At 64.1% G+C, this 56,125-nt stretch carries 50 protein-coding genes and 1 tRNA gene; 27 read left to right on the top strand and 24 right to left on the bottom strand.

Annotated elements, in window-relative coordinates; all coding sequences use genetic code 11:
* The first annotated feature begins 442 nt into the window (after positions 1-442).
* The 5 genes from rapZ (at position 443) to MNBBLIKP_RS10880 (ending at position 3,446) form a co-directional block, all read left to right on the top strand.
* Positions 443-1,372 carry an RNase adapter RapZ gene (gene rapZ / locus MNBBLIKP_RS10900; RefSeq protein ID WP_088310287.1) on the top strand — a complete coding sequence of 310 codons (930 nt, stop codon included), beginning with the start codon at positions 443-445 and terminating at the stop codon, positions 1,370-1,372.
* Between the two features lie 79 nt (positions 1,373-1,451).
* Complete coding sequence (locus MNBBLIKP_RS10895; protein WP_088310286.1) at positions 1,452-1,859, top strand: PTS sugar transporter subunit IIA; 408 nt, start codon at positions 1,452-1,454, stop codon at positions 1,857-1,859.
* Positions 1,860-1,871: 12 nt separating this feature from the next.
* Positions 1,872-2,150 (top strand): HPr family phosphocarrier protein, encoded by a 279-nt coding sequence (locus tag MNBBLIKP_RS10890; protein WP_088310285.1) that lies wholly within the window; start codon positions 1,872-1,874, stop codon positions 2,148-2,150.
* A 4-nt stretch (positions 2,151-2,154) separates the two neighbouring features.
* Positions 2,155-2,958, top strand: coding sequence for a TrmH family RNA methyltransferase (locus MNBBLIKP_RS10885; protein ID WP_088310284.1), 804 nt, complete (start codon positions 2,155-2,157; stop codon positions 2,956-2,958).
* Between the two features lie 44 nt (positions 2,959-3,002).
* Positions 3,003-3,446 (top strand): META domain-containing protein, encoded by a 444-nt coding sequence (locus MNBBLIKP_RS10880; protein ID WP_088310283.1) that lies wholly within the window; start codon positions 3,003-3,005, stop codon positions 3,444-3,446.
* On the opposite strand, the gene rmuC is transcribed toward MNBBLIKP_RS10880, so the two are convergent.
* From rmuC to MNBBLIKP_RS10855, 5 genes are all read right to left on the bottom strand, one after another.
* Positions 3,424-4,830, bottom strand: a complete 1,407-nt coding sequence (rmuC, locus tag MNBBLIKP_RS10875; RefSeq protein WP_441339275.1) for a DNA recombination protein RmuC — start codon at positions 4,828-4,830, stop codon at positions 3,424-3,426. The genes MNBBLIKP_RS10880 and rmuC overlap by 23 nt on opposite strands.
* Before the next feature lie 68 nt (positions 4,831-4,898).
* Complete coding sequence (gene def, locus MNBBLIKP_RS10870) at positions 4,899-5,465, bottom strand: peptide deformylase (protein ID WP_088310281.1); 567 nt, start codon at positions 5,463-5,465, stop codon at positions 4,899-4,901.
* A gap of 142 nt (positions 5,466-5,607) precedes the next feature.
* Positions 5,608-6,696, bottom strand: coding sequence for a Rieske 2Fe-2S domain-containing protein (locus MNBBLIKP_RS10865; protein ID WP_088310280.1), 1,089 nt, complete (start codon positions 6,694-6,696; stop codon positions 5,608-5,610).
* A gap of 14 nt (positions 6,697-6,710) precedes the next feature.
* Positions 6,711-7,904, bottom strand: coding sequence for an acyl-CoA dehydrogenase family protein (locus tag MNBBLIKP_RS10860; RefSeq protein WP_088310279.1), 1,194 nt, complete (start codon positions 7,902-7,904; stop codon positions 6,711-6,713).
* Between the two features lie 15 nt (positions 7,905-7,919).
* A complete protein-coding gene (locus MNBBLIKP_RS10855; protein WP_088310278.1) occupies positions 7,920-8,840 on the bottom strand; it encodes a VOC family protein in 921 nt (306 codons plus the stop codon).
* A 199-nt stretch (positions 8,841-9,039) separates the two neighbouring features.
* Here MNBBLIKP_RS10855 and MNBBLIKP_RS10850 point away from each other — a divergent pair, with 199 nt between their 5' ends.
* The 6 genes from MNBBLIKP_RS10850 to MNBBLIKP_RS10825 all read left to right on the top strand — a co-directional run bounded on the left by MNBBLIKP_RS10850 (position 9,040) and on the right by MNBBLIKP_RS10825 (position 15,392).
* Positions 9,040-9,549: a flavin reductase family protein gene (locus MNBBLIKP_RS10850; protein ID WP_088310277.1), complete on the top strand. Its 510-nt coding sequence runs from the start codon at positions 9,040-9,042 to the stop codon at positions 9,547-9,549.
* A gap of 431 nt (positions 9,550-9,980) precedes the next feature.
* On the top strand, positions 9,981-10,811 hold the full coding sequence (locus tag MNBBLIKP_RS10845) for a hypothetical protein (protein WP_088310276.1): 831 nt from the start codon (positions 9,981-9,983) through the stop codon (positions 10,809-10,811).
* A 4-nt stretch (positions 10,812-10,815) separates the two neighbouring features.
* Positions 10,816-12,543 carry an N-acyl-D-amino-acid deacylase family protein gene (locus MNBBLIKP_RS10840; RefSeq protein ID WP_088310275.1) on the top strand — a complete coding sequence of 576 codons (1,728 nt, stop codon included), beginning with the start codon at positions 10,816-10,818 and terminating at the stop codon, positions 12,541-12,543.
* A 4-nt stretch (positions 12,544-12,547) separates the two neighbouring features.
* Positions 12,548-13,057, top strand: coding sequence for a nuclear transport factor 2 family protein (locus MNBBLIKP_RS10835; RefSeq protein ID WP_088310274.1), 510 nt, complete (start codon positions 12,548-12,550; stop codon positions 13,055-13,057).
* A 194-nt stretch (positions 13,058-13,251) separates the two neighbouring features.
* Positions 13,252-14,241 carry an acyl-CoA dehydrogenase family protein gene (locus MNBBLIKP_RS10830; RefSeq protein ID WP_088310273.1) on the top strand — a complete coding sequence of 330 codons (990 nt, stop codon included), beginning with the start codon at positions 13,252-13,254 and terminating at the stop codon, positions 14,239-14,241.
* Positions 14,238-15,392, top strand: a complete 1,155-nt coding sequence (locus MNBBLIKP_RS10825; RefSeq protein WP_088310272.1) for an acyl-CoA dehydrogenase family protein — start codon at positions 14,238-14,240, stop codon at positions 15,390-15,392. The genes MNBBLIKP_RS10830 and MNBBLIKP_RS10825 overlap by 4 nt, the downstream gene beginning before the upstream one ends.
* Here MNBBLIKP_RS10825 and queF read toward each other — a convergent pair.
* Positions 15,389-15,847, bottom strand: a complete 459-nt coding sequence (gene queF / locus MNBBLIKP_RS10820; RefSeq protein ID WP_088310271.1) for a preQ(1) synthase — start codon at positions 15,845-15,847, stop codon at positions 15,389-15,391. The genes MNBBLIKP_RS10825 and queF overlap by 4 nt on opposite strands.
* A 161-nt stretch (positions 15,848-16,008) precedes the next feature.
* On the opposite strand from queF, the gene MNBBLIKP_RS10815 reads away from it, so the two are divergent.
* The 3 genes from MNBBLIKP_RS10815 (at position 16,009) to metC (ending at position 19,307) form a co-directional block, all read left to right on the top strand.
* A complete protein-coding gene (locus MNBBLIKP_RS10815; RefSeq protein WP_140420590.1) occupies positions 16,009-17,121 on the top strand; it encodes a hypothetical protein in 1,113 nt (370 codons plus the stop codon).
* A gap of 134 nt (positions 17,122-17,255) precedes the next feature.
* On the top strand, positions 17,256-18,095 hold the full coding sequence (gene sseA, locus MNBBLIKP_RS10810; RefSeq protein WP_088310269.1) for a 3-mercaptopyruvate sulfurtransferase: 840 nt from the start codon (positions 17,256-17,258) through the stop codon (positions 18,093-18,095).
* Positions 18,096-19,307 carry a cystathionine beta-lyase gene (metC, locus tag MNBBLIKP_RS10805; RefSeq protein ID WP_088310268.1) on the top strand — a complete coding sequence of 404 codons (1,212 nt, stop codon included), beginning with the start codon at positions 18,096-18,098 and terminating at the stop codon, positions 19,305-19,307.
* A gap of 6 nt (positions 19,308-19,313) precedes the next feature.
* Here the strand turns inward: metC and MNBBLIKP_RS10800 are convergent, their stop codons facing one another.
* From MNBBLIKP_RS10800 to MNBBLIKP_RS10785, 4 genes are all read right to left on the bottom strand, one after another.
* Entirely contained in the window at positions 19,314-20,330 is a 1,017-nt protein-coding gene (locus tag MNBBLIKP_RS10800; protein WP_088310267.1) for an aldo/keto reductase, read from the bottom strand.
* A gap of 77 nt (positions 20,331-20,407) precedes the next feature.
* Positions 20,408-20,731, bottom strand: a complete 324-nt coding sequence (gene sciP, locus MNBBLIKP_RS10795; RefSeq protein ID WP_088310266.1) for a CtrA inhibitor SciP — start codon at positions 20,729-20,731, stop codon at positions 20,408-20,410.
* 153 nt (positions 20,732-20,884) lie between these two features.
* Positions 20,885-22,453, bottom strand: coding sequence for a hypothetical protein (locus MNBBLIKP_RS10790; RefSeq protein ID WP_088310265.1), 1,569 nt, complete (start codon positions 22,451-22,453; stop codon positions 20,885-20,887).
* Between the two features lie 58 nt (positions 22,454-22,511).
* Positions 22,512-23,528: a polyprenyl synthetase family protein gene (locus MNBBLIKP_RS10785; RefSeq protein WP_088310264.1), complete on the bottom strand. Its 1,017-nt coding sequence runs from the start codon at positions 23,526-23,528 to the stop codon at positions 22,512-22,514.
* A gap of 89 nt (positions 23,529-23,617) precedes the next feature.
* On the opposite strand from MNBBLIKP_RS10785, the gene MNBBLIKP_RS10780 reads away from it, so the two are divergent.
* The 3 genes from MNBBLIKP_RS10780 to MNBBLIKP_RS10770 are packed head-to-tail and all read left to right on the top strand — an operon-like array spanning position 23,618 to position 25,512.
* Positions 23,618-23,914, top strand: a complete 297-nt coding sequence (locus tag MNBBLIKP_RS10780; protein ID WP_088310263.1) for a chorismate mutase — start codon at positions 23,618-23,620, stop codon at positions 23,912-23,914.
* An 11-nt stretch (positions 23,915-23,925) separates the two neighbouring features.
* Positions 23,926-24,744: an isocitrate lyase/PEP mutase family protein gene (locus MNBBLIKP_RS10775; RefSeq protein WP_088310262.1), complete on the top strand. Its 819-nt coding sequence runs from the start codon at positions 23,926-23,928 to the stop codon at positions 24,742-24,744.
* Positions 24,745-24,756: 12 nt separating this feature from the next.
* Positions 24,757-25,512, top strand: coding sequence for a DUF2059 domain-containing protein (locus MNBBLIKP_RS10770; protein WP_088310261.1), 756 nt, complete (start codon positions 24,757-24,759; stop codon positions 25,510-25,512).
* 2 nt (positions 25,513-25,514) lie between these two features.
* Here MNBBLIKP_RS10770 and MNBBLIKP_RS10765 read toward each other — a convergent pair whose 3' ends face one another.
* The 5 genes from MNBBLIKP_RS10765 to MNBBLIKP_RS10745 all read right to left on the bottom strand — a co-directional run bounded on the left by MNBBLIKP_RS10765 (position 25,515) and on the right by MNBBLIKP_RS10745 (position 29,524).
* The gene (locus MNBBLIKP_RS10765) at positions 25,515-26,150 is read right to left on the bottom strand and encodes a hypothetical protein (protein ID WP_140420589.1); all 636 of its coding nucleotides are present in this window, start codon (positions 26,148-26,150) and stop codon (positions 25,515-25,517) included.
* A 50-nt stretch (positions 26,151-26,200) separates the two neighbouring features.
* Complete coding sequence (locus MNBBLIKP_RS10760) at positions 26,201-27,592, bottom strand: sensor histidine kinase (protein WP_088310259.1); 1,392 nt, start codon at positions 27,590-27,592, stop codon at positions 26,201-26,203.
* Positions 27,593-27,599: 7 nt separating this feature from the next.
* Positions 27,600-28,274 carry a response regulator transcription factor gene (locus MNBBLIKP_RS10755; protein ID WP_088310258.1) on the bottom strand — a complete coding sequence of 225 codons (675 nt, stop codon included), beginning with the start codon at positions 28,272-28,274 and terminating at the stop codon, positions 27,600-27,602.
* A gap of 66 nt (positions 28,275-28,340) precedes the next feature.
* A complete protein-coding gene (locus MNBBLIKP_RS10750) occupies positions 28,341-28,637 on the bottom strand; it encodes a PepSY domain-containing protein (protein ID WP_088310257.1) in 297 nt (98 codons plus the stop codon).
* Between the two features lie 44 nt (positions 28,638-28,681).
* Complete coding sequence (locus tag MNBBLIKP_RS10745; RefSeq protein WP_088310256.1) at positions 28,682-29,524, bottom strand: aminotransferase class IV; 843 nt, start codon at positions 29,522-29,524, stop codon at positions 28,682-28,684.
* A gap of 66 nt (positions 29,525-29,590) precedes the next feature.
* On the opposite strand from MNBBLIKP_RS10745, the gene MNBBLIKP_RS10740 reads away from it, so the two are divergent.
* Positions 29,591-31,372: an ABC-F family ATP-binding cassette domain-containing protein gene (locus MNBBLIKP_RS10740; protein ID WP_088310255.1), complete on the top strand. Its 1,782-nt coding sequence runs from the start codon at positions 29,591-29,593 to the stop codon at positions 31,370-31,372.
* A gap of 1 nt (position 31,373) precedes the next feature.
* On the opposite strand, the gene MNBBLIKP_RS10735 is transcribed toward MNBBLIKP_RS10740, so the two are convergent.
* Both MNBBLIKP_RS10735 and MNBBLIKP_RS10730 read right to left on the bottom strand, forming a co-directional pair.
* Positions 31,374-33,188: a DUF885 domain-containing protein gene (locus MNBBLIKP_RS10735; RefSeq protein ID WP_088310254.1), complete on the bottom strand. Its 1,815-nt coding sequence runs from the start codon at positions 33,186-33,188 to the stop codon at positions 31,374-31,376.
* A 95-nt stretch (positions 33,189-33,283) separates the two neighbouring features.
* Complete coding sequence (locus MNBBLIKP_RS10730) at positions 33,284-33,757, bottom strand: DUF6456 domain-containing protein (protein ID WP_088310253.1); 474 nt, start codon at positions 33,755-33,757, stop codon at positions 33,284-33,286.
* Between the two features lie 153 nt (positions 33,758-33,910).
* On the opposite strand from MNBBLIKP_RS10730, the gene MNBBLIKP_RS10725 reads away from it, so the two are divergent.
* The gene (locus MNBBLIKP_RS10725; RefSeq protein ID WP_088310252.1) at positions 33,911-34,483 is read left to right on the top strand and encodes a helix-turn-helix domain-containing protein; all 573 of its coding nucleotides are present in this window, start codon (positions 33,911-33,913) and stop codon (positions 34,481-34,483) included.
* On the top strand, positions 34,480-35,661 hold the full coding sequence (locus MNBBLIKP_RS10720) for a glycosyltransferase (protein ID WP_254913005.1): 1,182 nt from the start codon (positions 34,480-34,482) through the stop codon (positions 35,659-35,661). Before MNBBLIKP_RS10725 ends, MNBBLIKP_RS10720 begins: the two co-directional genes overlap by 4 nt.
* Here MNBBLIKP_RS10720 and secF read toward each other — a convergent pair whose 3' ends face one another.
* The 3 genes from secF to yajC are packed head-to-tail and all read right to left on the bottom strand — an operon-like array spanning position 35,662 to position 38,624.
* Positions 35,662-36,639, bottom strand: a complete 978-nt coding sequence (gene secF / locus MNBBLIKP_RS10715; protein ID WP_088310250.1) for a protein translocase subunit SecF — start codon at positions 36,637-36,639, stop codon at positions 35,662-35,664. It abuts the gene before it with no gap.
* Positions 36,640-36,654: 15 nt separating this feature from the next.
* Entirely contained in the window at positions 36,655-38,256 is a 1,602-nt protein-coding gene (secD, locus tag MNBBLIKP_RS10710; protein WP_088310249.1) for a protein translocase subunit SecD, read from the bottom strand.
* A gap of 32 nt (positions 38,257-38,288) precedes the next feature.
* Positions 38,289-38,624, bottom strand: coding sequence for a preprotein translocase subunit YajC (yajC, locus tag MNBBLIKP_RS10705; RefSeq protein ID WP_088310248.1), 336 nt, complete (start codon positions 38,622-38,624; stop codon positions 38,289-38,291).
* 250 nt (positions 38,625-38,874) lie between these two features.
* Here yajC and MNBBLIKP_RS10700 point away from each other — a divergent pair.
* From MNBBLIKP_RS10700 to MNBBLIKP_RS10690, 3 genes are all read left to right on the top strand, one after another.
* Positions 38,875-38,951: transfer RNA gene (locus MNBBLIKP_RS10700), tRNA-Pro, on the top strand.
* Positions 38,952-39,276: 325 nt separating this feature from the next.
* On the top strand, positions 39,277-40,632 hold the full coding sequence (gdhA, locus tag MNBBLIKP_RS10695; RefSeq protein ID WP_088310247.1) for an NADP-specific glutamate dehydrogenase: 1,356 nt from the start codon (positions 39,277-39,279) through the stop codon (positions 40,630-40,632).
* A gap of 7 nt (positions 40,633-40,639) precedes the next feature.
* Positions 40,640-41,170 (top strand): Pycsar system effector family protein, encoded by a 531-nt coding sequence (locus MNBBLIKP_RS10690; protein WP_088310246.1) that lies wholly within the window; start codon positions 40,640-40,642, stop codon positions 41,168-41,170.
* Positions 41,171-41,182: 12 nt separating this feature from the next.
* Here the strand turns inward: MNBBLIKP_RS10690 and MNBBLIKP_RS10685 are convergent, their stop codons facing one another.
* The gene (locus MNBBLIKP_RS10685) at positions 41,183-42,091 is read right to left on the bottom strand and encodes a tetratricopeptide repeat protein (RefSeq protein ID WP_088310245.1); all 909 of its coding nucleotides are present in this window, start codon (positions 42,089-42,091) and stop codon (positions 41,183-41,185) included.
* A 133-nt stretch (positions 42,092-42,224) separates the two neighbouring features.
* Here MNBBLIKP_RS10685 and MNBBLIKP_RS10680 point away from each other — a divergent pair, with 133 nt between their 5' ends.
* From MNBBLIKP_RS10680 to MNBBLIKP_RS10665, 4 genes are read left to right on the top strand one after another with little or no spacing between them, the layout of a single operon-like run.
* Positions 42,225-44,669, top strand: a complete 2,445-nt coding sequence (locus tag MNBBLIKP_RS10680; protein ID WP_254913004.1) for a cyclic nucleotide-binding domain-containing protein — start codon at positions 42,225-42,227, stop codon at positions 44,667-44,669.
* Positions 44,666-45,511: a type II secretion system protein gene (locus tag MNBBLIKP_RS10675; RefSeq protein ID WP_088310244.1), complete on the top strand. Its 846-nt coding sequence runs from the start codon at positions 44,666-44,668 to the stop codon at positions 45,509-45,511. The genes MNBBLIKP_RS10680 and MNBBLIKP_RS10675 overlap by 4 nt, the downstream gene beginning before the upstream one ends.
* Before the next feature lie 6 nt (positions 45,512-45,517).
* Complete coding sequence (locus MNBBLIKP_RS10670; RefSeq protein WP_088310243.1) at positions 45,518-47,242, top strand: cytochrome c3 family protein; 1,725 nt, start codon at positions 45,518-45,520, stop codon at positions 47,240-47,242.
* Between the two features lie 40 nt (positions 47,243-47,282).
* Positions 47,283-48,140, top strand: coding sequence for a metallophosphoesterase (locus tag MNBBLIKP_RS10665; RefSeq protein ID WP_088310242.1), 858 nt, complete (start codon positions 47,283-47,285; stop codon positions 48,138-48,140).
* Between the two features lie 232 nt (positions 48,141-48,372).
* Here the strand turns inward: MNBBLIKP_RS10665 and MNBBLIKP_RS10660 are convergent, their stop codons facing one another.
* From MNBBLIKP_RS10660 to MNBBLIKP_RS10650, 3 genes are all read right to left on the bottom strand, one after another.
* Positions 48,373-52,344: an LVIVD repeat-containing protein gene (locus tag MNBBLIKP_RS10660; RefSeq protein WP_176399740.1), complete on the bottom strand. Its 3,972-nt coding sequence runs from the start codon at positions 52,342-52,344 to the stop codon at positions 48,373-48,375.
* Positions 52,344-54,212: a hypothetical protein gene (locus tag MNBBLIKP_RS10655; protein WP_088310240.1), complete on the bottom strand. Its 1,869-nt coding sequence runs from the start codon at positions 54,210-54,212 to the stop codon at positions 52,344-52,346. Before MNBBLIKP_RS10655 ends, MNBBLIKP_RS10660 begins: the two co-directional genes overlap by 1 nt.
* Positions 54,212-56,125 (bottom strand): heme-binding protein (locus MNBBLIKP_RS10650; protein ID WP_254913003.1); only part of this gene is annotated, 1,914 nt, incomplete at its 5' end. The genes MNBBLIKP_RS10655 and MNBBLIKP_RS10650, both read right to left, overlap by 1 nt.

Here is a 56,125-nt window from a genome sequence, read left to right as displayed (position 1 = left end):
CCCTGAGCCATTCTGACTCAAACCTCGAAGGCGCGGTTAATAGGTCCTGACCCTAAGATTGCCATGCAGGGGGCGGGCCAAGTCTGCCCCCCTGGCTTTCACCCCTGGCAGGGGCGGCACCGCTGCACACAAAGCTTTCCTACATCGCCGCGATCTGCGATTCTGCCGCGATGCCTGGTTTCTTATCCTCATTGCTTCCTACAGCGGCACGCGGGACAAGTGGGGCGGCGCAGCGTGACGATGCCAAAGTCACACTTTCGCACTTGCGCGCAGTGCTCAGCTATCCCTTATTCGTTCTTATTCTTAATGGCTTAGAGCGCTCTTTCCGCCCCAAAGTTCACACAACTTCCACCCCTGTTGGGCGTCTACCAAGTGCACCGGGGACAGCCCGGCTTCGCCCCCTTCACAACGCCGCTATGCAGGCCCATCTAGGGGGCCAGCGATGAGTGAGACCCCTGCCCCTCCCCGCCAGCGTGTATTGCTGGTTACCGGCCTGCTTGGCGCAGGCAAGACCACGGCTTTGAAAGTGCTGGAGGATCTGGGCTGGGAAGTGATCGACAACTTCCCGATCCGGCTGCTTCCCCGGTTGATCGACAGCCCCGATGCACCTGCGCCGGATCTGCGGTCGCCGCTGGCCATCGGGTTCGATTCGCGGACCCGCGGGTTCGATGCCGCCAAAGTTATCGACCGGGTCAAAGTGCTGGTTGGCAGGCCGGACATCGAACTGACCACGCTGTTCCTCGACTGCTCCGGGCAGGAACTGGAGCGCCGCTATAACGAGACCCGCCGCCGCCACCCCTTGGCGCAGGACGTTCCCGCCGCCACCGGCATCGCGGCCGAGCGCGAGCAGATGGAGCCGCTGCGGCGCTGGGCGGACATGGTGATCTCGACCACCGACTATACCACCAATGACCTGCAACAGGCGGTCCGCGAACGCTTTGGCCAGGATGCGCCGCTGCCGACCACGGTGACCATCACCAGCTTTGGCTTTTCGCGGGGCATGCCGCCGATTGCCGATCTGGTGTTCGACATGCGGTTCCTGGACAACCCGCACTGGGACCCGGACCTGCGCGAGCAGACCGGGCAGGACACGCCGGTAGGTGCCTATATCCGCAAGGACCCGGCCTGGGAGGAAGCCTTTACCCGGATCCGCGACCTCGTGCTGCTGCTGCTGCCGCGCTATCAGGCGCAGGGCAAAGCCTATGTCAACGTGGCCTTTGGCTGCACCGGCGGGCGGCACCGCTCGGTCTTCACGGCCGAGCAGATCGCAGCGGCGCTGCGGGCGGCGGGATATGATCCGGCGGTGCTTCACCGCAACCTTGCCAGCCGCGCCGCCGATGCGGTGGAAGGCCTGCGGGAGATAAGGCATTGACCGGGCCGGTCGAGACGGGCAATTGGCCCCACTTTCCGGCAGGATTCGCCGGGTCGCAACTGCGGAGACACGGTCCCCTATGATCGGTCTGATCCTGGTCACCCACGGCAAGCTTGCCGAGGAATTCGTGAATGCCATGCAGCACGTTGTCGGGCGGCAGGACGCCGTGGCGACCGTGTGCATTGGCCCCAACGACGATGCGGAACTGCGCCGGCGCGAGATTGCCGATGCGGTCAAGGCCGTCGATAGTGGTCAGGGCGTCATCATTCTGACCGACTTGTTCGGGGGCACGCCATCCAACCTGGCGATCTCGCTGATGCAGGCCGGCAAGGTTGAGGTGATCGCCGGGATCAACCTGCCGATGCTGATCCGCTTGGCCAAGGCGCGCGGCTGCATGGAGCTGAAGCAGGCGGTAACCGCCGCGCGCGATGCTGGTCGCACCTATATAACCATTGCCTCCGAATTTCTGGGGCAGGACGCGAAATAAGGGGGGAGCGCAATGCCGGAGCAGCGCGAAAGCGTCGAAATCGTCAACAACCGGGGGCTCCACGCCCGCGCCAGCGCCAAGTTCGTCAACGCCGTGGCCAAGCTGGGTGACGGGCTCCACGTCAAGGTGTTCAAGGATGGCGCAGAAGCGGAAGGCGGTTCGATCCTGGGCCTGATGATGCTGGGCGCGGCCAAGGGCGACAGCATCGAGATCGCAGTATCCGGAGACGGCGCGGAACCGGCGCTGCTCAAGCTGGTCGGCCTGGTCAAGGACGGGTTTGGCGAGGACTGAACCCTTGCCCCGCCGCGAGATCACCGGGTTCTCCAACCCCGCCGTCAAGGCGCTCCGCGCCCTTCGCGAAAAGAAACATCGCAAGGCCGCGGGCAAGTTCCTGGCCGAAGGTCTGCGGCTGCTGACCGATGCCCGCGAATGCGGCAGGTTGCCCGAAGTGCTGGTGATGGCCACGCGCCGCGAAGCCCATCCGCTGCTCGATGCGCTGGAAGCCGATGTGCTGGCAAATGGCGGTGAAGTGCTGGAAATGGCCGAGGACGTGCTGGCCAAGGTCACCGGCAAGGACAACCCGCAGGCCGTCGCCGGGGTGTTTGCCGAGTTCGACACCAGCCTTGTCAATCTGGACCGCTCCGCCGCGAAGATCTGGCTGGTCGCGCAGGCCCTGCGCGATCCGGGCAACCTGGGGACCATGCTGCGCACCGGTGATGCGGTTGGCGCAGGCGGCTTGATCCTGATCGACGCCTGCGCCGACCCTTTCTCGGTCGAGGCAGTCCGGGCGAGCATGGGCGCGGTGTTCACCCAGCGGATCGTGCAGGCGCGGTGGGAAGAATTCCTGCCCTGGCTGCGCGGCGGCCCGGGCCAGCTGGTTGCCGCCAGCCTGCGCGAGGCTGTGCCCTATCGCGGCGCGCCTTATCAGGCGCCGTGCTTCATCATGGTCGGCAACGAAAGCCGCGGCCTGCCCGAAGACTACGAACTGACCTGCGACCTGCGCGTTACCATGCCGATGAAGGGCCGCGCCGACAGCCTGAACGCCGCAGTGGCCGGAGCGGTGCTGGCCTATGAAGTGCTGGATGTGCTGAGTGACTAGGCTTGTTCAGCCCCCAGCCAGCGAACAATCGGTATAGCCGCAGGATGAGAAACACCGCCCTCACCGCCTTCGCCCTCACCGCGCTTGCCTGCGCCGCTGGCGTGCAGGCCGCACCGCCCAAGCCGGCCGCCTTGGTCGGCACCAGCTGGAAGATCATCCAGATCGATGGCAAGGCTCCGGCTTCTCCCAAGGCCGCGATGCAGTTCCAGACCGAGCGGATCAGCGCCACTGCAGGCTGTAACGGTCTGGGTGGAACCTGGCGGATCCGGCAAGGCAAGCTGGTCGGCGGGCCGTTCGTTTCGACCATGATGTACTGCCAGAGCATCAGCGGCGAAGACAACCTGATGGCTCAGGAACGGGCGCTGTCCGCCCTGCTTTCGGCGACACCTTCGATCGATCTCACCCGCGGCAAGCTGACCCTGCGCTCGCTTGGCCACTCGGCCGAACTGGTGCGCGCGGACGGACCTACTCAGCTGCGGATTCGCTGACCATTTCCTCAGCCCCTTCGGGCAGCAACAACGCGCTTTCGCCATAGCGCGGCGTGCTTTCGACCAGCGGCACATCCTCGATCTCGCGCTTGCCGATGGCAATGCCCTTGTCGCGCAGCCTGCGCCCCGAGGACATCACGTTGCGCTCATAGCTGCCGACGAAATCGTTGTACTTGCGCACCGCCCGTTCCAGCCCTGCCCCCACCCCTTTGAGGTGTTCGCCTGCCGTTGCCATCCGTTCATAGATCTCAGCGCCCAGCCGCCCGATCTCCACTGCCTCACGCGCCAGCTGGTCCTGCTGCCAGACCATCGCCACGGTCCGCGCAATCGCGACCAGATTGGTAGGAGTGGCGAGCAGAACCTTGTTGTGAAAGGCGAAGTCCCACAGCTCCGGATCGTGTTCGAGCGCCGCCGCGACGAAATGTTCACCTGGCACGAACATCACCACATAGTCGGGCGCTTCATCGAACTGGCTCTGGTAACTCTTGGCACCCAGCGTCTGGACATGGCCGCGCATCGAGCGGGCGTGCAGATCAAGGTGGCGCTTGCGTTCGGCATCGTCGTTGGCTTCAAACGCGGCCTGATAGGCGTTGAGCGAGACCTTGGCGTCGATCACCAGCTTCTTCTGCCCCGGCACATGCACCACCGCGTCGGGGCGCAGCCGCCCTTCCTCGGTATCGAGCGACTGTTCGAGGTTGAAATCGGTGTGCTGCGACAGCCCGCATTGCTCCAGCACGTTCTGCAGCGCCCGTTCTCCCCAGCGCCCCCGCGCCTTGGGGGCGTTGGTCAGGCTGTTACCCAGCCGCGCCGCCTCGGCCCGCACGGCTTCCTGCCCTTCGCGCATCGACTGCAACAGCCCGGTCAATTGCCCAAAGCCATCGACCCGCTGTTTTTCCATCAGCGCGACATGCTCTTCATAACTTTTGAGGCGCTGATCGACCGGTGCGAGCAAGGCCTTCAATTGCTCGGCGCTTTTCTCTTCGGACACGGCGAGCCGTTCCTGCGCGCGGGCCATGAACACTTCCTGCGCGCGTTCAAGCACGCGGGCCCCGGCGTTTTCGAATTCCTTCTTGAGCCCTTCCTGCGCTTCGAGCAGCAGCCGCTTCTGCTCATCGAAATGGGCCGCATTGGCGCGCAAGGTGGCGAGCTCGCTGCCCAGCGCTTCGCTGCGCTGGCGAACCACCGCCAGTTCATCGGTCAGCTGATCGGCCCGCTCAGCCCGCTCGCTCGCCGCAGCCAGATCGCGAATCGCGGCCTTGAACTTGTCATCCAGCCCGCGCACCTCCGCCTCGCTCCCCGCCAGCCGCTCACGCAGCTCGGCCAAGGGGCGCGCCCCTACGAACCAGCCGATTGCAGCGCCGGCCACGAGACCGAGCAGAAGCATGATGATGACAAACAGGGAGCTATCCATTCCGGCAGCTTAACCGGAACGGAGCAAGAACGCTAGCCCTCTCAAGCCGCCTTGCGCAGCTTATCCAGCTTCTTCAGCGCCATCTGTCGCTTGAGCCGCGAAAGGTGGTCGATGAACAGGATGCCTTCGAGGTGGTCCATCTCGTGCTGCAGGCAGGTGGCGAGCAGGCCTTCCATGTCCTCTTCATGGACCGTGCCATCGAGATCCTGCCAGCGTGCCCGGATCCGGGCCGGGCGTTCGACGTCGGCATAGATTTCGGGCACCGAGAGGCAGCCTTCGGAATAGACCGAGAGGTCTTGCGAGGGGTTCAGGATTTCCGGGTTGATGAACACCCGGGGTTCACGTTTGGTCGGCTGGTGGTGATGGTGATGGCCGTCGTGCGCGCAGGGCACCGGCTCTGCATCGGGATCGTCGGGCTGCAGATCGATCACCAGCACCCGCAGCGGCACGCCCAGCTGGATCGCGGCGAGGCCGATGCCCGGGGCGTCGTACATCGTCTCGAACATGTCGGCGACAAGGGTTTTCAGCTCATCATCGAACTGGGTGACGGGCGTCGAGACCTGCTTGAGCTGCGGATCGGGGACTTCGAGGATTTCGCGGATAGCCATGGAGGGGCAGATAGTCGCGGTTTGTGCGGCCTGCAAGACCTTCAACCCGAGCCAGGGTTTCCCCCGGCCCAATGCTGGCATTCCTCATCATCATCCGCCTGCGAGGGCCATCAAAAGCCGCCACACAGCGGGTCATACGGTCCTAGGCCGCTTTCACCCTGGTCCGGTTGTCGACCGAGGTGTGCACCCCGTTGACGCGGGTGTGAAATTCACCGGCCCGCACCTTGGGATTATAGAACTGGCGGTTCCAGATCCGGCCTTTGTGAAATGGTCCGTCGTCAGACACTTGCAGGATATTGATCGCGGGTTCCTTGAACTTCCACAGCTCAAAATCCTGCGCAAAGGCATCGAGTGCGACGTCCTGATAGGTGCGTGCCATCGATACGCCAGCATCATTGGCGCGCTCGTTCCCGACCTTGACCATCAGCGCGTACCAGCAGCGGATTTCGCCATCTTCGACCGGCGTGTTGCAGATCATCATCAGGGTCGGATACTGGCCTTCCATCCGGCTCTGGAGGATGCCGGGACCGGTGTACCAGGTATCGTTGACCAGCACGTCCTGTCCAGGATCGCTGACCAGAGTGCGGTGTCCGGCGGCGAAGCGCTGGATCATCACGTGGTCCCGGTATTCGTTTTCGAAAAAGGCGATGTCCTTGCTGCCGTGAACCGGGATGAAGTGCGCCAGATCGGCCATGTTATCGAGCACTTCCTGCGGATGGATCGGCAGAGTGCCCAGATGGTCAAGCCGCCAGCGGACCCAGCCCTGATCCTCCATGTCCCATTCGGCGAAAGTCGGCAGATCGAAATCGGGCGCGCCGCCTTCGGCATCGTGCCACATCCAGATGCACCCGGCGCGTTCGATCACTTTGTGCGATTTGACGCAGGCCGCCTTGGGGATGGCATGACCGCCGGTGGCATAGGGAATGTCATCGCACTGGCCATCGGGGTTGAACCGCCAGCCGTGCCCCGGGCAGCGGATGCCATCCCCGTCGATCTGATCGCCATCGCGGACGATGTAGCTGGTGGTGTTGCGGGCGATATGCACCCGCATGTGCGGGCAATAGGCATCAAGCAGCACCACCCGCCCGCTCTTGCCGCGATAGAGCACCATGTCCTGCCCGAAAAAGCGCACCGGCTCGGGCTTGGTGGTGACGTCTGCAGCTTCCGCGACCATGAACCAGCCGCGCGGAAATGCGTATTCGCCCATGCCGTATTCGGCTGACTTTGCCATTGTCTCTCTCCCGTTCAGATGAAGCTGTCGGCGTTTTCGCCGCCGAGCATGACGTTGCCCACATTGCGCCCCACGGCATTGGGGTTGTTGGCCACATGGGTGCGGCCAGTGTGAATGTCGCAGAAAGTGCGCGCGATCACGTTGCCGCGACTGATCCCGTCAGCCCCGCCCAGGTGATACATCCGCGTGATCAGGTCCCCGCAGCGCCCGGCGATCTGCGCCGACTGATGGCGGAAGCGCAGGCGAGTGGGAATATCGGCTTGCTCGCCAGCGCGGGCACGTTCGTTCAGCACCGCGAAGTTGCGCATCAGCACGCATTTCATCTCATCGATCGCGGACTGCACATCGGCAATCAGCACCTGAACGTCAGGATCGCCGCTGGAGCTCGCCCCGGTGTTGTTGCTCTTGCGCTTGGCCCCGTTCGCCACGAAGTGATCGAGCGCGCCCTGCAGCGCCCCGATCGAACTGGACGAGACGGCCCGGACGAAAACCTGCCCGAACGGCAGCTTGTAGAGCGGCCCGGGGTTGCTTTTCGCGCCGGGGTTGGTCGCGGCAAAGCCATCCTTGGAACGGTGAGTGCGGTGGGCCGGGACGAAGGCGTCCTTGACCTCTACATCATGGCTGCCCGTGCCGCCGAGGCCAATCGTGTTCCAGCAGCGGTGGACGATGAAGTCCTCACGCGGGACCAGGAAAGTCCAGAAATCGGGAATACCGGTTTCGGGATCGCGCACCAGTCCGCCCAGGAACGCCCACTGGCAATGATCGACCCCGCTGGAAAAGCCCCAGCGCCCGGAAATCCGGAAGCCGCCATCAACCCGCGTGACTTGCGCCTTGGGCATGTAGGAGCTGGAAATCAGCGTGCTGGGATCGCTTGCCCAGACATCATCCTGCGCCTGCGGTGCGAACAGCGCGAGCTGCCAGTTGTGGACCGCGACCACGCCCAGCACCCAGGCGCTGCTCATGCAGCCTTCGGCGACTTTCATCTGCACATCGTAGAACGTCTCGACGTCCATCTCGTAGCCGCCGAAGCGGGCCGGTTGCAGGATCTTGAAGAACCCCGCTGCCTGAAAATCGGCGATGGTTTCGTCGGGCACCTTGTTGCCGGCCTCGCAAGCATCGGTGCGAGCACGCAGCGCGGGAAGCAAAGCCGCCGCGCGGGCGACCAATTCTTCGCGGCTGGGGGCGGCGATAGTGGTGGCGATGTTCATTGCTGGTCTCCCAAATCAGGCTGCATCGGCCAGTGCGGCCTGCTCATCCGCGCCGAACCCGACGCTGAAATCGTGGCCCCACAGGCTGACCGAAGTGCTTTCGAACAGGGTGTGGCGGTTCCAGTCGAGCGTGCGCCCGCCGAATCCGTATTCCAATGCGAAGCCGCCGGGGGTCATCATGTAGAAGCTGGTCATGTGATCGTTGGTATGCTTGCCCAGCGTCGCCATCAGGCGGGTACCGTGGGCCAGCATCCGGTCATAGGCGCGGCCGACTTCGTCCAGGCTGGGCACTTCGACCATCAGGTGGACGCAGCCCGAAGGCACCTCGCCTTCGAACAGCGCCAGGCTGTGGTGGCGGCCATTATCGCAATGCATGAAATCGATCCGCATTTCCGGCCCGCCCGGCCCCATGGGACGGTGGATCAGCACGTCGGACAGGCCAAAGCCCAGCACGTCCTGCATGAACGCGCGCGTTTCTGCGATCTTCGGCGCGGGCAGGACCATGTGGCCATAGCCCAAGTCATCGGTGACGAACCCCGCAACCCCGCAGGGCGAGCGGAACGGTTCAAAGCTGGTGACATAGCCCAGCGCCAGTTCGTGCCGGTTGCCCGAGGGATCGCGGAACCAGACCATGTCGAACACGTGGCGCAGCGCGATCTCGTCGCGGGTGCCTTGCGTGAAGCTGACCCCCTTGGCGGCAAGTTCGGCCTTGGCTGCGGCGAAGTCCGTCTCGCCGGTAATTTCCCAGCCGCTGGCATTGTAGCGATCTGCCGCCCCGCGCTGGATGAACAGCCGCCCGGCGCGCTCATCGATCCGCAACGCCAGACCGCCGGGCACTTCATGCGCCGAAAAGCCCGCAACCTGTTCGGAGAACGTACGCCAAGCCGAAAGATCGGTTGCGTCGATCACCGAATATGCCAAAGCCGCTACGCGCATCGCCTGCTCCCACCGGGCTGCCTTTTGTCACGGGCACTGTGCGGCGGCGGCGGGCGTGAAACATTGATCAGGATCAACAGATTCGGAACATGCGTTGCCAAATCACGTTCAAATCACATTACATCGCCATTGAATTTGCTTTTTTGATCGAAAACGCGTATTCAAAGTGCAATTCAAATACGCATAATCGGGAGACTCCATGACTGCGGAGAATCAACAGGCCGATCTGGCCAACGGGCTGAAGCAAGTGCTGCGCTACCTGCCCGCGCCGGTCGGGATCGTCAGCAGCTATGATACCGAAAACGGGCAGCCGATTGGCCTTGCCATGTCGGCGATCATGCCGGTCGCGCTGGAGCCGTGTTCGATGGCGATCGCGGTCAACCGTTCGGGCTCCGCGCACGAAGGGATGCTGCGTGCGGGCAAATACTGCATCAACCTGCTCGACAGCGAGCTGCACGGCCACATGGCCCCCTTCGCCAGCGCCGACGCCCGCGATCAGCGCTTTACCCAGCCCGAATGGAAGCAGCACGGATCGGTCTGGTATATCGAAGGCGCCCCGGCCAACATCTTTTGCGAAGTGCGCGAAAAGCTGAGTTTTGGCACCCACGACCTGCTGATCGGCGAAGTCTATGACCTGATCTCCAGCGGACGGCAGGACATCCTCGGCTGGGCCAACGGCGCACTGGGGCGGCTGGCCCCGCTGGGGTAGCGCCCCTCATCTGTTCGTGTCGAGCGAACCCGGAACATTTGCCTCCTCGAAATGGCGGCTTTTGGGGTGAGCTTAGACCCTGACGGGGTCACGCAGAGGCCGCAGAGAAAAATAAAGGCGCAGAGATGCTGCTCTGAGCCGCAGGCTCTTGTATCGCTGCAACGGCGCGGCCTGTCGTAGCCTCGATACAGAAGTACGGCTTTGTCGCTTGCGCGACACCTCTGCGCCTCACCTTCTTCTCTGCGACCTCTGCGTGACCCCGTCAGGCTCCAAGATATCCACTCTCCCGCCATTCCCGGCATCAGCCAACCCAACCCCATCCGCGCCAAACGGAACGCTAGCGGACAGATTGCAGCCCTGCCTGCAACAGCCCCCTTGCCTCCCCGCCCCTGCCGGGCCGACACTGCGGCGGCAAACGGCGGAGAGGCCCCATGAACGTCCCCTATCTCGCGCGCGGCGTGATGCCGGTCAGTACCGATAGTTCGGTGCTGGTCAGCTCGTCCAAGTATCTCAACAACCCGCGCCTGCGCGATTGGCTGGCGATGATCCTGCTACGCAAGAACGGCAAGGATCTGCCCCCGCCCGCCGAAATGCACGAATTCCTGCAAATCCTGAGCGAACTGCGCGATTTCGACGCGATCGAGGAGCAGATCACGGCCGAGCGCAAGGTCAACCCGCAGCTCGACGCGTGGTTCAACGCAGGCCACATCAGCCGCTACAAGATCGAGGATTTCGCGCAGTACGCGCCCGGATCGCTGGGCCGGATCTTCTATGACCAGATGACCGGCGGCTCCTATGACATCCAGATCGTGCCGTGGAGCGAGCCCAAGACCCAGCTGGAATTCTTCAACCTGCGCAGCGGCCAGACCCACGATTTCGAACACATCCTGACCGGCGGCGGGTTCAATTTCATGGGTGAACTGGTGCCGTACTGGTACCGTCTGACCAATGTGCCGCGCTTCATCAAGGACCAGCACCTGGCGAGCGAGCTCAACGTGATCAACATCTTCGGGTCGCTGCGCTACCAGACCCGCACCGCGCTGCACTATCCCGAAGTCTGGCCGGTCTGCACCGACTGCATCCAGCGCGGGATCGCCGTGGGCAAGCAGAGCGATGCCTTGTTCCTTGCCAAGATCGAGGATGCGTTCCACCTTCCCCTGGAAGAGGCGCGCGCCTTCCTGGGGGTGCGCGGCGCGGTGGACGTAGATACCGATAATGCGGGAGCCTTCTGGGCCGAACGCGAAGCTTTGGTGGAGGCCTGACACAATGACCGACTATGATATCCTGATCAAAGGCGGCACGGTGCTGGACGGCAGCGGCCAGCCCGGCTTCGTCGGTGATGTGGCGCTGAAGGGTGACCGGATCGTCGCCGTGGGCAACTGCCCCGGCACGGCCGCGCGGGAAATCGATGCGCGCGGCAAGCTCGTCACCCCCGGCTTCGTCGATATTCACACCCATTACGATGGCCAGTCGATCTGGTCAGAGGAAATGTCACCCAGCTCCTCGCACGGGGTAACCACCGTGGTGATGGGCAATTGCGGCGTCGGCTTTGCCCCGTGCCGCAAGGAAGACCAGCAAGTGCTGATCAAGGTGATGGAAGGGGTGGAGGACATTCCCGGCGTGGTCATGGCCGAAGGGCTGCCGTGGGATTGGGAAACCTTCCCCGAATACCTTGACGCCGTCGACAGCCGCCGCCGTGACATTGATGTGGCCGCACTGCTGCCGCACAGCCCCTTGCGCGTCTATGCCATGGGGGAACGCGGCGCCAATCGCGAGCCGGCCAACGACGAGGATCTGGCGAAAATGCGCGGTCTGGCGCGCGAGGCGCTGGAGGCCGGGGCCATCGGCTTTGCCACCAGCCGCCTGCAGATCCACAAGACGATGGACGGGGATTTCATCCCCAGCTTCGAGGCGGACAGCAAGGAACTGGTCGAAATCGCCAGCGCGATGAAGGACGTGGGCAGCGGCGTGATGCAGATGGTGCCCAACATCTACAACGGCTGGGAAGTGGAATTCGCCCATCTTAAAGCGATCGTCGATGCCACCGGTCGCCCCGCGACCTTCACCTATGCCACTGCCAACAGCGGCCCGCCGACCTGGCTGGAAGCGCTGGAACTGGTCGAGGCGGAGAATGCCAAGGGCGCGAAATTCCGCCCGCAGATCATTCCGCGCCCGATCGGCATGGTCGCCGGGTTCGAGCTTTCGACCCACCCGTTCTGCCTGTGCCCCAGCTATCTGCCCATCGCCAAGCTGCCACTGGCCGAGCAACTGGAACACTTGAAGGATCCGGCATTCCGTGCGCAGCTGATCGCAGAGCAACCCGAAGAAGGCCACCCGCTCGCCCAGCTTTCGCGCAACTGGAACTGGCTGTTCCCGCTGTCCGATCCGCCCAACTATGAACCCCCGCGCGAGAGCAGCATCGCCGCGCAGGCCGAAGCCCAGGGCCGCAGCCCCGAGGAAGTGGCGATGGACCTGCTGATGAATGGCGGCGACGGCTTGGGCATGCTCTACAACGCGCTCGGCAACTTCCACGACGGCAAGCTCGATGCACTGCTGCCGCTGATGCAGCACAAGGATGTGGTGCTGGGGCTGGGCGATGGTGGCGCGCACTATGCCGCGATCTGCGACGCCAGCTATTCAACCTTCCTGTTGACCTACTGGACCCGCGACCGCGCAGGGGAGAAGATCGATTGGCCGGCTGCAATCAAGGCGCTGACCTTTACCCCCGCCGATACCATGTGCCTGTCCGATCGCGGCTTGCTGAAACCCTGCTACAAGGCGGACGTCAACGTGATCGACGCAGACCGGCTCGCGCTGCACCGGCCGGAGGTGAAGTTCGACCTGCCGACCGGCGGACGGCGGCTGGATCAGGCGGCGACCGGTTATGACTGGACGATCTGTTCCGGCGAAGTAATCCGGCAGAGCGACAAGAGCACCGGCGCTCGCCCGGGCCGCTTGGTGCGCGGCTCGCAAAACGCACCACTGGCAGCGTGACCTCATGACCCTGACCCTTGAATCTCTCGCCGCCCGGATCGCCGCGCTGGAAGACATCGAAGCGATCCGGCAGCTCAAGGCCCGCTATCTGCGCGGCTGCGACCTCAAGCAGCCCGAGGTGGTGCGCGATACCCTGCTGCCCAATGCGGTGATCGCCTATGAAGGCTTCCCTCCGTTCGACAATCGCGACGGCTTTGTCGCGGTGTTCGAAGCGATGGGCTGCCAGCCCGGCGTGCACGACTTGCACCACGCCACCAATTCCGAAATCGCCCTGACTGGCCCGGACGAGGCGACCGGCAAGTGGTCGCTCAATTTCCGCAGCATCATCATGGCCCAGCGCAGCGTGATCCGGATGGGAGTTGAGTACGAAGACCGCTATGTCCGCAAGAACGGCCGCTGGTGGATCGCGGAAACCCGCTCTACCCGCACCGGTTGCCTGATCGAACAAGTGGACGAAGCGGGCAAGGCCACCGTGGTGGTGATGGGCGATCCGCCAGCAGCTTACGGGGAATGAGTCATAGATCCGCCCCCTTTGGGGGAGGTGCCGAGTGAAACGAGGCGGGGGGGGGCGGTGCCAACATGCCCCCTCCGACCCGCCTGTGGCGTGCCACCTCACGCACAGGGGGAGGATTGATTGTTTCTCCCCTTTGACACTCCCCCCATCCCGCGCCATGGCGGGTTCATGCTGAACTGTGGAGCTGTGCTGCAATGCTAGCCGAAATGATCCAGCGCCTGTTTGAGCGGCAACTGACCGACGCGGCGCAGGCGCGTGCCCGCGCAGGCGAATGGCTGCCCGACCTGTGGGCCGAAGTCACCGAAATGGGCCTGCCCCTGGCCTTGCTGAGCGAGGATGAAGGCGGCTTTGGCCTGTCCCCGGCCGAAGCGGGTGAGGCGCTGCGCCAGCTGGGGCTGTTCGCAGTGCCGCTGCCACTCGCTGAAACGATGGGCGCCAACCGCCTGCTGGCCAAGGCCGGACTGCCGCTGGCCGATGGCCCCGCCGGGCTGGCCCGTGCCGATCATCTGACGGTTCAGGACGGACGGCTACAGGGCGAAGTGGCCCGCGTCGCCTGGGGCGAGCAGCTCGATTGCCTGGCTGTGGCGGTGGGCGATCAGCTTTACCGTGTGCCGCGTTCGGGCTGGAGGGTGAGCGAACCGGGAACCGCGCTCAATTTCCACCCTCGCCCCTCCCTGGCGATCGACTGGGAGATTGAGGCGAGCGCGCCCTTGCCGCACTGCCCGCTGGCTGAAGGGTCAACCCTGCGCGCGTTCCAGATCGCGGGCGCGCTCGAAGCAGCGCTCGACATGACGCTCGATCACACCGCCACCCGCGTCCAGTTCGGCAAGCCGTTGCAGAAAAACCAGGTGGTGCAGCACGAACTGGCCAAGCTGGCCGGCGAACTCGCCTGCGCCACCGCCGCCGCCGATCTTGCCGCCGAAGCACTGGCGCGCGGCGAGGTGCTGGGCGTGGCCGCCGGCAGCCTGCGCGCGCGCGAAGCCGCCGGGGCCGGTGCGGCGATTGCCGGGCAGATGCACGGTGCAATCGGCTTTACCCGCGAACACCGCCTGCATCTTTACACAACCTCGCTCTGGACCTGGCGCGACGAATTCGGCGGTCAGGTTGCCTGGGCAAAACTGCTGGGCAAGGCCGCGTTGGGCGCTGGCTCTGCCGGATACTGGCCGATGGTGACCGACCTATGAGCAAGATCCCCTTCCCCGCTCCGCCCGCTGACAGCGATGCGGTGATCGCCCTGCGCAGCGAATTCCGCGCGTTTCTGAACGCGCAGCTGGCTGACCGCAACGCCCGCCAGCGGTCCGACAACTGGTATGGCTATGACCGCGCGTTCAGCCGGGCGATGGGGCAGGCCGGATACCTCGGCATGACCTGGCCCAAGCAGTATGGCGGTCACGAACGCAGCGCCTTTGAACGCGCCGTGGTGGTTGAAGAATGCCTTGCCGCAGGGGCCCCGGTCGGCGCGCACTGGATTGCCGACCGCCAGAGCGGCCCGAGCATCATCAAGTTCGGGACCGAACCGCAGAAGCAAGCAATTCTGCCCGGAATCGCGGCCGGTGAACTGAGCTTTGGCATCGGCATGAGCGAACCGGATTCGGGCAGCGACTTGGCCGCGACCCGCACCAAGGCGGTGCGTGATGGCGATGTTTACCGCGTCACCGGCACCAAGGTCTGGACCAGCTTCGCGCACGAAGCGGACTATGTGATCCTGTTTTGCCGCACGCAGGGCACTCCCGCTGACCGGCACAAGGGCACCAGCCAGCTGCTGATCAATCTCAAGGAAACGCCGGGTCTGACGATCAAGCCGATCATCGATCAGGCTGGGCAGCACCACTTCAACGAAATGCATTTCGAGGATGCCGTAGTGCCCGCCCAGATGCTGCTGGGTGAAGAAGGCCAGGGCTGGGATCAGGTGATGAGCGAACTGGCGTTCGAACGGTCCGGCCCGGAACGCTTCCTCTCCTCGATCGAACTGCTGCTACAACTGGTCGAAGTGCTGAAGGGCCGTGACAGCGATGCCGCGCAGATCACGCTCGGCCGGGTCACCGCGCGTTTGGCCGTGCTGCGCCGTCTGTCACGCTCGGTCGCGGGGATGCTGCAGAACAAGCAGGACGCTGGGTTGCAGGCCGCGATCGTCAAGGACGTGGGAGCCTTGTTCGAACAGGGCCTGCCCGACATCGCCCGCGAACTGGTCGATTGCGAAGCTGATCCGCGTGCTGCTGGGGCCTATTCGGCAGTGCTGGCGAACATCGTCCACAATGCACCGAGCTGGTCATTGCGCGGCGGCACCCGCGAAATTCTGCGCGGGATTATCGCGCGGGGGCTTGGAACGCGCTAACCCCGCCCGCGATAGCTGGCCACACCCTGATCGGGCACCCACAGCCCTTCGGGCGCAGAGCTGCTTTGCCAGAACACGTCGATCGGGATCCCCCCGCGCGGGTACCAATAGCCGCCGATCCGTAGCCATTTGGGCTGCATTTCGGCGAAAAGCCGCTGTCCGATACCCACGGTGACATCTTCGTGAAAGCCCGCGTGGTTGCGGAATGAGCCGAGGAACAGCTTCAGGCTTTTCGATTCGACGATCGTTTCGCACGGCGCATAGTCGATCACCAGATGCGCAAAATCGGGCTGGCCGGTGACCGGGCAAAGCGATGTGAATTCAGGCGCGGCGAAGCGGACCAGATAGAGCGAACCGGCGCGTGGGTTGGGAACATAGTCCAGCACCGCCGCTTCGGGCGAGGCGGGCAACTGGCTGGTCTGGCCCAAGTGCAAAGGTTGAGGTGTGTCTGCCATGCAACGCGCCATGCCCCGATCGCGCGGCAGACACAAGTGAGCGGTTGGAACCTGGGGGTTCACTCCCTATTCAGGGCCGGAACGGCCAAGCGTGGTGCCGGATGGACAGGGTAATGCGGGAAAACAGGGTTTCGATACGACTGGGCTCGGGAATGCTGCTGATGGCAGGCATGCTCTCGGGACCGGTTCTGGCCCAATCCGCCAACGATTATCGCCTGCCAGGAGCGACCGGCACCCCCACGTCGCGTGCCGCCGGGCCGGTCGATCCCAGCGATCCGACGATCAGCCAGCCTCGCCCCCGGGCCAGCGCCACCACCGCCTCTTCGCCTGAACCGGCAGTCCCCAGCACCGCACCCAGCGCGGCCCCCACGGCACAGCCACGGCCCGCCGCCGTCGCTCCGCGCGCGGTCCGCACCGCCGCGCCGCAAGCCACCGTGCCACTGCCCGCACAGAATGCGCCCGCACCGCAGCCAAGCCTTACCCCCAACCTTGCCCCTGCCCCACAGCTTTCCCCGTCACCCAGCGCCGCGCCAGTCATCCTGCCCGGGCCGCAAGCCGCTTCGGCAGCTGGGACCGAGTTCGATTGGCGCCCCTGGCTTGTCGGAGCGCTGGCTCTACTTGCCGGAACCGGTGCGCTGCTATGGTGGCGCAGGCGTCGGTTGAGTGAGCCGGAAATCGCGTTCGAGCCGCCGGTCGTGCCGCAACCTGAACCCGATCCGCAGCCAGCCCGCCAGCCTGCAGCCGTGGTCGAACCAGAGCCGGCCACCACCCCCTTGCCCGAACCCGCGCTCTCTCCTGCACCTACCGAACTGGTGCTGACACTGGAAGTGCGGCGACTGACCGCATCGCTGATGGCAACCACGCTGAGCTATAGCTTGCGGCTGACCAACAACGGCGCAGCGCCGCTGGCCGCCCTGGCGATCGAGGCCGACATGGTGTCGGCCCACGCCTCTCTGCCGGTGGAACAGCAAATCGCAAACCCGGTGCAGCGAATGGAACTGCGCCATGCGCAAGTTGATCTTGCCCCTGGAGAGAGTGTGGAATTCACCGGCGACCTGCGTCTTTCGCTGGCTGACATCACCCCGATACGATCGGGCAGTTCCGCCTATTTCGTCCCGCTTGCACGGTTCCGGGTGGATGGCGGAGTGCAAGTCATGGCCCAGACCTTTGTTATCGGCGAACTGCCGGAACAGGCTGGCGCGGCGCTGCGTCCGTTCCGCCTCGACCTTGGCCCGCGCACCTACAGCCGGATTGGCCAGCGCGCGGTCGCCTGACCAAAAAAATCCCCCACATCCCCTCTCGACGCGTGGCCTGCACGGGTATACCGTGTTCGCAACTGCAGCGAAGAGGAGCGCTGCTATGACGGTGAAGAACCGCGCCCCGTGCACCTGTGGAGGACATACGCATTATGGAAAGTCTGGTTTCGACCGAATGGCTGGCAAACGAAATGGGCGCCAGCGATCTGCGGATCGTCGATTGTACAAAGCATCTGCCTGCAACCGGGCGTGATCCCAAGGCGGAATATGAAGCCGGGCACATTCCCGGTGCGGTCTATATGGACCTGGGCGATCTGACCGACACCAGCAACCCGATCGAAAACATGCTGCCCCCCGCGGAAAAGTTCGCCAGCCGTATGCAGTCGCTGGGATTGGGCGATGGCAGCCGGATCGTGCTGTACGATGACAGCGCGGTAAAAACCGCCGCGCGGGCCTGGTTCATGCTCAAGATGTTCGGCGCGCACGACGTGGCGATTCTGGACGGCGGTCTGGCCAAGTGGAAGGCCGAAGGCCGCGCGCTGACCCAGGGCAAGGAAACTCTGCGCCACCGCCACTTCACCGCCTGGCAGGACGATTCGGGCGTGCGGACCAAGGCACACGTGCTGGCCAATCTTCACAGCAAGGACGAACAGGTGGTCGATGCACGCGGCGCGGCGCGCTGGTCCGGTGCAGAGGAAGATCCCCGCCCCGGCATCGCCAGCGGCCACATCCCGGGTTCGTACAACGTCCCCTTCTTCGACCTCTACAATGCCGATGGCACTTTCAAGGACAAAGCGGGCCTCAAGGCCGCGTTTGAGGGGGCGGGCGTGGACCTGGCGAAGCCCGTGGTCACCAGCTGCGGCAGCGGGGTTACTGCCTGCGTGCTCCTGTTCGGCATGCACCTGCTCGGCAAAGAAGACATGGCGCTGTATGACGGCAGCTGGACCGAATGGGGTGCCGATCCCGATACACCCAAGGCCGTGAAGGCTTAAGTGGCCAAACAGGTTCCCGATAGCATCACCCCCGCCACCCGGCTCGTCACCGCCGGGCGGCGGGCGGAATGGACGGGGCCAGTGGTCAATCCCCCGGTCGTTCGCGCCAGCACACACCTGTATGAAGACAGCGCCGCACAGCAGGCCGGGCTGCGTGTCAACCAGGACGGCGTGTTCCACTATGGCGCGCGTGGCGGGCCGACCCAGTGGGCCCTGGCCGATGCCCTGACCGAGCTGGAGCCGGGTGCGGCTGGGACCATGCTCTACCCCACCGGTCTCGCGGCTCCGGCAATGGCGCTGCTCAGCGTGCTGAAAGCTGGCGACGAAGTGCTGGTTTCGGACAATTCCTATGATCCCAGCCGGACCATCGCGGTCCACGCACTGCGGGACTACGGCATTACCGTCAGGTTCTTCGATCCGCTTGATGTGGCCGGATTTGCCTCGATGATCGCGGAAAGCAGCCGCGCCGTGCTGCTGGAAGCCCCGGGTAGCGTATCGATGGAGATGTGCGACATCCCCGCCCTGGCCCAGACCGCCAAGGCGCGCGGGCTGGCTGTGTTGATGGACAATACCTGGGCCGGACCAACCGGTTTTCAGGCCATCCGCCACGGGGTAGACATGTCGATCCTGGCGCTAACCAAACATGTGGGCGGCCATTCGGACCTGATGCTGGGCAGCGTCACCGCCAATGCCGAATACTACCCGCGCCTGCGCAAGCGCTCGCTGATGCTGGGCCAGCAGGCCCCACCGGATGACTGCGCGCTGGCCCTGCGCGGCCTTCGCACGATGGCCTTGCGGCTGGAACGCTCCAGCGCCAGTGCGCTAACAATTGCCGAGTGGCTGCAGCACCGCCCGGAAGTGGCCGCTGTGTTGTTCCCGATGCTGCCAGGATCGCCCGGTCACGACCTGTGGAAGCGAGACTTTACCGGCGGCTGCGGGTTGATGACGATTATCATGCAAGGCGGCGATCTGGCTGCGCGCGACCGGCTGGTCGATGCGCTGAACCTGTTCGGGATCGGCTATTCGTGGGGCGGGTTCGAAAGCCTGGCGCTGGGCAGCCACCCTGAGCGTGATCGTGATATACTGCCCTGGCCGCCGCGCGGGATCGATCCCGACAACCGCCATGCCGTGCGGCTGTGGATCGGGCTGGAAGACCCCGCAGACCTGATCGCCGATCTCGATCAGGCTCTGGCGGCGTGGCGGCAGGGATAACCCTGCCTAACCCATCGGATAGCGGATCTCCCGGCTGACCTTGTTGATGGCCTGCATCACATCGGCAGGCAGGACCATGTCGATGGCGGCGAAGATTTCGGCCAGCTGGTCTTCCTTTGATACACCAACGATGGTCGAGGCGACGAAATCGTGTTGCTTGGACCACGCAACCGCCATGGTCACCGGGCTCATCCCGGCTTCGGCGGCGACTTCCGCAAAGCGGGCGGTTGCGGCGAGCGAGCGTTCATTGACGAACCGCTTGCCCATATCGGCCTGTCGCCCTTCCATCGCCAGATAACGGCTGAACCGCGCCCCATCGGGCCGTGCACCGTCCTGATACTTGCGCGAAAGCACCCCGCCCGCGATCGGCGAATAGGGGATCAGGCTAACACCTTCCTGTCGGCAGACCTGCGCCAGTTCATCCTCAAACCGGCGGTTGTTCAGGCTGAAATTGTTCTGGATCGTCTGGTAGCGGGCAGTTCCCAGCCGTTCGGCTGTCTGGATCGATTTCATCAGCCCCCAGCTGGTCTCATTCGAGCAGCCGGTGATCCGCACCTTGCCCGCGCGGACCAGTTCGTCGAGCACTTCCATCGTCTCGTCATAAGGCAAATCGTGGTCGGGCCAGTGGGTCTGGTAAAGGTCGATGTAATCGGTGCCGAGCTTGGTCAGGCTGTCTTCCACCGCGACCATGATGTTGCGGCGATCAAGCGCGGTCATGCCTTGGCGCTTGGGGCTGCGGAACCAGACGTGGCTGGGGCCGGACACCTTGGTGGCCAGAATGATCGCATCGCGCGGCTTGGTCTTGAGCCACTTGCCGACGATCTCCTCCGTCCGGCCAACCCATTTCGGATCGGGCGGCACGGGATAGCCTTCAGCGGTATCATAGAAATCGATGCCCCGCTCAAAGCACTGATCCAGGATGCGCAGCGCGGCGGCTTCATCGGTCTGGCTGCCGAAGGTCATCGTGCCCATGCAGATATCGGACACGACGATCGCGGACTTGCCGAGGCGGCGGTGTTGCATCAATCAATTCTCCCGGAAGCGATCAGGTTTTCGATCGCAACCGGTGCCGCCCGGCAAGGCCGTGGTCAAGGGTTAAGTCAGGCCGGGATCAGCCGCAGCGGCGTGGACTTGGCATGGCGGCGGCGCTCAGCCCGGTCGCGTTGAACTGCGGCGATGCGCAGGCCAGACACCCCGGCACGATCCATCGCGTGCTGCCAGCTGGCGAATTCCTCGTACGACAGGTTATAACGCGCCATGACCTGTTCCACGGTCATCATGCCGCTTTCCACTGCGGCAACGACTTGCGCCTTGCGGCTGGCCACCCACCGGGTCGTATCGCGCGGCGGCAGGCTTTCCCGGGTGAACAGGCGGCCCATCGGACCAATCACTGCGGCGGGGCGAGAGTTATGATATTCCAGCATTTTACGGCCCTCGATCTGTTAAGACAATCGGTGGCCCCCAAGTCCGGAAACAGTGCGGCTGGCGTGGTTAAATCCAAATGAATCCGCCCTTCAGCCCGCCGCAGCGGTGGGGCGGCTGACGGCAAGGTGTGGCGGGATGGCGATGGGGTGAAGTCAGTCGACGAACGTGACCGAATAGACCGGCGGCCGGCGGCAGGTTCCTTCGATCACAATCGCGCCGGGCACTGCCGCAGTTGGCGGCTTGCCTGTGCCACACTCAGGCAGGCGGTACTGGATCGGCGGTAACTGCACTTTCACGTATCGCCCGGGCCATTCGGCATAGGGCCGCCGCAGCCGCCGCTGGATGATCCCCCGGGTTGTTGCGACGATCGCAGTGATCGTGCCGCCCTCTGGCTGACTGGTCACCTGCACATCAACGGCGCGGCCATCCGGCGAGATCACTGCCCAGCCCTGCACCACAGCCTCAACCTCCTCACGCAATGCACGCAATGGATAGTCATCGGGCGTGAAAAGCTTTTCAAGCGGGTATGGTTTGGCCGGATTGGGGGTGAGCAGTCCGCCATCGACCAAGCCACCCGTGCGCGCCACATCGCGGTCCAGCACAGCGCGGGCCTCAACCGAACCGCTGCCCACCAGCCAGCCGAGCATCGAACGCGTCTCGCCATTCGACAGGTCCTGCCGCGATTTAAGCGCGCGTTCGATCCATGCCAGCAGCGGTGCCTGGGCTGAAGCCTGGCCGTTCCTGACCAAATCGCCCAGCAGCCAGGCGGTATCGGCCTGAGTCTTGAATTGCGGCGCGGTCAGTCCCGGCAGCAGCAGGTCGGCCAGCCGCTGGCGCAGCGCCGGATCATCGCGATTGTAGATATCGCTGCGCAGCCGCGCAGTCAGCGCGCCGCGCTCCGCGCCATCGCTGCCGCCCAGCCGTGGGCCGATCCGATCGAGCAGCACTTTCAGCGCCGGACCGTGATATTTCGCCGCGCGCCACAACAAGGCCTCGCCGCGCGCCGGATCGGCCGGAACAACCTCCCCCGTCAGCAGCAATTGCGCCGCGTAAAGCTGATCTTCAGACTGGTTCGATTGCTCCAGCTCGGCAAGCGCGCGAACCGGATCGAACCGTGGCGATTGCCGATCGAGCAGCAACTCGCGCCGCAGGCCGCGCTGGCGCAGGTCTGTTCGCGTTGAATCGCCCAATGCCGCCCAGACTTCGTCGCGGCCCAGCCAATCGGCGCGCTCCCGTGCGGTCCAGTGCGGCGGCAGGCCGGGATAGACCGGGCCATCGCGCAACCACATGATACGGGCGATATCCTCCGCACGGGCAAGGTCTTCGGGTCGTCCACGCTTGCTGCGGAAGAAGGCCTCTGAAGCGAGGTAGCGCGGATATCCCTGCAAGATGTCGGCAATGGACTGGCCGAAGCTGACCATGGCAATCGCCAGATCAGCATCCTTGGGACAGCCCATTTCGCCGCGCAGCAACAGTCCGCCCAGTTCCTCTTCACGCCCCTGCTCTTCCGCGCGCAGCGGCAACAGCCGTTCCAGCTTGCCATGCGCCGCTTTGGCACGGCGGCAGAACTTGCGCTTAAGCTTAGCCTCGCGCTTGTCGCGCGCCGGGTCGATCACAGTGATTGCACTAATCGGCGTCGCCACGTCCAAGGTCGTGCGCGCGACTGCGGGTGCAGGCAGCAGCAGCGGCAGCAGAGCAATCAAGGCCAGCTCGCGTAACATCGCATCGCCCCCCTTCTGGAGCCGAGACTATCGCAATTTCAACGAATTGCCAGTGGCCTCAAGCCCGGCGCGACACCGCGAACAGCGCGGCCTCAGCCATCGCGCTTTTGGCTTCGCTGGCCGGGAACATCGCGATCGCATCGATCGCGCGGCTGGCATAGTGGCGGGCGCGTTCGCGGGTGGCGGTGACAGTGTCGTGCCGCGCAATCAGTTCCACCGCATGGGCCAGATCGGCGTCACTGCTGCGGTGGCCCAGAATCGCATCGCGCCAGAACGCGCGCTCATCCTCGCTGCCGCGGGCATAGGCCAGGATCACCGGCAGGGTCATCTTGCCCTCGCGGAAGTCGTCGCCCTTGCCCTTGCCCATTTCGCTGGCTTCGGAATCGTAATCCATCGCATCGTCGACCAGCTGGAAGGCAATGCCCAGGTTGCGACCGTAATCCTCTAGCGCGCGCTCCTCCGCTTCGCTCTTTTCGGCAACCACGGCTGCGATCCGAGTGGCGGCGGCGAACAGCGCAGCAGTCTTGGCGCCGATGATCGAGAGATAGCGGTCCTCGCTGGTTTCGATCTGGCGTGCAGCAGTGAGCTGGTCGACCTCGCCCTCCGAAATCACCGAGCTGGCGTTGGAAAGGATCTTCAGCACTTTCAGGCTGCCGTCCTCCACCATCAGTTCAAAGCTGCGGGTGAACAGGAAGTCGCCGACCAGTACGGTGGCGGGATTGCCGAACACGATGTTGGCGGTGCTTTTGCCCCGGCGCAGTTCGCTGCCATCGACCACATCGTCGTGGAGCAAGGTCGCGGTGTGGATGAATTCCACGGCAGCAGCGAGCTTGTAGTGGCGCGAGCCTTCGTAACCGCATAGCGCCGCACCGGCCAGTGTCAGCATTGGGCGCATCCGCTTGCCCCCACCCGCGATCAGGTGCCCGGCGAGTGCGGGGATCAGCGGAATGCGGCTTTGCATCCGGTCCAGGATCACCGCGTTGACCGCGTTCATCCCGTCCGCCGTCAGCGACAGCATGGGTTGCAGCGAGGGCTCTGCCGCGCGCGGGCGCAGGGGGATCACTTCGGCGCTCATCGGGCTTGGCCCTTGCCCCCGCAAACGCGTGAAGGCAAGTGCAAAGGCAGCAATGGAAATGGCGAAAATGTCATGCTAGCGCAAATCGCATGACCCAGACTCCAGCCGACCCGGTTCTCGCCAATTTCCGTGCCAGCATCGACAATATCGACGCGGCACTGATTCACATGCTGGCGGAACGCTTCCGCATCACCAAGGCGGTAGGCGAATACAAGGCGCAGGTCTCGCTCCCGCCCAGCGATCCCGGGCGCGAGGAACGGCAGATCATGCGGCTGCGCAAACTGGCGGCAGATGCCCAGCTCGATCCCGATTTCGGCGAAAAATTCATCCGCTTCATCATCGACGAAGTGATCCGCCACCACGAACAGGCCCAGGGGGCCAAATAAAGGAACCCGCCATGACCCAGGCTGAAGCCTACACCCGCTTCATGGCACTGCACGACGGGCCCGAGGCTTTCGTCATGGCCAATGCCTGGGACGCGGCCAGTGCAGTGGTGCTGCGGGAGGCTGGGTTTCAGGCGCTGGGTACTTCCAGCGCGGCGATTGCGCACGGGATGGGCCGGGCTGACTGCCATCACGCGGTCAGCCGGGACGAGGCGGTGGCGAATGGCACTTTGCTCGGCTTGGCGAGCGGCCTGCCAATCAACGGCGATCTGGAGGACGGGTTCGGACCCTCCCCCGAAGATTGCGTAGCGACAGTCGAGGCCGCGATTGCCGGGGGGCTGGCGGGCGTGGGGATCGAGGACACCACCGCTGATCCGGCGAATCCGATCCATGCCTTTGACCATGCCGTCGCACGGATCGCGGCGGCGGCCAAGGCGGCGAAGGGCCGGATCGTGCTGACCGGTCGGACCGACATCTACCTCCACGGCCAGGGCGATCTGGACGAAGCCGTCCGCCGCCTGACCGCCTTTGCCGAAGCGGGCGCGGACGTGCTCTATGCCCCCGCCCTGCCCGATATGGACGCGATCCGCGCCGTGGTGCAGGCCGTGGCGCCGAGGCCCGTCAACGTGTTGCTGGGGCCATGGGGACGGTTTGGCGCCTTGTCCGATCTCTCCGCTGCCGGGGTTAAACGGGTGAGCCTGGGTTCGGCTCTGTACGGCAGCGTGATGGGCCATCTCGGCCGGGTCGCGGCGCAAGTTGCAGGCGGGGACATGACCGCCGCCGTAGCCGGCAAGACCGCGCTCAATTTCGATATCTTGTTCGAAACAAACTGAAGGATTTACACCGTGATCAAGCGCCCTGCCCTGTTTGCCGCACTGGCCCTGGGCCTGTCCGCTCCCGCTTGGGCGCAAAGCGATCCGGCCATGGCGGCCCCGCCCGCCGTCGCTGCGGAAGCGCCGATCGATGCGGCACGGCTGGCCGCCGCCGCGCCGGTGATCGACAAGGTCTTTCCAATCGGCACCTATGCCCGGATCATGAACGGATCGATGGACGCGATCATGGGCAGCGTGATGGACGGGGTCGGCAAGCTGCCAATGCGCGATCTCGCCAAGATCGGCGGGCTCAGTGAAGACGAGCTCAAGGGCATGGGCGAAGGCACGCTGCAGGACATGATGGAGATCATCGATCCGGCGTACCAGCAGCGCATGGACCTGTTCATGAAGACCATGATGGGTGAAATGACCACGGTGATGAGCCAGTTCGAACCAGCGGTGCGCGATGGTTTGACTCAGGCCTATGCCAAGCATTTCACACCGCAGCAGCTCGCCGATCTGAACAACTTCTTCGCCACCCCCACCGGGCAGGACTATGCCGCCAACTCAATGCTGCTGTTCATGGATCCGGCAGTGATGGCCAAGATGCAGGAGCTGACTCCGGCCCTGATGCAGCAGATGCCCGCGATCATGGGCAAGGTTGAAGCAGCCACCGCCGGCCTGCCCAAACCGCGGACCTACAAGGACCTGACCAAGGCTGAACGCGCCAAGCTGGCCAAATTGCTTGGCACAACCGAGGCGGCGCTGGCCAAGAAGCAGGGTAAGTAGGCTTAACCCCCGTCCGCCCGCTCGCGCACCCAGCGGCTGGTGATCGGAGGAGTCTTGTTGGGCACGGCGATCTTTTCGCTGAGCGCGGCTGCGCGACGCAGGGCCGCGATGTCTGCGGCGGTGCAGACTGAATCCTTGACCGTCAGGCCTGGGAATGGCTGTTTGGACACGAAATCACTCGGGTTCGGCATACCTTTGCGCTTGGGCAGTTTCTTCGGCAGCGGTCCGCAAGCGACTGGCCAGCGCAGGACCTCGATACCGCGCCCCTCCTCGTCACGTTTCAGGATCCGCGCCGCGATGTAAAGGAAGCCTTTGCTCTCCCCCTGCGGCCCGGCATTCTTGCCCGAACTCATGTCGATCTGATCAATCAACGGATCGCCGGGAACCAGAACGTGATCGATCTTGTCCCACTTCGTCACATCGGCCAGTTGGCCCTTTTCGTCGTCCGCGCCCATACTCGGCCCACGATAGCGTCCGCCTTCCACCAGCATCGGCTGCGCGCAATCCGGCCAATCCTGCATCGCCTGCGCGGGATCAAACTTGCAGTCTGATCCTTTGAGATTGGCCCAAAGTCCGTCGCGCAGTCCCGGCAGCGCCGCTTCGCTTGCCGCAAACCAAGGCTTTTCTGACACCACCATGTTGCAACCCCCAAGCCCAATGGCCAGAGCGGCAATTGCCAGCTTACGCATCATTTCTGTCCTTTCACCCGTGGCAGCCGCAATTTCACCAGCAACCCGCCCAGATCCTCGCTCTCATCCAGACTGACCGATCCACCATAGATTTCCGCGACATCGCGCACGATCGCAAGGCCCAACCCGGTGCCGGGCTTGCCGGTATCAAGTCGCGCGCCGCGATCAAAGATGCGGGTACGTTCTTGCTCGGGGATGCCCATACCGTCATCCTCGACCCAGACCTCGCACCACTCGGCCTCAGCCGTGGGGTCGATTGTGACAAACACCGAACCGCCGCCATATTTAGCCGCGTTTTCGATCAGGTTACCGAGGATTTCGTCAAGGTCCTGCCGCTCAATCGCGACTTGCGCATCGCGCTTGCCGTCAAGATCGAACCGCGCCTTGTCATACAGCCGCGTGACAGCGCGCAGCACCGCTTCCACGCTTTCGCTGACATTGGCGCGCGCTTGTCCCGCTGCGCGGCGGCCAACGGCGCGCGCGCGGGCAAGGTGGTGATCGACCTGCCGGCGCATCACCGCCGCCTCGCGGATCACCGTTTCGGGCAGGTCCGCCGCATGGGCCGTGGCGGCGTTCATCACCACGGTCAGCGGGGTCTTGAGTGCATGGGCAAGGTTTCCGGCATGGGTCCGCGCCTCTTCCGCCTGGCGTTCGGAATGGGCTAGCAATGCGTTGAGTTCCTGCACCAGCGGCTGCACTTCCAGCGGCAAAGGCTCGGTCACCCGGTTGGCACCGGCCGCACGCATCCGCTGGATCGCGAGACGCACCCGGCGCAAAGGGCCAAGGCCATACCAGGTCTGCGCCATGGCCATCAGGAACAGCCCCAAGCCCAACACCACGAACGACCAGCCCAAGATCGAGCGGATCCGGCGGATCTGGTCATCCAGTTCCTTGCGGCTTTCGGCAACCGTGAACCACCACTTGGTCTCACTGCCGGGCAACACGATCGACCGTTCCATGATGCGCAGCGGCTCACCCGCAAATTGATCGCTGTCATAAGTATGGGGCGCGGTATCGATATGGCCGCCCTGCACCTTCAGGCTGCGGTCCCACAGCGATCGTGAGGGGAAATCCTCGTGCCCGGTGCCGCTGATCTGCCAATAGAGCCCGCTGCTCGGTTCGAGGAAGCGCTGGTCACCCAAGGGCCGGTTGAAGAACACCTCGCCATCCGGACCAACTTCGGCCGAACCGATCATCGCGGTCAACATGTAGCCCAGCTGGTTGTCAAAGTTGCGGGTAACCAGCCCCACCAGCGTGCGGTCCAGCGCCACCCCACCCAGCAGCAGCAGGACGGTGATCCACCCCGCCGCAATCAGCATCATCCGCCGCGACAGCGATCCGGTGTGCTGCGCGCCAAGCTCGTTGCGAGGCGGCGATTCCGTCTCGCTCATGCAGCGTTCAACCGCGCGAAACCGACGGATCGTCCAGGCTGTAGCCCAGCCCGCGGATCGTGGTGATCACATCGGCGCCAAGCTTTTTACGGATGCGGGTAACGAACACTTCGATCGTGTTCGAATCCCGGTCAAAATCCTGGTCATAGATGTGTTCGATCAGCTCGGTCCGGCTCACCACTTTGCCCTTGTGGTGCAGCAGATAGGACAGCAGCTTGTATTCCTGCGCGGTCAGCTTGACCGGCTCGCCGTTCAGCGTGACCCGGCCCGAACGTGTATCCAGCCGCACGTCGCCCGCGATCAGTTCGCTGCTGGTATTGCCCGATGCGCGGCGGATCAGAGCGCGCAGGCGGGCGATCAGTTCCTCGGTCTGGAACGGCTTGGCCAGATAATCGTCCGCCCCGGCATCAAGCCCGGCGACCTTGTCAGACCAGCTGTCGCGTGCAGTAAGCACCAGTACCGGAAACTTGCGGCCTTCCTTGCGCCACATGCCGAGCACGGTCAGCCCATCGATTTCCGGCAGGCCGAGGTCAAGGATGACCGCGTCATAGTCCTCGGTCGAGCCCATGAAGTGCCCGTCCTCACCATCAACCGACAGGTCCACGGCATAGCCGTTCGCCTCGAGCGTGGACTTGAGCTGCTTGCCGAGGGTGGGTTCGTCCTCGACGATCAGGATGCGCATGTAAGGGTTCCCCTGTGCTGGGCGAATGGGCTGTTGGCAGTGCTATAGGCGCAAGCGGCCAAAGGCTCAACGAGTCTGGCGCAGGATATCGCCAGTTCGGGCATCAACATCGACAAAGATCACGCGCCCATCGCGAATGAACTTCAATCGATAGACGAATGCGGTGGGATCATACTCTGGCCCAAGGTACTGCGAACCACCCATCGCGGGCAGCACGCGCCCTTCGATATCGCGCAGAGGGCGCACATTCCCGGCGCGCGCTTCCTTGCGGACCTGGCCCTGCTCACCGCCCGGACCGGCCAGAGCAGGCGTGGCGGCAAGGGTCAGCGCGGCAAGGGCGAAAAAGGCAACTTGGCGGTTCATGTGATGCGATCTAGCCCTGCAGCCTTGAACAAGCGGTGAATAAGTCATTGCGCTTTCAGCAAGGCAACGTAGCGGCGGCGCAATTCTGCGGTAATTGGCCCGGGCGCGCCAGAGCCGATCGGGCGGCCATCCACTTCGACCACCGGCAGCACCAGCGTCCCGGCCCCGGAACTGAACGCCTCACGCGCGGCGAACAGCTCGTCCGGGGTAAAGGGCCGCTCCTCCACTGCAAGGCCCAACTCGCGGGCGATGGAGGCCACCCCGATCCGCGTCACCCCCGGCAGCACCCCGCTATCGACCGGATGCGATACCAGCACCCCGTGCGCGTCGATGATGTAGGCGTTTGAACTGGTTGCTTCGGTCACCACGCCGTTCTCGACCAGCCAGGCATCGTCCACCCCGGCCTCACGCGTTTCGGCCTTCATCATCACCGCGTAGAGCAATTGCGTGGTCTTGGCCGAACGAAGCTGCCAGCGCAGGTCCGGGCGCAGCACGATCCTGAGCCCGGTTTCGGCCAGCGGATTGTCGAGCAGCCGGTCCGCCTGGGTAAAGGCGATCCGGGTTGCCGGAATGGCCGGATCGGGCAGCGGGAAAGCGCGGTCCGGGGCCTCACCGGCCGTGACTTGCAGATAGACCCGCCCCTCGACCAAACCATTGCGCGCGATCAGTTCGGTCAGCACCGGCTGCCAATCGGTGTCATCAACGATCCGCGCCAGCGCCATCGACCGCTCCAATCGCGCCTGATGGTGCGGCCAATTGCAGAAATGCCCGTCCAACACCGGCGTCACTTCATAGACCGATTGCCCGAAATTGAGCCCGCGATCGAACACCGAGACCTTGGCCTCGGTTTCAGGAACAAATGTGCCGTTGAGCCAGACTGTACGCATGGCTCCCCTCTCACGCGCGGATCGCGGCTTGTCAACGCAGGCTGTCACCCCTAGTGCGCCCCGACCATGGCCGCCGCTCCGATCCTTTCCTGGGAACAATTGGGCCTGCAACAGGGCGGCGGCTGGCTGTTCAGGGATCTGAACCTGGCCATCGCCCCGCGCGACCGGCTGGCGCTGATCGGGCGCAACGGCGCGGGCAAGACCACCCTGCTCAAGCTAATCGGCGGCGAGGTTGAGGCGGACAAAGGCAAGCGCTCGGTCCAGCCGGGCACGCGGATCGTCACGCTGGAACAGGATCCGTTCTTCACCGGCTATGCCACGCTGATGGACTTTGCCCTGTCCGGCCCCGATGCCCCGCCCCGGCACGAAGTGGAAGCCATCGCCGGGCAGCTCGGGATCGACATGAGCCGCACCGCCGATAGCGCCAGCGGGGGCGAACGCCGCCGTGCCGCCCTCGCCCGCGCGCTGGCCAGCGAACCTGACCTGTTGCTGTTGGATGAACCGACCAACCACCTCGATCTGGCCGCGATTGACTGGTTGGAAGACTGGCTCAGCCGCTACAAAGGTGCGTTCGTGGTCATCAGCCATGACCGGACCTTCCTGACCCGGCTGACCAAAGCAACGCTGTGGCTCGATCGCGCCAGCCTGCGCCGCAAGGAAGTGGGCTTTGGCGGGTACGAAGCCTGGATGGAAACCATCTATGCCGAGGAAGCCCGCGCTGCCGACAAGCTTGACGCCAAGCTGAAGATAGAGGCGCACTGGCTGGAACGCGGCGTCACCGCGCGGCGCAAGCGCAACCAGGGTCGGCTGGAAAAGCTGTGGGAGATGCGCGCCACCCGCGCCGCCATGCTCAGCCCCCAGGGCGGGGCCAAGCTCGCACTCGCCACCGACGATGTGAAGACCAAGGCCGTGATTGTGGCGGACAAAGTCACCAAGCGGTTTGGCGAGCGCACGATCATCAAGGACTTCACCTTGCGGATCACCCGCGGGGACCGGATCGGGCTGGTCGGCGCCAACGGTTCAGGCAAGACTACCCTGCTGCGGCTGCTGACCGGAGAACTGGAACCGGATTCGGGCACGGTCACACTCGCCAAGACGCTGCACGGGGTGATGATCGACCAGCAGCGCAGCCTGATGTCACCCGAAAAACGCGTGCGCGACATTCTGGCCGAGGGCGGCGACTGGATCGACGTGCGCGGGGAACGCAAGCACATCCAGGGTTATCTCAAGGACTTCCTGTTCGATCCCGGTCTGGTCGAGGCGCGGATCGGCACCCTTTCCGGCGGCGAACGCAGCCGTCTGCTCCTGGCGCGCGAATTTGCCCGCAAAAGCAACCTGCTGGTGCTGGACGAGCCGACCAACGACCTTGACCTTGAAACGCTCGACCTGTTGCAGGAAGTGATCGCCGATTATGACGGCACTGTCCTGATCGTCAGCCACGACCGTGACTTTCTGGACCGCACGGTCACGATCACGCTCGGTCTCGACGGCAGCGGCAAGGTCGATGTGGTCGCGGGCGGTTATGCGGATTGGGAAAAGCAGCGCCAGCGCAGCCATGTTCCGTCCAAAAGCGCGCCTAAATCCGCCGCCGAACCCGCGCCTCCCCCGCCGCCGAAGAAGGGCAAGCTCTCCTACAAGGACCAGCGCGATTACGATCTGCTGCCGGGCCGGATCGAGGAACTGCTTGCCCAGATCGCCCGCGACGAAGCGACGCTGGCCGATCCCGCGCTCTACACCCGCGATCCCGCCCGGTTCGCCGCCCTGACCAAGGCCATTGAGACCGCCCGCGCCGAAAAGGACGCGGCGGAGGAACGCTGGCTGGAACTGGCGGAGCAGGTGGAGGGGTAAATCACCCCGCAGCCATGCGCTCCCGGATCCGCTCGTCGATCCGTGCTTCCAACATCGAAAGCGGCATCACGCCTTCTTTCAACACTTCATGGAACCACGGCAGGCTGAACTTGTCACCCAGCGCGGCCTGCGCTTTCTGACGATTCTTGACCCAGGCCATGTGACCGATCTTGTAGGAACATGCCTGCCCAATCTGGGTGCAATACCGCTCCACCTCGCGCTGACAGCGCGGGCGGGCGAAACCGGTGGTGGCGACCATGTAATCAGTTGCCTGCTCGCGGCTCCAGCGCTTGTGGTGGATGCCGGTGTCGATCACCAACCGCGAGGCGCGGAACAGGAAGCTTTGCAGGTAACCGGCCCGCTCGATCCCCTGATAGGCGCCCAGTTCGTCGGCCAACTGCTCGGCATAGAGCGCCCAGCCCTCGCCATAACTGGAGATGAAATTGTTGCGGAGCAGCATGGGTAAATCGCCAGCGAGCTGGGCGTAAGAGCCCTGCAAATGATGGCCCGGCGTTCCTTCGTGAAATGTCAGCGCGGGCAGCGAATACTTCGGCCAATCTCCTACGTCTTTCAGGTTGATCCAGTAAATCGCTGGCCGGCTGCCATCCAATGACGCGCGGTTGTAATAGCCGTTGCTGGCACCGTCCTGGATATCCACTGGCACCCGGCGGATTTCCAACGGTTGGCGCGGCACGTTGCCAAAGGCCTTGGGCAACCGGCCCCACATTGCCGCTACCCCTGCGTTCAGGCTGTCGATCAATTCCTTGCGGCCCGCATCGTCGTTGGCATAGAGCTGATCGGACTGCTTGTTTAGCGCAGTCAACCGCTCACCCACGCTGCCTTGGGTCAGCCCAGCAGCCTTCAGAATTGCATCAAGCTGGGCGCTGATATCGGCGACCTGATCCAGACCCGCCTGGTGGACCTGCTCTGGCGTCATGTCGGTGGTGGTCGCCTGCTTGAGCGCGGCGGCATAAATCTCGGCCCCGCGCGGCAGACGCCAGGCGCCATCGCCAGCCACAGTTTCGCCGCGCAGCTTCGTCATCAGCGCCATCTGCCGGTCGAGCGCGGGATAGACCGCGCTTTCCACGATCTTCGCTGCGCGCGCCGCCCAGTCCCCTGCAACACCTTTGGCCTTGGCCCGGCTGGCGAGCGAATGGACCATGCTGCTGTCCGCCGCAGCGGGTGCGCGCAGCTTGGTCATTTGACCCAGAGTCAGATCGATCGACCAGCCAGGTGCGGTAAACCCGCGCGCGGACTGCGCTTTTTGCTCGGCGGTGTCTTCATCCAGAACCCGTGCGAAAGCGGAGAGGCGCGACAGGTAAGCCTCTGCATCGGCAGCGGTGCTGATGGTGTGCGTGGCGTTGAGGAAGTCCGGTGTCTCGAAATAGGCCCCGCCCTGCTGGAACAGGCGATAGGGCCGCTGAACCGAATCGAGCCCGAAATCGCGCGCGGCCAGGCTGCGCTGTTCCAGCATATATTGCGCCAGCGCACGGTTGCGCTTGCCGGTGGCAGTCAGCGTGGCCGGATTGATCGCCGCCAGCGCCCGCGCCCACTTCTGGTTGCGCGCCAGATCGCTCTGTCGTTCGGCGGCAGTGGCGGGCGAAAGCTGCGCGCGGAGCGGCGCGAGCTTGCCTTTGTCGAGCCCGAGCGAGGTGGCATATTCGGGCGAATGGGAGATCCCGTCATGGAATACGGCATCAAGCGTTGACGCCAGGCGCGCGTCCCCGCCCAGTGCCTTGCCCTTCGCCAGAACCGGTTCCGCTGCCAGAGCCAAAGCCGCCGCGCTGCCCGATGCGATAAATTGCCGCCGATCCATGTTCTGTCTCCCTGAAGCCCAAGGCAACGTTGTGCCGTGCCTGCGGGCCAGCGGGAAGCTTAATCGACGAAGCGCACGGGCGGGCCGATGAAGCGTCACCCGGGAATGCGATAGAACGCGGCAACCCGGTCCAGCGCCAGCTTGAGCACCAGCTTGCCGCTGCGCACCGGCCAGGCCAGCGCGCGTTCGGCATTGGGTACGCTTTCACCAGCGCAGACCACTCGCCACAGGATGTCGGACAAACCCGGTCCTGCCGCCGCGATCGCGCCGTCAAACCGCTGGCGTGCCGAAATCTGCCGTTCAGTGGGGTTAAGCCCGCGTTCTCTGCCGCCCTGCACCCGCCCTTCTTCCCAGCGCATCGTCACGCCAGGGGACAATTGCGCCCATTCCCAGTCACGCCGCAGGCATTCCCCGGCGGCGAGCTGACCATCGCTGACAAGTCCGCGCGCATGCAGCCAGCCAAGCGGGCTTTCCGCCAGATTGAGCAGAACCGTCCGCCGCCCGCGCCGCGGAGCGCGGCGAGCGGGTCCGGCCTTGGTCAGTTCCACCTCTTTCAGGATCGGCTTCATCGCAGGCTCCCTTTCTTTCCCAATTCGAATCGAAACACGGGCTTGCCAAATGCGTCATGTTGTAGGAAAGAGAAAAAACCATATTGGTTATTTTCGCATCTCGTCATTGCGAGCGCAGCGCAGCAATGGCGATCGGAAGGATTTGCTGAAAGCATGATCAACCGCATCCGTGATATTCGCCGCCAGAAGGGCTGGACCCTGGCCGATGTGGCCGAACGCTGCAGCCCGCCCACCACCGCGCAAACGATCGGACGGCTGGAAACCGGCATGCGACAGCTATCGCTGACCTGGATGAACCGGATCGCCAAGGCGCTGGAAGTCGATCCCGAACTGCTGGTGCGGGGCGAGGAAGAGCAGGCGCTGCGCTATGTCGCCCGCTTTACCGAGCACGGCGCCGAAGCCCTGACCGAGCCGCGTGACGCGATCCTGCCCACGGCGCTGGCGGGTGATGGCGTGCTGGTGGCCATGGCGGTGGAAGCCAGCGCGGGCGAATACCGCACCGGTGACCAGGTCTGGTGCCGCCAGGTCGGGCCAGACGATTATGTCCGGCTGCTCAACCGCGATGTGTTGGCGCCGCGCCCCGGCGGCCGGTTTGCCTTTGGCCGGATGATTGACCGCGATGACACCCGCGTCGCGCTGCTTCCCCCGGGGCAAGGCACGCGGCAAGTGGTGATTGACAATCCGGCCTGGCTGGCAGGCGCGGAAATGCTGGTGCGCAAACTGTGACACGGCCCTTGCGCGTGCTGTCGCTCAGCACGCTTTATCCCAACGATCACACACCCAACTTCGGGGTCTTTGTTGAACGCCAGATGCAGGCAGTGATGCGGCGCGGGAATGTGGACCTGACGCTGATCAATCCGCTGGGCTTGCCCCCATTCCCGCTTTCACTACACCCGCGTTATGCCCCGCTGCGCCAGATTGCGCGGACGGAGAACCGCGGCGGGGTGCCGGTGCTGCGGCCGCATTTCCTGCTGTTGCCGGGGATCGGCGGCCGGTTCAATGCCGGGGCCGTGGCGCGCGCCGTGTTGCCCCTCGCCCGGCAGCTCCATGCAGAGCGTCCGTTCGACCTGGTAGATGCCCAGTTCTTTCACCCCGATGGCGCAGCGGCAGTGCGGATCGGCAGGGAGCTGGGCCTGCCGGTTTCGATCAAAGCGCGCGGGGCGGACATTCACCATTGGGGCAAGGACCCTGGCACTGTCGCGCAAGTGCTTGATGCGGGACTGCTGGCCACCGGCCTGCTCGCCGTGGCGGCCGGGATTGCCGATGACATGGCCGAACTCGGCATTCCGCGTGACAAGATCACGATCCACCGCACGGGGCTGGATCGGCAGGTATTCAGGCCGCACGACAAGGCAGAGTCTCGCACCCGGCTGGCACTACCCCAAGGCAAGCCGCTGCTGGCCTGCGTCGGTGCGCTTATCCCGCGCAAGGGACAGGTCTTTGCAATCGAAGCCCTGAACCTGATCCCCGAGGCCGAGCTGCTGCTGGCCGGCAGCGGCGCGGATGAAGCCATGCTGCGCGCCCGCACCGCCGAACTGGGGCTGGAACAGCGGGTTCACTTTCTGGGCCCAGTGCCGCACAGCGACCTGCCCTGGCTGCTCAGCGCGGCGGACGTCTTTGTCCTGCCAACTGCGAGCGAGGGCCTGGCCAATGCCTGGGTCGAGGCGCTGGCCTGCGGCACCCCGGTGGTCACCACCCCGATCCCCGGCGCTCGCGAACTGCTGACCGACCCCGCCTGGGGCCGGTTCGCCGCGCGCGACAAGCTGGCAATTGCGATCGAGGTGAGCGAATTGCTGGCCGATCCTCCTGCACGCGCTGACGTGCTGCGCGGGGCGGAACCGTTCAGCTGGGAGGCGAATGCCGCAGCGCTGGTGGAATACTGGCAACGCCTGACGGGGCGCTGATCAGCTCCGTTCGCGGGCCATTCGCTCCTGCCGCTCCACTGCGCTCTCGGTCGGCACGAAGCTGGCCGAGGTAACTTTGAGCCAGATCAGGATCGGCGCGGCCATGTAGATCGAGCTATAAGTGCCGACGAAGATCCCCAGCGTGATCGCAGCGGTAAAGCCAAAGATCACGTCAGGCCCCAGCAGCAACAATGCCAGCAGGGTGATCAGCACCGACAAGGAGGTCACGATCGTGCGGCTAAGCGTTTCATTGACCGACAGGTCCAACAGCTCAGGCAGCGGCATGCGGCGGTATTTCTTCAGGTTTTCGCGGATCCGGTCATAGACCACGATGGTATCGTTGAGCGAATAGCCGATCAGCGTCAGCAGCGCGGCAACGATATTGAGATCAAATTCCAGCTGGGTCAGCGCGAACAGCCCCAGGGTCAGCGTTACGTCGTGGACCAGGCTGAACAGCGCCCCCACCCCGAACTGCCATTCGAACCGGATCCAAATGTAGATCGAGATCGCCACCATGGCGAGGCCGAGTGCAATCATCCCGGTCTTGAACAGTTCGCCCGAAACCTTGCCCGAAACCGAATCCACCCCGTCAATCCGCGCGTCCGGATGCCCGGCCTTGACCGCGGCGGTGATTTTGCGCGCCATCTGATCGGCCAGGCCCGCATCGTGATCCGATCCTTCCGGCAGCTTCATCCGGATCGAGATTTCGTTCGGTTTGCCGAACTGCTGGATGATCGGTTCACCATAGCCCAGCTTGCCAACCGTTTCGCGCAGTTCTGCAACCGGCGCGGCCGGGGTCTGGACAAAGGTGACGCGGATCATCTGGCCGCCGACGAAATCGACCCCCAGGTTCAGTCCGCGCGTCAGCACCAGCGTCAGCGAAGTTGCCATCAGCACCAGTGAGATGATGTAAAACGGCACCCGCCAGCGCAGGAACTTGATGTCGGTGTTGTCCGGGACAAGCTTGAGCAGTTTCATCTTTCGCAAGTTCCCTTACAGCGCCAGATCGGTCGGGCGCGCCTTGCGCAGCCAATTGGCGACCCACATCCGGGTCAGCGTGACGGCGGTGAAAACCGAAGTGGCGATGCCGATGGCCAGCACCACCGCAAAGCCCTTCACCGGGCCGGACCCGAAGAAGAACATCAGCGCAGCGGCGATGACATTGGTGATATTGGCATCAAAGATCGCGCGGCTGGCTTCCTTGTAGCCCATTTCCACGGCCTGGACCACGCGGCGACCCCGCGCGCGTTCTTCGCGAATGCGTTCGTTGATCAGCACGTTGGCGTCCACCGCGGCACCGATCGTCAGCACGAAGCCGGCGATCCCCGGCAAGGTCAGCGTGGTGTTGACCATGGCCATGATCCCCAGGATCATCAGCGTGTTCAGGATCAGCGCAGCGTTGGTGTAGATCCCGAAATGCCCATAGGTCATCAGCATGAAGACCATCAGCGCCAGCGTGCCGACACCCAGCGCGATCATCCCCTTGCGGATCGAATCAGCCCCCAGATCGGGTCCGACAGAGCGTTCTTCCACCACTTTCAGGTCCACCGGCAGCGCACCCGATCGCAGCGCAATCGCCAGTTGATTGGCGCTTTCAGTGTTGAAGCTGCCAGAAATCCGCGCCGTACCGCCCAAGATCGGTTCCTCGATTACCGGTGCCGACAGGACTTTGCCATCCAGGATGATCGCAAAGGGCTTGCCGACGTTTTCGGTGGTGAGCCGGGCGAACTTGGCCCCGCCCTGCTGATCGAACGTGATGTTGACCACTGCGGCGTTGGTGCGGTCATCGTTGCTGGCCTGAGCGTTGGTCAGCGAATCGCCCTTGATTCCGCCGAGCCGCTTTACCGCGATCGGCGCAGTGCCCTTGGTCGCATCGGCATAGGGAACCAGTTCGTCACCCGGCGGCACGATGCCCTGGGCCAGTTCACTTGGCAGGGCGGCCTGATCAACCAGCTTGAATTCAAGCTTGGCGGTCTGCCCCAGCAGGTTCTTGAGCGCGGTCGGATCCTTCAGCCCGGGCACCTGCACCACGATCCGGTCCGCGCCCTGGCGGATGATCGTCGGTTCGCGTGTGCCGAGTGCGTCGATGCGCTTGCGCACCACTTCGGTCGCAGTGTCCATTGCCTGGTTGATCGCCTGGCGCACCCCGGCTTCGGTCGGGGTCATGACCACGCGGTTGCCATCCAGCACCTGCAGGTCCCAGTCGCGCTGGCCGGTAAGCTGGGCACCGCTGGTCAGCGTCTGCAACTGTTCACGCGCAGCATCGACCTGCGCCGGATCGGCAACCATGAAAGTCACCGAGCCGTCCTTGGTCGATATATCACCGATCCGGATCTGCGGTTCGGCCTGCCGCAGGCGGTTGCGGACGTCTTCTTCCATGGTTTCAAGGCGCTGGCGGCGAACCTGGTCGGCATTCGCTTCGAGCAGGATGTGACTGCCCCCTGCCAGGTCGAGCCCCAGATTGACCTTGGGGTCAGGCAGCGCGGCTGGCCAGGCCAGTCCGGCGACCGAAAAGATCGACGGCAGCGCGGCAAGCGCGCAGGCCAGCGTGACGAACCACAGCCAGGCCTGTTTCCAGCGGGGAAAATCGAGCATCTGTTATTGTCCCAATTGCAAGGGAGGCCGGATCAATCGTTCGCGGGGGCAACGCCGCCCGGAGGGATCACATCGGCGATGGTCGATTTCAGCGCCCGGACCCGCACATTGGGGCCCAGTTCCAGTTCGGCGTAATGATCGTCAACCTTGATCACCTTGGCCAGGAACCCGCCGCCAGTCAGCACCTGGTCACCCTTCTTGATGCCGCCGATCTTGGCCTGAAGTTCCTTCTGCCGCTTCATCTGCGGACGCAGGATCAGGAACCAGAAGACGAAGACCATTGCCACAAGCGGCAGGAACTGCATCCAGGCCGGAGGTGCTTCGGCACCGGCGGCAGCGGCAAGGGTAAGAAGAACGGGGCTGTTCATGGCCTGACTGTGCTCTTTCGTTGCAGTAACCCGGGCGACCCGGGCAGAATTGCGCGCGACTAGCAGCTTGGCTGCGCTTGCGCAACGCAGAGCCCCCATCGCATCGGGGGCTAAGTGGGCACTCGTCGCGCACGATCAACCCCTGATCCACAGTTCTGCCGCTATTCCGCCTCGGCGCTTGCAATGGCAGCGCGTGCTGCCTATAGGCGCGCTTCCCCGCCCAAGCGCTCCGGCGCTGGGCAGAACCGGTCGGGACGTAGCGCAGCCTGGTAGCGCATCACACTGGGGGTGTGGGGGTCGGAGGTTCGAATCCTCTCGTCCCGACCATTTTCTTTTTGTTTCAATAAACTGCCCCCCCTAATCGCCGTTTCAGGTGTGATCCTGCGCTGGTGGCGCAGATTTTCATGCCCCACCTGCAATAGTCCGATCAAACGGGTCGCGATGGCCTTCGTGGATTCCGGCCCATCGGGTAACCGGCTGCCCATTCACCTGGCGGGAACAACGCAGACCACGCAATTGGCACCAATCAAAAGCCACTGGGAACCAGAATACTTTCGAGTAGCCAAGCGCCTTGGAACATAATACCGTCAGCCAATAATAAGAACGATTTGCAGCGGTCGCGTTCAACCACGCTTGCAAGGGGAGGCGGGCCATGGCCGTATCTGATCACGTCGATTTCAATACCTTCATGGAAGGGGTGAAGCGCCGCAACGCCTATCAGCCCGAATTCGTTCAGGCCGTGCAGGAAGTGGCTGAGGACATCTTCGACTTCATCCAGGACAAGGAAGAATACCACGCCCAGCAGATCCTGCGCCGCATCGCGGAGCCGGACCGGGTGGTCAGTTTCCGTGTCTGCTGGGAGGATGACAAGGGCAACATCCGCGTCCAGCGCGGTTGGCGGGTGCAGAACAACAATGCGATCGGCCCTTACAAGGGCGGGATCCGGTTCCACCCCAGCGTCACCGAAAGCGTGCTGAAATTCCTGGCCTTTGAACAGACCTTCAAGAACGCGCTGACCGGGCTGCCGATGGGCGGCGGAAAGGGCGGATCGAACTTCAACCCCAAGGGTAAGTCGGTGCGCGAGATCATGCGCTTTTGCCAGAGCTTCATGACCGAACTCTACCGCCACATCGGCGCGGACATCGATGTTCCCGCCGGGGACATCGGCGTGGGCGGGCGCGAGATCGGCTACATGTTCGGGCAGTACAAGCGGATCACCAACGAATTCACCGGGGTTTTGACCGGCAAGGGGCTGGAATGGGGAGGATCGCTGATCCGCACCGAAGCGACCGGTTACGGCGCGGTCTATTTTCTTGAAAATATGCTGGCGACGCGCGGCGATGGGGTTGCGGGCAAGACCGCAGTCATTTCCGGATCGGGCAATGTCGCCACCCATGCCGCAGAAAAGATTGTCCAGTTGGGCGGCAAAGTGCTGACCCTGTCGGATTCGGGCGGATTCATCCACGATCCCGATGGTATCACCCAGGACAAGATTGACTGGGTCAAGACTCACAAGACCCACCGCCGCGGCCGGATCGAGGACTATTGCGCCGAATTCAAAGGCGCGACCTTCCATGCCGGGCAGACCCCGTGGGGAGTCAAATGCGAACTCGCCCTGCCCTGCGCCACGCAGAACGAGCTGCTGGGCGATGATGCGCGGACACTGGTCGCCAACGGCTGCATCGCCGTGTCCGAAGGCGCGAACATGCCGACCGATCTGGAAGGCGTCCACGTGTTCAAGGCCGCAAAGCTGCTCTACGCTCCGGGCAAAGCCAGCAACGCGGGCGGCGTCGCGGTTTCGGGTCTGGAAATGAGCCAGAATTCCGCGCGGCGATCGTGGAAGGAAGACGAACTCCAGCAGATGCTGAAGGACATCATGTCGGGCATTCACGCCCGCTGCCTCGAATACGGGCAGCAAGGCGGCGGATACTGCGACTATGTTCGCGGCGCGAACATCGGCGGCTTCAAGAAAGTGGCTGATGCGATGCTGGCCTTCGGCGTGGTCTAACGCGCCGATGGGGGAAAACGCCGCCAGCAGCGAGCCGCAAGCCTATACCCGCGATGCGATCTATCTGGTCCGCACCGTCACCCAGGTGAACCTGCAGCTCAGCCAGATGGCGGACCAGAAGGCCTCGATCCTGATGGGCGCGGCCTTTGTGGTCTTCACCATCACGGTCGGGCAGGCAAGCAAAGGAACTTTGCCGCTGTCGCTGCTGGTGCTGGCGTTGTCAGCTTTTTGCGCGGTGTTCTGCTCGGTCGCGGCGATCATGCCCACTGTCAAACCGCCGCCGTTGATTCCGGGGCAGGAAAACCGGCTGTTCTTCGGCGTTTTCACCCAGTGGAGCGAGGAGGAGTTTGCCGAACGCATCCTCTCCGCCCTGCACCGCGACGAAGACGTTTTCCGGGTCATGATCCGCGACATCTACCAGAACGGGCAAGTGCTCCAACGCAAGAAGTACCGCTATCTGGGCCTGGCCTATCGCATCTTCCTGGGCGGACTGGCGCTGACCCTGCTGATCTTCCTGTGGGAACATCGACCGGTTTAGGACACCGGGGGCCTATTCCACTCCCAGAATGGCCGCTTGCTGGCGCAGCATGTCGGCCCGGGTCGGGTTGGCCGCAATTGCATCGCGCAAGGCCTGAGCGGCCTTGTCCGGCTGGTTCAACACCATGCGGCTGCGGATCAGCATGATCCAGCCATCGACATTACCGGGATTGGCCTTGAGCTTGGCATCAAGGCTGGCGACCATCTGATCGGCCATGCCGCGCTGCTGGCTGGGGGGAATGCTGGTGGCCTGGGCCAAGGCCTGCTTGTCCGGCCCTGGAATGCCGGCTGTGGCAACAGCCGCCTTGGGCGCGTTCGCGGCGATCCGGGCCGTGACGGGAATGCGGTTGATCTTGCCGACCTGTTCGATCGTCCGGGTCAGGTCCGCCAGCCAGGGCGCGCCCGGCGGGGTGTCCTTCAGCAACGCGAGCCAATCCGAGATCGCGCCCTGGTGATCGCCATCAAGGTCCTTCTTCACCGCCAGGAAATACCGCGCACGCGGGTTGGCGGCATCAAGTGTCGCCGCCTTCTGGAAGGCAGCCAGCGCATCGGCAGGCATCGGATCACGCTCGCTGGCCATCACGCGTGCTTCGCCCAGCGCAGACCAGCCTTGCGCGTCCTGTGGCTTCAGCGCGGTCAGCCGGGCATAGGCATCAACCGCGCCGGCATATTGCCCCGCATCAAACCGGGCACCGCCCAGTGCCTGCCAGGCGGATGGATCTTGCGGCTTGGCCTCCACGGCGGCCTCCAGCGAATCGATCCCGGCGGACGGCACGCTCATGCCTGCTGATCCGGGTGCGGCCAGGGTCGCTGCGGGACGTTGGTGCAACACGGCCCAACCGATCGCGCCCAGCGCGATCAATGCCGATCCAAGCGCGATCAGCCGCCCGGTTCCCAAACGCGATCTCTGTGCTTGAGTCATTCCGCCCTTTCGGTCCATAAGCTGTAACAAAGACAATATCCTGACGGTCGCAGGTTTGGATCGCCGGTGTCAAGCAGGGGCCACCCACTCAGGGCAATGGCATCTGCAGGGCGCAGCGTGTGGGGGAAATGCTGTGGCGGATCGTCTGCCCATTGCCATTATCGGATCGGGACCCGCTGGCCTCAGCGCGGCCGCCCGTGCCGCTGCGCTCGGCCTGCCGCACGTGTTGCTGGAAAAGACCGACCACCTGTCGGATACGATCTTCAAGTACCAGAAGGGCAAGCACGTCATGGCGACGCCCAGCAACCTGGTGCTGCGCTCTGACCTGGACTTTGGTGCGGGCAAGCGCGAGGCAATTCTGGGCGTATGGGACGAGCAGGCCGCCGCCGGCAAGATCAACGTACGCTACAAGGCCGATGTCACCGCGATCGAGGGCGAAAAGGGCAATTTCACCCTGAAGCTCAAAGGCGGAGATGAACTGCGCGCCGATGTCGTGATTCTGGCGATCGGCACCCAGGGCAACCCCAACCTGATGCGCTGCGCCGGCGCCGATCAGCCACACGTCCAGTATCAGCTCGACGATCCGGGCGAATATGTTGACGAACACATTGTCGTAGTCGGCACCGGGGATGCGGGGATCGAAAACGCCTTGGGGCTGGCGGCAGACGCGGCCCAGGGGAACCAGGTAACTGTGCTCAACCGCGGCACCGATTTCGCCCGCGCCAAAAGCGCCAACGTCAAGCTGCTCAATGAAGCGGCGGCGGCGGGCCGGATCACGATCCGCACCGAAACCACCCCGGCCGAAGTGCGCGCGAGCGAGCTGGTGCTCGATACCCGTGACGGGCAGCAGACGATCCGCTGTGACCGGATCATCGCCCGCATGGGCTCCAACCCGCCTCGCGCCTTTATCGAGGCTTGCGGGGTGCAGTTCACCAGCCCCGAGCGCGAGGCGTTCCCGGTGCTGTCGCCGGTGTTCGAAACCACCAAGCCCGGGATCCACGTGATCGGCGCGCTGGCGGGCTATCCGCTGATCAAGCACTGCATGAACCAGGGCTATGACGTGGTTGAATTCCTTAACGGAAACACCGCGCTCAAGCCCGCTGACGAACCGATCCTGGAGGCCAAGTTCAAGCCCCTGCCCGGCAATCGCGATGTCGAAGGCTGGCTGACCCTGCTCGGCCAGAACGTCGAGATTTTCCGCGAACTGTCGGCGTTGCAGCTGCGCGAACTGATGCTGGACAGCGAAGTCCGCGCCTTTGCCCCGGGCGAAGTGATCTTCGAACGGAACGACCAGGGTTCGTCACTGTTCTCGATTGCGCAAGGTTCGGTGCTGGTCGAACTGGATCGCGACGATCCGAGCAAGGTCGTACCGATTCCGCAGGGATCGATCTTTGGCGAAGTCGGGCTGATTTCCGGGCGGCGGCGCGGGGCGACGATCCGCGCGGGTGAGCCGACTGTAGCCGTGGAAATGTCGCGCGGAGCCGCGCTGAAACTGATCGCCACTGCCCCTGCGGCGGGCCGCGCGGTCACGCGAATTTCGATCGAGCGGCAATTGCTGCAGGTGTTCGGATCGGGGCTGACCAAGGACGATGTCGCCGAACTGGTCGCCGGGGCCGAAGTCCAGAACAAGCGCGCGGGCGAAGTGGTGCTGGCCGAAGGGGATGAAGGCCAGGACGTCTTTATCATCCGGCGCGGATCGATGATCGTGGAGAAAGCGATCGGCGGCAAGCAGGTGTTCCTGAACTACCTGCCCGCCGGGGCCTATTTCGGCGAAATGGCTGTGATTGACCACGCCCCGCGCGTTGCCACAGTCAAGGCCGCGATCAAGAGCGAGGTGATCCGCCTGCCGGGCGAAGCCTTTGCCGCACTGCTGGAACGCAAGCCCGCACTGCGCGAACGCGCCCGCCAGGACACCGAGGCACGGCGCAAGATCAACCAGTTCATCGAAGGCGAGAAGGCCAATTTTTCGGGCGCGGTCGATATGTATTCGGCCACCGCGCAGTTCCTGGTCGACTATGGCCTGGGCGAAGCCACCGACGCGCTGCTGATCGATGAAACGCTGTGCGTGGGCTGCGACAATTGCGAAAAGGCCTGCGCCGACAGCCACGAAGGCCTGTCGCGCCTCAACCGCGAGGCCGGGCGGACTTATGCCCACCTCCACGTGCCGACCAGCTGCCGCCACTGCGAGCATCCGCACTGCATGGCCGATTGCCCGCCCAACGCAATCCGGCGCGGGGCGGACGGCGAAGTGTTCATCGATGACAGCTGCATCGGCTGCGGCAACTGCCAGCGCAACTGCCCCTATGGGGTGATCCGGATGGACAGCGTGCCGCCGCAAAAGCCCGGCCTGCTCAGTTGGCTGTTCTTCGGCAGTGGCCCCGGCCCGGGGGAACCATCCAAGAAATGGCGCAAGCAGAACGCTGCAGGCGCTGACGAGGCCAAGAAGGCAATCAAGTGCGACATGTGTTCAGGGATCGAAGGCGGCCCGGCCTGTGTGCGCGCCTGCCCGACCGGCGCGGCGATCCGCGTTTCGCCCGAAGCCTTCCTGTCCGCCACCCGCGCGGGAGGTGAGGGATGAGCGGCGAGCTGACCCCGCGCCGCAGCGCCGAACATGACGGCTTTTTGCGCCATGCCCATTTCCGCTGGTTGAAGCGCGCCGGGGCGCTGTGCCTGGTCGCGCTGCTGGGTTATCTGATTGCCGACGTTGGCCCGCGCCCGAACGGCGGCACCTGGTATGGCTATACTCTGGGCACGATCGGACTGGTCCTGATCGTCTGGCTGGCGCTGCTGGGCATTCGCAAGCGGGCGATGACGGCGGGGAACTGGTCGCTGAAAGCCTGGACTTCGGCCCACGTTTACCTGGGCCTGTCGCTGCTGGTGATCGGCACGCTGCATGCCGCGTTCCAGTTCGGCTGGAACGTCCACACGCTGGCCTATGTGCTGATGGTGCTGGTGATCCTGTCCGGGATCTGGGGAGTGGTCGCCTATGCCACCCTGCCCGCTGCGCTCAGCCAGAACCGCGAGGAATTTACCCAGGGCCAGATGATGGAAGCGATCCGCGCGCTGGACCGGCAGCTGCTCGATGCTGCGCAGCCCTTGCCGCCCGCCGAGGCCGGGTTGGTCCGGGCGGTGCTGGCCGAGGACCCGTTCGGCCACGGCGCATGGGCGCGGCTTTCGGGCCGCTATCCGCGCTGCACCACCCAGCACGCGATCACCGAACTGGGCGATGACCACGCCGATCCCGAAGCCGCCCGCGTGGCCGCGCTGCTCTTGAAGCGCAAGACCCAGCTCGCCCGGATGCGCCGCCATCTGCGGCTGAAGGCGCTGCTGGAAGTGTGGCTCTATGTCCACGTCCCCCTCACTTTCGCCCTGCTCGCAGCGCTTACCGCGCATGTGATCAGCGTGTTCTATTACTGGTAGGCGCGCATGATCTTTCGCATCCGCACAATTGAACAGACCGCCGCCGGCCGCGAAATCGTGCGCGATCGGGATGTGGTGGCGGACAGCATCCGTGTCGGGCGCGACAGCGCCTGCGAGATCGACCTGGCCGATCTGGGGGTCGATCCCGCCCATGCCCGGATCGCCGATGTCGGCGGCGGGCGGGTCAGCATCGCCGCACTGGGCACGCTGGGCTTCGCTCTCGACGGGCGCAGCACCACCAGCGCCACGATCGATCCGGCAACTGGTGCAGAACTGAAATTCGGATCAACCCGCATCGCCCTGACCCGCGATGGCGACGCGCTGCTGCTGACGATCCACCCGCAAGATGCCGATCCGGGGGCTGCGCTGTTCGATGAAAAGCGCAGCTTCACCCTGGCCGGGATATTGCCGGGGCGGCGAGCCTTGGCCTGGATCCTGGCGCTGGCTGTGCTGGCGAGTTTTCTGCTGGTGCCGATCTACAACAACCTGACCCGCGAACCCGGCCCCAAGGCCACGGTCATGGGAGATGGCAGCTGGACACCGGGGCCGCTGAGCAAGGCGCACCACGGCCTGGAGGGGCAATGCACCGCATGCCATGTCAAACCGTTCGAATCGGTCCGCGATGACAGCTGCAAGAGCTGCCACAAGGACAGCCACGATCATGCCCAGGCAGTGCGGCTGGCCGGCGCGCGTGGCGATCTGCCACTTGGGCGAACGTTCCTGTGGAAAGTGGCGGGGATGTTCGGCAAGCCCGGCCCCGGCGCCTGCGTCGATTGCCACCGCGAACACGAAGGGGCCGGGCCGATGCAGCCCGCCCAGCAGCAGTTCTGTTCGGATTGCCATTCCAGCCTGAGTAAGCGGCTGCACGATACCAAGCTGGGTGACGCGGGCGATTTCGGCACCCTGCATCCGCAGTTCAAGGCGCTGATCGTCACCGATTCCAACCGCAAGGAACTGACCCCGATCTCGCTGGACGCCAACCCACAAGAGAACAACGGGCTGGTCTTTTCGCACCGCGTCCACCTCGATCCGCGCGGCGGTGTGGCGAAGATGGCGATGACCTTGGGTTCCTATGGCAAGGCAGGTCTCGATTGCCAGAATTGCCACCGCAAGGATGAGCAAGGCGTGCGGTTCCGCGCAATCAACATGGAGCGCGATTGCCAATCCTGCCACAGCCTGGTTTACGACAAGTTCGGCGGCACGTTCCGCACGCTTCATCATGGCGATGTGAACCAGACCGTGGCCGACCTGCGCACCGCCACACCGCGCGCGCCCATGGTGGTACCGATGTTGCCGGGCCGCAGCTTGCCGGGCAATCTGGGGGGCGGGTTCCAGGCCCCGGCCAATCCGCGCCCGCCGCTCAGCCTCGATCCGGTCCAGCGTGCTTTCGGGCGCGGCGGGGTTTGCAGCGAATGCCACCTCCCTGCCGTCACCGGCTTCGGCGGGGTCAAGCCGGTCCGGCTGACTCAGCGCTATTTTGCCAAGGGCTGGTTCGATCACCGCAGCCACCGCCAGACCAAATGCAGCGATTGCCATGCCGCCGGTGCCAGTCGCAGTTCCAGTGACGTGCTGATGCCGGAGCTGAAACAGTGCCGCACATGCCATCTGGGCGAGGCGGCGCACAAAGCCAAAGTTCCATCGAGCTGCGCAATGTGCCATTCCTATCACGATGCCGCCCTGCCCCGCCGGACCGAACGGCAGGACCGCAAGACCGACGACGACAAGACTTGACCCCGCACCGCCGATCAGAGCGGCAGTTGGAGCAGACGATGTGCTGATCGCCCAAGCGACAGACATTCATATCGGGTTTGACCGGGGAAACCCGGACGAGGCCAATCGCGTGCGCCTGCGCGCGGTGCTGGACCGGTTGAACCGCGGCCCCAACCGCCCGGACCTGCTGCTGCTGACCGGTGATCTGACCGAATTTGGTGACGATGAAAGCTTCGCCTGGCTGGCAGAACAGACCCGCGCCTGTCCGTTTCCGGTCAATGCGATGGTGGGCAATCACGATGTCGAACACGCGCTGGGGCGCGAGACCTTGCTGCGCGCTTTCCCGGGTACTCCCAGCGCAGATGGCTTCGTTCAGGGCACGCGCGATCTCGGCGGGCTCCGGCTGGTTATCCTCGACACTGCCGAGCCGGGCCGTCACGGCGGGGCATTCTGCGAGGCGCGCGCCGCGTGGCTCTCCGACCAACTGAGTAGCGCTCCCGATCGCCCGACGGTGATCGTGATGCACCACCCGCCGGTCATCAGCGGGATCGACTGGATGGACCCGCCTGCCGATGCCCAATGGATCCAGCGGTTCGGTGCATCGATCCGGGGCCACGGGCAAGTGATCGGAATCCTGGCCGGTCATGTCCACCGCACCATCGCGGCGAGCTTTCAGGGCGTGCCAGTAACGATCTGCCCCTCGGTCGCCCCCCGCACCGCGCTGAACTTCTCACCCGTCGATCCCGAGCACGCGGATCAGCGCGAGCTGATTACCGACGAATTGCCCGCCTATGCCCTGCACCGCTGGCACAATGGCGGGCTGGTCAGCCACTTCGAAAGCGTCGGCAGCCTGACCCCCCTGGCCCACTATGACGCGCGGCTGCAACCGATGATCCGGGGGATCATGGGGGAGCGTTGAAACGGGGGCGGCATGCCCCCGCATCACGCGGAAAAGTGACGAAGGTCACAAAGGTCACAAAGGTCACAAAGGTCACGCGAAAACGCTGTTTGATGAACGTGTGACCTTTGTGACCTTCGTCAAGAAACCTCGCATTACTGCGTCATGAAACACACCAATCATCCCAGATCGCAGCGATGTAGGAAAGTTGTTTCGCTGACCTTGAACTGAATGGTTCCCAACCGGGCTTGGCTCAATTGGCCGCCTCCCCCTCGGGCCGCTTCATCGGCACCCAGAAGCGCATGTCCGCCTCGTCATCGACCTTGAAGGGCACACCTTTGCGGTTGAGGAACAGCTGTTCCATCTCCGTCCGGTTGAATGGACGTGATCCAAGCCGGCCAAACACCGCGATCTGTCCGCCGGTTTCATCCACCGCCCGGTCGCGATCGAGTGCCTTCGACATGGCCAGCGCCGGGCTGGGGGTGCGCACCCAGGCGATCAGCTGCGGCTTGGGCGCGGGCGAGAAGCCGTAGAAATTGGGCTGCGTGTCAGGTGCGGTCAGTTGCAACACCTTCATCCCATTGCGGCCATCGGCGACATAGGCAAAGGCCGAAGCATTGGTCGAAGCAACGATAACGTCCTCGGCATCGTCAAGCTGCCCATCCAGCGTGACTTTCATATAGACCGTGGGCGATCTGGGCTTGGTCACGTTGAGGATCACCAGCCCGTCCCCCTTGGCCGCGACATAGGCATAGGTCCGCGCGATGTAGAGCTTGCGCGCATTGGCTAGCGGCACGGTCGCTTCGGGCACGGCGACCGGATCGCGCAGCTTGGTAACGTCGAACAGCTTCACGCCTTCGGCATCAGTCACCCACAGATAGCGGAACTGCACCGCGCTGGCCCGCGCGTCGGTCAGCGGGCGCACTGCCGCAAGCTCCGGCTTCAGCGGATCATGCAGATCGACCACCACCAAGCCCTGGTCCGCCGTGATATAGGCCACTTCACCCGCCAGGGTGACGTGCCGCGCACCGTTCAGCACCCCGTCCGGGTTCCAGGTAACCGCACGGCGCAGCTTGTTGTTGCGGAATTCGCCATCGGCCAGAGTATCGACATTGGTCAGGATCAGCCCTTCGACGCTGTCGGTGATCACCGCATAGCTGTAGATCGGCAAGAAGGCCTGCTCCTGGTTCATGTCGCGCATCGGCTTGGTGTTGCGGGTCGGGGCAATCGCCTGATTGGTCGCAATTGCCATACAGGTCGCGTTCGGCGAGGCGATGTGCAGGTTCTGCCCCAGCTTTGAAAACGGCGCCGAGGTTACCGCGTCCGAGAACCCCTTGTTGGCGACGGAAGCGATGTCATAAACGCGAAAGCCGCCCTTCCCTTCGGCTACGAACATGTATTCGCCGCGCATTTGCAGGCAACCGACCCGTCCGCCGGTGCCCTGCACCACGTTGCGGAATTCCTCCACCGCATCGGTTTCGCCCGACAGGTGCTTGTCGAGCATCTTGCCGCGGGTCCAGTTCTTCAGCTCGCGCTGGTTCTGGTCGACGTGGAGCTTGTAGTAATCAGGATAGGCATATTTGTGCAGGTACGAACCGATCACCGCCTGCGGCTCGTTCCATTCCGTCACCCGCACCGCCTCGATCCCGCCTTCAAGGCCGGTCCATGCATTGAGCCCGGCGAAGTTGACGTAGTTGGTGCCGAGCAGCAGCAATTGCGCCATGATCGCATTGTTGTCTTCCGCCTTTGACAGGTGGCAATCAGTGCAGGTCTTGGTCTCGGTCTTGCGCACCGTATGCGGGAAGTGCGGCGCAAAGGCCTGGCTGGAAAAACCGACCGAACTGATCGGCGGCTGCTGGATATAGATCCGTTCCCGGTTGACGTTGGTCGATGACAGCACCAACGCCGAACTGGAGCGGACCGGTGCAGTCGCATTGCCCTTGGTGGTCATATGCTTGCCCAGCTGGAACATCTCGTCGCGTGCGACCTGCGGGTTGTAGGTCGCGAAATTGCGCGTCTCCTCACCCTCGTAATGGTGCATCGAGCTTTTCCAGTTGGCCTCGATCGGCAAATGGCACCCACCGCAGCTGGTGGTCCAGCTGAGGTGGCAGGTAAAGCAGGCCATCTTTTCATCGTCATGCGCGCGGTCACCTTTGGCCACGCCGGGGCCAAAGCCAAAGGTGCCGGTGTCTGCGCCGGCCTTGCTGACCAGCTTGGCCCGTGCGGCCTTGGCATTGAAATAGGGCCAGGTCGGATCGATCGCGTTCTTGACCAGGCTGACCTGCCATTCCAGCTTGGGATCGATGATCGAGCGCTGGATCAGGACCCGGTGGCCGTTGCCATCATCGCGCCATTCAAACCGTCGCTGCCCATCCGGATTGCGCAGCAGCGCCAGGTTGGTGCCCTTGGGCGGCGCAGCCGGTCCCGAAGTGAGCAGGTTGGGATAGGCATCGGCGGTGCCGTGGCAGTCCTTGCACCCGATCTCCACCGCATTGGCCACCTCGCCATAGATCAGCCCGTTGCCGTGGCTATCCTGGGAAAAGTGGCAATCGGCGCATTGCAGGCCTTTCTCGGCGTGGATGTCCATCATGTGCACGCTCTTGCCGGGATTGGTCCCGACATCGACGAACTTGCCCTCACCCTGCTTGCGAAACTTTTCGGGATCGTCTGGCGAGACAACCTTGCCATCGGCGTCAAGCAGGTTGCCCTCGCGGTCTCGCTTCAGGATCGCGCGGAAGTTCCAGCCATGGCCGTGATAATCGGCAAATTGCGTATCCTTGTTGTCGGCGTTGAGGTCATAGACATTGCGCAGTTCATTGACATCGCCCCAGTTGCCGCGCGGCGCGGCGCCTTCGGGGTTGCGCTCGTTGGTTTCGCGCACTTCGGCTGCGGTGGGGTACTTCTGCTTTTCAGGCCACATCCGCGGGGCATCGGATTCATAGTCCCACATGGTGTAGCCAAGGTAGCTGTTCACGAACACATTGGGCTGGTGCATGTGGCAATTCATGCACTGCGCGGTAGGGATCGCGCGGGTGAAGACGTGTTGCAACGGGTGGCCGAATTCCTTGTCACTGGTCGCCCCGCGCAGCGCGCCGTGGCCATGTTCGGTCTTTTCAGCGATCGTGGGATCAACCGTGATCGACTGCCCGTCGCGTCCATACTGCGCATAAGTCAGACTGTGGCGCGGTTCGCGATCGTTGGCATAGACCACGTGGCAGCCGGTGCAACCTGAACTGCGATAGTCACCCGGCTGGTCATTGGTGCCCATGAACCACATGAACGGATCGTTGAGCCGGGTCTTGTGGATGTTCAGCACCGGAATCGCCACGCGCAGGCCGGTGCCGGGGCCGCGGTTCGATTGCTTGAGGTCGGGCCGGCCCGGCTCCTCCAGCTTCTGGATCTGGCCGCTGGGATTGGGCAGGCCAACTTCGGCAAACTGGGTGCCGATATTGCGCCCGCCGCGTTCGAACACGCGGAACACGTCGCCCGGCGGGACGGCTGACCAGTGCGGCAGCGGATAGAGCGCGGCCAGCGCGCCGCGCTTGGCCTGGCGATCGGTCACCTTGCCCGGCGGGTTGCCGGGGGAAAGGATCTTCGCGGGTTTACCGTCCCGGGTATAGGCCTCGCCAAAGATGTAGCTTTTAAACGGGACGATCCCGTTGTTGTAACCCGCCCCGCCCCACAGCATCGCCCCGGTGGCCATCAGCGAGCGTTCGGCGGCCTCGATCTGCGGCATGTGGCAAGCCCCGCAGGCATCGCGCGCCACGCGGTAATCGCCGGGATTGACGAAGCGGATGAATTCCGGCGCCTCGCGGTTGAGCAGGGTGAAACTTTGCTTGGGGTTCGCAGAGGATGGAAAGTGCCAGCCTTCGGGATAGCGCGGCAGCACGTGCGCCTTGTCCCGCGCGGCAACGTTTTCAGCATTCTGGTATCCCAGCCCCGGATTGCCGCGCACGGTGGCATCGCCGCCGTGGCAATCGGTGCAGCCCAGCCGAACCGCCGGGGTGGTGTGCATGGTCGCCGCATCGCTGCGGGTGTGGCATGATACGCAGCCCGCGCTCTTGGCCTCGGCTTCGGCTTCGGTCTGCTTGTCCGGCGCGGCGGGGTATTTGGGATAGATCCGCGCAACCGGCTTTTCCCCCTCGCTCGCATCGCCGCGCGTGCCCGGCAGGGCCAGAGCCACCAGCAACAGCGCCACCAGGGCCAGAATTCGGGACATCCGCATCAGAAATTCACCACCGCGTTGGCCAGGACCGAATAAAAGGCTTTATGCCGGCCGTAATCGGCAAACAAATCCTTGAACCCTGCCCCCGGCAGCAGGGCTGCGGCAGAGAGCCGGAAGATCAGGTTCTGCGTCGCCTTGGGCCGCCAGATCGAGCTGGCCGACAGGTCCCAGCCGATCGATTTGGGGATCGACCCTTCGTTTCGCAGCGCCTGGATCATCGCCGTGCTGTCAAACCACAAATGGTTGGCATTCCCGGACACGCGCAGCTCCGGCGTCAGGTCAAAATCCGCTCCCACTCCCGCCAGGACGGTGCCGGGGTTGTTGAAGTTCGACTGACCCTGCTCTTTCGAACTGCGCAGCGAATTCAGAATCCCGTTGCGCCCGTTGACCGAAATCGCCCGTCCGCCGCCGGCAAAGGGGATGGTCTGGCGGATCCAGTAACTGGTATCGGCCCCGGCGAACACGGGGTTCTCGCTGATCGCATCGAACCCGGTCTGCGTGTTGTCATAAGGATGCTTGTCCCCGCTGGCATAGAGCCCGGACAGGCGAAAGCGCATCCAGCTGCGGTCATAGCTCAGTTCTGCCGCTGCGAACCCGGCGCGGATCTTGGCCGGGCGACTGGTCATGAAATTGTTGCTGACATGGCCCAGCGCGGCATAGGTCGACGCGGTCAGGTTGATCCGGCCGATCCGGCCATCAGCGTTGTAGCCCAGATAGACCACATCGTAATTGCGCCCACGCAGGTCCCCCAGCAAGGCCGGACGCACCGGGAACCCGTTGGTATCCACCTCAATCCCGCCGCGTTCGCGGTTGCGATTGTACACCACCGTCACCTGGCTGGTCAGCCCGGGGATCACGAAATCCTGACGATAGAGGTTCGCCAGCAGCACGAAATCCTTGCGCGGGCTGTGGACCACTGAATTGAGCCCGCTGTTGGTGTCCTTTTCCAGCCGCCAGAAGGCCGCAAGGTTGTATTGGAACCGGTTGTTGTCGCGGTTGCCGAACAGGCGCACGCCCAGCTGGTCATCATTGAACAGGAAGCCGCGGAAATCGGCCTGAAACGGCTGGATCCCAACCCGCACCGAATCGAAATCGTACCGATCCGACGTGTTGCGCAGGTGATAGTCGATGAAGGCTTCCTGGACCCCCACGAACTGATCGAACCGGCGACTGGGCTTGCTGGGCAGGACCGACAGCACCCGCTTTTCGGGCACATCGACATAGTTCGTGTTGAAGGCCAGAGTCAGCCGGTATTCGATTTCGGGCGGCTTGAACGTGGTGCTGCCCTTGATCAGCGCCGCACCAGCGATGAAGGTTTGCGAAAGCACCAGGCTGGAATTCTTGCCGAACACATCGACACTGTTGGTTCGCTCAGTGGTCTGCACCCCCACGGGGATCGGAAAACTGCGCGGCTCGATCACCGTATCGCTGGTGAGGTTGAGCGAGAGGAACCAGTCTTCCCCTTTGAGGAACCCCGGGCGATGCCCTTCGCGCAGCGGCCGGTCACCCTTCAGCGTGTTCTGGTGATAGGGATCGAGCGGCGAGTGGCACACTTCGCGCATCGCCCCAAACACGGCGAAGATCGATTGATCGCCGCCCTTGGCCGGGCACAGGCTGGTCATGATCCGCCAGCGGTCCGGCACGGGAATCTGGTCGGTCGGGAACGCTTCTGGCGGGGGAGCGCGAACCGCACCGGGATTGTCCTGACGCACCGCGTCCGGCAGGTCCGTCTGGTAACCGGGACGGCGGCGACCTTCGATCTTGCCAGTTTCGGGATCGGGAACGCTCAGGTCCTCGGGATCAACCGTCGTCGGCGGCGCGGCGGCCTGCGCCAGCAGCAAAGGCAGCAAGAGCGGAGCCAACGCCATTACAGCCCCTGACAGACGTTCTGGTCCGCCGAGCCGAGGAACGGCGCGAAAGGACAGTTGACGTAACGCAGCCGAACCGTGCCGCCCGCGACGCTGAAGGTCAGGTTGTCGGCCCGGATTGCCAGCGGGGCATTGCCAATCCCGCCCAGCGCCTGACTGGCGCGGTGCAGCCCCAGGAACGAGATCATGTCATCCTGATCGATCCCGTCACCCGAAACCCCGATCGCTCCCACCAGCTGGTTGCCGCGATAGATCGGGACTGATCCAGGGAAGATCTGGATGCCGTTCTGCAAGCGGTTCTGGCCCGGCACCGCATCGCGGATCGAAGTGCACCGCTGCGGCGTATCGGTGCCGTTTGCCCCGGTGGCAAAGGCCAGGTGCTGTCCCAGATTGGTCAGTACCAGGGCCGATTGCAGGCCGGTGGAAAACGGGCTGAACTGCGCAATCGGGCGGCTGAACGGCCCGTTGACCGTGCCGACCTGCCCATCGGGGAAATAGGGGCGCGAGAGGTTGCCATTGGCGCGGTCGGAAAAGGCAACCTTGCCGGTCAGCGCCGCCGGGTCAGCCAGAAAGCTGCGCGCATCGGCCACGAAGTGGCGCACGTCGGCGCTGGGATCGGCGAGCAGGTCATCGGCGGCATAGGCACTGGAAAAGAACGCGGCGGTGCGTGCCTTTTGCAGGCTGACGTCGATCCCGAACACCGGCGCATCGGGCGAACGGACCTGCCCCAGCACCTGCCCGCGCGTATCGACCACGGAAATCGTCACTTCGGCACGGCTGTCGAGCGGACGGCGGATCTGGGCACGGGCATTGGCCATCACGGCAAATGCCTGCTCCAATACGGCTTTGACTTCGGTGGCGGCCAAGGGTGCGGAATTTTCAGGCGCATCGGTGCCCGAACGGATCGGATAACGCGGCGTGCCCGATCCGTCGCTGAGGACGAAGGCGTCGCTATAGTTGAACGATCCGCTGGCAACCGGACGGATCCCCGAGGCTTCAGTCCCATAGGTCGTGCCTGCGATGACCCCGCCCGCGCTGTAACCTGTCAACGCAACCGGAGCCCCCAGCGCTGGAGTGGTCGCCGCCCAGGTCGCGCCGCTGACATTGGTCAGCGCGGTGTAGGCGATATCCGAATAGCGCAGAGTGGTGCCGTCGGCGGAAATCTTCTCGGCACGCACTGCCTCGGGCGCTTCAAATCCCACGGTTCCGGCCAGCGCAATCTTCTCGTCCGCGTCATCGTCGATATCGAGCACATTGGGATCGAAGCCATAGCCTCCATCCGCCAGTACCCCCACCCCGCCAACGACCACGCCGTTCTTGTAAAGCGGGAAACCGCCCGGATCGGCGGCGAGCCCGAGCGGTGAGCGCTTCGGCCCGATCAGCGCCGCCGCGCCGACCGCACCGAACCGCTGCGACAGGTCCGAACAGGGCAGCTGGCTGAACTGCACACCATAGAGCGGCCCGCTTTCCAGCCCGGCCGTGCTGGGCGCGGGCGGGAAATGCTGCTGCACGATCATGCTGGCCGTGCGGCTGGAAAAGGCGTTGCCGCTGCTGGACAGATAGGCCCCGGTCACCGCCTTGGCGAGCGCGGCGGCCACTGCGGGAACTTGCAGACCCTGGACATCCAGCGAAGAGCCATTTGGCGAGTCAGGAATTTTGGCGAGCGCAGGCGCGCCAGTCATGCGGAATAGGGTGAGGACATTGCCGACCCGGTCAACCACTGCGATCGTCGCTGGCTTGCCGCTGGCCACGGCTTGTGCGGCTGCCTGAGCGACCACCTTTTGCACATCGGCCACTGACAGCGATTGCGCGGACGGAGCTGCATAAAGCCCGCCAATCGGCCCGCTGCCGCCAGACGATCCGCCGCCACTGGTCGTGCTGCTGGACGAAGAGCCACCCCCGCTAACACCGCC

It is taken from the genome of Novosphingobium sp. B 225 (assembly GCF_002198665.1).
GTDB lineage: Bacteria > Pseudomonadota > Alphaproteobacteria > Sphingomonadales > Sphingomonadaceae > Novosphingobium.
The sequence above is the reverse complement of the archived record's forward strand: the minus strand, read 5'-3'. Positions and strand labels throughout refer to the sequence as shown.

What these genes read in the sequence shown, in the direction of transcription:
- MNBBLIKP_RS10845 (WP_088310276.1), top strand. Translation starts at nt 9,981, where the DNA reads ATGAACGTCCCCTATCTCGCGCGCGGCGTGATGCCGGTCAGTACCGAT.
- MNBBLIKP_RS10865 (WP_088310280.1), bottom strand. Translation starts at nt 6,696, where the DNA reads ATGGCAAAGTCAGCCGAATACGGCATGGGCGAATACGCATTTCCGCGC.
- MNBBLIKP_RS10830 (WP_088310273.1), top strand. Translation starts at nt 13,252, where the DNA reads ATGCTAGCCGAAATGATCCAGCGCCTGTTTGAGCGGCAACTGACCGAC.
- MNBBLIKP_RS10745 (WP_088310256.1), bottom strand. Translation starts at nt 29,524, where the DNA reads ATGCGTACAGTCTGGCTCAACGGCACATTTGTTCCTGAAACCGAGGCC.
- MNBBLIKP_RS10890 (WP_088310285.1), top strand. Translation starts at nt 1,872, where the DNA reads ATGCCGGAGCAGCGCGAAAGCGTCGAAATCGTCAACAACCGGGGGCTC.
- MNBBLIKP_RS10790 (WP_088310265.1), bottom strand. Translation starts at nt 22,453, where the DNA reads ATGTTACGCGAGCTGGCCTTGATTGCTCTGCTGCCGCTGCTGCTGCCT.
- MNBBLIKP_RS10765 (WP_140420589.1), bottom strand. Translation starts at nt 26,150, where the DNA reads ATGGTGGTGTCAGAAAAGCCTTGGTTTGCGGCAAGCGAAGCGGCGCTG.
- rapZ (WP_088310287.1), top strand. Translation starts at nt 443, where the DNA reads ATGAGTGAGACCCCTGCCCCTCCCCGCCAGCGTGTATTGCTGGTTACC.
- MNBBLIKP_RS10660 (WP_176399740.1), bottom strand. Translation starts at nt 52,344, where the DNA reads ATGCGGATGTCCCGAATTCTGGCCCTGGTGGCGCTGTTGCTGGTGGCT.
- MNBBLIKP_RS10690 (WP_088310246.1), top strand. Translation starts at nt 40,640, where the DNA reads ATGGGGGAAAACGCCGCCAGCAGCGAGCCGCAAGCCTATACCCGCGAT.
- MNBBLIKP_RS10730 (WP_088310253.1), bottom strand. Translation starts at nt 33,757, where the DNA reads ATGAAGCCGATCCTGAAAGAGGTGGAACTGACCAAGGCCGGACCCGCT.
- secD (WP_088310249.1), bottom strand. Translation starts at nt 38,256, where the DNA reads ATGCTCGATTTTCCCCGCTGGAAACAGGCCTGGCTGTGGTTCGTCACG.
- MNBBLIKP_RS10785 (WP_088310264.1), bottom strand. Translation starts at nt 23,528, where the DNA reads ATGAGCGCCGAAGTGATCCCCCTGCGCCCGCGCGCGGCAGAGCCCTCG.
- MNBBLIKP_RS10675 (WP_088310244.1), top strand. Translation starts at nt 44,666, where the DNA reads ATGAGCGGCGAGCTGACCCCGCGCCGCAGCGCCGAACATGACGGCTTT.
- MNBBLIKP_RS10850 (WP_088310277.1), top strand. Translation starts at nt 9,040, where the DNA reads ATGACTGCGGAGAATCAACAGGCCGATCTGGCCAACGGGCTGAAGCAA.
- MNBBLIKP_RS10775 (WP_088310262.1), top strand. Translation starts at nt 23,926, where the DNA reads ATGACCCAGGCTGAAGCCTACACCCGCTTCATGGCACTGCACGACGGG.
- MNBBLIKP_RS10835 (WP_088310274.1), top strand. Translation starts at nt 12,548, where the DNA reads ATGACCCTGACCCTTGAATCTCTCGCCGCCCGGATCGCCGCGCTGGAA.
- rmuC (WP_441339275.1), bottom strand. Translation starts at nt 4,830, where the DNA reads ATGCTTCTGCTCGGTCTCGTGGCCGGCGCTGCAATCGGCTGGTTCGTA.
- yajC (WP_088310248.1), bottom strand. Translation starts at nt 38,624, where the DNA reads ATGAACAGCCCCGTTCTTCTTACCCTTGCCGCTGCCGCCGGTGCCGAA.
- MNBBLIKP_RS10880 (WP_088310283.1), top strand. Translation starts at nt 3,003, where the DNA reads ATGAGAAACACCGCCCTCACCGCCTTCGCCCTCACCGCGCTTGCCTGC.
- MNBBLIKP_RS10725 (WP_088310252.1), top strand. Translation starts at nt 33,911, where the DNA reads ATGATCAACCGCATCCGTGATATTCGCCGCCAGAAGGGCTGGACCCTG.
- MNBBLIKP_RS10840 (WP_088310275.1), top strand. Translation starts at nt 10,816, where the DNA reads ATGACCGACTATGATATCCTGATCAAAGGCGGCACGGTGCTGGACGGC.
- MNBBLIKP_RS10735 (WP_088310254.1), bottom strand. Translation starts at nt 33,188, where the DNA reads ATGGATCGGCGGCAATTTATCGCATCGGGCAGCGCGGCGGCTTTGGCT.
- sciP (WP_088310266.1), bottom strand. Translation starts at nt 20,731, where the DNA reads ATGCTGGAATATCATAACTCTCGCCCCGCCGCAGTGATTGGTCCGATG.
- MNBBLIKP_RS10895 (WP_088310286.1), top strand. Translation starts at nt 1,452, where the DNA reads ATGATCGGTCTGATCCTGGTCACCCACGGCAAGCTTGCCGAGGAATTC.
- MNBBLIKP_RS10825 (WP_088310272.1), top strand. Translation starts at nt 14,238, where the DNA reads ATGAGCAAGATCCCCTTCCCCGCTCCGCCCGCTGACAGCGATGCGGTG.
- secF (WP_088310250.1), bottom strand. Translation starts at nt 36,639, where the DNA reads ATGAAACTGCTCAAGCTTGTCCCGGACAACACCGACATCAAGTTCCTG.
- MNBBLIKP_RS10740 (WP_088310255.1), top strand. Translation starts at nt 29,591, where the DNA reads ATGGCCGCCGCTCCGATCCTTTCCTGGGAACAATTGGGCCTGCAACAG.
- MNBBLIKP_RS10780 (WP_088310263.1), top strand. Translation starts at nt 23,618, where the DNA reads ATGACCCAGACTCCAGCCGACCCGGTTCTCGCCAATTTCCGTGCCAGC.
- MNBBLIKP_RS10685 (WP_088310245.1), bottom strand. Translation starts at nt 42,091, where the DNA reads ATGACTCAAGCACAGAGATCGCGTTTGGGAACCGGGCGGCTGATCGCG.
- MNBBLIKP_RS10860 (WP_088310279.1), bottom strand. Translation starts at nt 7,904, where the DNA reads ATGAACATCGCCACCACTATCGCCGCCCCCAGCCGCGAAGAATTGGTC.
- MNBBLIKP_RS10800 (WP_088310267.1), bottom strand. Translation starts at nt 20,330, where the DNA reads ATGCAACACCGCCGCCTCGGCAAGTCCGCGATCGTCGTGTCCGATATC.
- MNBBLIKP_RS10670 (WP_088310243.1), top strand. Translation starts at nt 45,518, where the DNA reads ATGATCTTTCGCATCCGCACAATTGAACAGACCGCCGCCGGCCGCGAA.
- MNBBLIKP_RS10755 (WP_088310258.1), bottom strand. Translation starts at nt 28,274, where the DNA reads ATGCGCATCCTGATCGTCGAGGACGAACCCACCCTCGGCAAGCAGCTC.
- gdhA (WP_088310247.1), top strand. Translation starts at nt 39,277, where the DNA reads ATGGCCGTATCTGATCACGTCGATTTCAATACCTTCATGGAAGGGGTG.
- MNBBLIKP_RS10815 (WP_140420590.1), top strand. Translation starts at nt 16,009, where the DNA reads ATGGCAGGCATGCTCTCGGGACCGGTTCTGGCCCAATCCGCCAACGAT.
- MNBBLIKP_RS10750 (WP_088310257.1), bottom strand. Translation starts at nt 28,637, where the DNA reads ATGAACCGCCAAGTTGCCTTTTTCGCCCTTGCCGCGCTGACCCTTGCC.
- def (WP_088310281.1), bottom strand. Translation starts at nt 5,465, where the DNA reads ATGGCTATCCGCGAAATCCTCGAAGTCCCCGATCCGCAGCTCAAGCAG.
- MNBBLIKP_RS10855 (WP_088310278.1), bottom strand. Translation starts at nt 8,840, where the DNA reads ATGCGCGTAGCGGCTTTGGCATATTCGGTGATCGACGCAACCGATCTT.
- sseA (WP_088310269.1), top strand. Translation starts at nt 17,256, where the DNA reads ATGGAAAGTCTGGTTTCGACCGAATGGCTGGCAAACGAAATGGGCGCC.
- queF (WP_088310271.1), bottom strand. Translation starts at nt 15,847, where the DNA reads ATGGCAGACACACCTCAACCTTTGCACTTGGGCCAGACCAGCCAGTTG.
- MNBBLIKP_RS10655 (WP_088310240.1), bottom strand. Translation starts at nt 54,212, where the DNA reads ATGGCGTTGGCTCCGCTCTTGCTGCCTTTGCTGCTGGCGCAGGCCGCC.
- MNBBLIKP_RS10760 (WP_088310259.1), bottom strand. Translation starts at nt 27,592, where the DNA reads ATGAGCGAGACGGAATCGCCGCCTCGCAACGAGCTTGGCGCGCAGCAC.